Source organism: Nostoc sp. (genome assembly GCF_036917935.1).
GTDB lineage: Bacteria > Cyanobacteriota > Cyanobacteriia > Cyanobacteriales > Nostocaceae > Nostoc.
The window spans coordinates 57,672-99,235 of sequence record NZ_JBALEL010000003.1 but is presented as its reverse complement, the minus strand read 5'-3'; the positions used below and the strand labels follow the sequence as shown (position 1 = coordinate 99,235).

General features: G+C 42.2%; 40 protein-coding genes (1 of these 40 only partly in view). 17 read left to right on the top strand and 23 right to left on the bottom strand.

Features of this window, described 5'->3' with window-relative positions; genetic code table 11:
• Positions 1 to 224: 224 nt before the first annotated feature.
• On the bottom strand, positions 225 to 671 hold the full coding sequence (locus V7K62_RS03265; RefSeq protein WP_334861649.1) for a hypothetical protein: 447 nt from the start codon (positions 669 to 671) through the stop codon (positions 225 to 227).
• A 398-nt stretch (positions 672 to 1,069) separates the two neighbouring features.
• Here V7K62_RS03265 and cruF point away from each other — a divergent pair, with 398 nt between their 5' ends.
• The gene (cruF, locus tag V7K62_RS03260) at positions 1,070 to 1,978 is read left to right on the top strand and encodes a gamma-carotene 1'-hydroxylase CruF (RefSeq protein ID WP_334861647.1); all 909 of its coding nucleotides are present in this window, start codon (positions 1,070 to 1,072) and stop codon (positions 1,976 to 1,978) included.
• Between the two features lie 125 nt (positions 1,979 to 2,103).
• A complete protein-coding gene (gene cruG, locus V7K62_RS03255; protein WP_334861645.1) occupies positions 2,104 to 3,300 on the top strand; it encodes a 2'-O-glycosyltransferase CruG in 1,197 nt (398 codons plus the stop codon).
• Between the two features lie 52 nt (positions 3,301 to 3,352).
• Here cruG and rnhA read toward each other — a convergent pair whose 3' ends face one another.
• The 7 genes from rnhA to V7K62_RS03220 form a co-directional block, all read right to left on the bottom strand.
• Positions 3,353 to 4,252: a ribonuclease HI gene (rnhA, locus tag V7K62_RS03250; RefSeq protein ID WP_334861643.1), complete on the bottom strand. Its 900-nt coding sequence runs from the start codon at positions 4,250 to 4,252 to the stop codon at positions 3,353 to 3,355.
• Between the two features lie 134 nt (positions 4,253 to 4,386).
• Positions 4,387 to 5,130: a M50 family metallopeptidase gene (locus tag V7K62_RS03245; RefSeq protein ID WP_334861641.1), complete on the bottom strand. Its 744-nt coding sequence runs from the start codon at positions 5,128 to 5,130 to the stop codon at positions 4,387 to 4,389.
• A gap of 66 nt (positions 5,131 to 5,196) precedes the next feature.
• The gene (locus tag V7K62_RS03240; RefSeq protein ID WP_334861639.1) at positions 5,197 to 5,355 is read right to left on the bottom strand and encodes a hypothetical protein; all 159 of its coding nucleotides are present in this window, start codon (positions 5,353 to 5,355) and stop codon (positions 5,197 to 5,199) included.
• 77 nt (positions 5,356 to 5,432) lie between these two features.
• Positions 5,433 to 6,311: an FHA domain-containing protein gene (locus V7K62_RS03235; RefSeq protein ID WP_334861637.1), complete on the bottom strand. Its 879-nt coding sequence runs from the start codon at positions 6,309 to 6,311 to the stop codon at positions 5,433 to 5,435.
• A gap of 404 nt (positions 6,312 to 6,715) precedes the next feature.
• Complete coding sequence (gene pgl, locus V7K62_RS03230) at positions 6,716 to 7,438, bottom strand: 6-phosphogluconolactonase (RefSeq protein ID WP_334861635.1); 723 nt, start codon at positions 7,436 to 7,438, stop codon at positions 6,716 to 6,718.
• Positions 7,439 to 7,711: 273 nt separating this feature from the next.
• Positions 7,712 to 8,455 carry a ribonuclease PH gene (gene rph, locus V7K62_RS03225; protein ID WP_334861633.1) on the bottom strand — a complete coding sequence of 248 codons (744 nt, stop codon included), beginning with the start codon at positions 8,453 to 8,455 and terminating at the stop codon, positions 7,712 to 7,714.
• Positions 8,456 to 8,575: 120 nt separating this feature from the next.
• Entirely contained in the window at positions 8,576 to 9,199 is a 624-nt protein-coding gene (locus V7K62_RS03220) for an adenylate kinase family protein (RefSeq protein ID WP_334861631.1), read from the bottom strand.
• A gap of 342 nt (positions 9,200 to 9,541) precedes the next feature.
• On the opposite strand from V7K62_RS03220, the gene V7K62_RS03215 reads away from it, so the two are divergent.
• Together V7K62_RS03215 and dcd are read left to right on the top strand one after the other, a co-directional pair.
• Positions 9,542 to 10,078 carry a P-loop NTPase family protein gene (locus tag V7K62_RS03215; protein WP_334861629.1) on the top strand — a complete coding sequence of 179 codons (537 nt, stop codon included), beginning with the start codon at positions 9,542 to 9,544 and terminating at the stop codon, positions 10,076 to 10,078.
• Between the two features lie 86 nt (positions 10,079 to 10,164).
• Complete coding sequence (dcd, locus tag V7K62_RS03210; protein ID WP_334861627.1) at positions 10,165 to 10,734, top strand: dCTP deaminase; 570 nt, start codon at positions 10,165 to 10,167, stop codon at positions 10,732 to 10,734.
• 639 nt (positions 10,735 to 11,373) lie between these two features.
• Here the strand turns inward: dcd and V7K62_RS03205 are convergent.
• From V7K62_RS03205 to thyX, 3 genes are all read right to left on the bottom strand, one after another.
• Positions 11,374 to 11,583, bottom strand: a complete 210-nt coding sequence (locus V7K62_RS03205) for a DUF433 domain-containing protein (RefSeq protein WP_334861625.1) — start codon at positions 11,581 to 11,583, stop codon at positions 11,374 to 11,376.
• 83 nt (positions 11,584 to 11,666) lie between these two features.
• The gene (locus V7K62_RS03200; RefSeq protein ID WP_334861623.1) at positions 11,667 to 12,536 is read right to left on the bottom strand and encodes an Rpn family recombination-promoting nuclease/putative transposase; all 870 of its coding nucleotides are present in this window, start codon (positions 12,534 to 12,536) and stop codon (positions 11,667 to 11,669) included.
• 121 nt (positions 12,537 to 12,657) lie between these two features.
• Positions 12,658 to 13,380 (bottom strand): FAD-dependent thymidylate synthase, encoded by a 723-nt coding sequence (gene thyX / locus V7K62_RS03195; protein ID WP_334861621.1) that lies wholly within the window; start codon positions 13,378 to 13,380, stop codon positions 12,658 to 12,660.
• A gap of 195 nt (positions 13,381 to 13,575) precedes the next feature.
• Between thyX and V7K62_RS03190 the strand changes: the two genes are divergently transcribed.
• On the top strand, positions 13,576 to 13,791 hold the full coding sequence (locus tag V7K62_RS03190; protein WP_334861619.1) for a chlorophyll a/b-binding protein: 216 nt from the start codon (positions 13,576 to 13,578) through the stop codon (positions 13,789 to 13,791).
• A 145-nt stretch (positions 13,792 to 13,936) separates the two neighbouring features.
• Positions 13,937 to 14,518 (top strand): thioredoxin family protein, encoded by a 582-nt coding sequence (locus tag V7K62_RS03185; protein ID WP_334861617.1) that lies wholly within the window; start codon positions 13,937 to 13,939, stop codon positions 14,516 to 14,518.
• A gap of 104 nt (positions 14,519 to 14,622) precedes the next feature.
• Here V7K62_RS03185 and V7K62_RS03180 read toward each other — a convergent pair whose 3' ends face one another.
• The gene (locus tag V7K62_RS03180) at positions 14,623 to 15,135 is read right to left on the bottom strand and encodes a hypothetical protein (protein WP_334861615.1); all 513 of its coding nucleotides are present in this window, start codon (positions 15,133 to 15,135) and stop codon (positions 14,623 to 14,625) included.
• Between the two features lie 618 nt (positions 15,136 to 15,753).
• Here V7K62_RS03180 and V7K62_RS03175 point away from each other — a divergent pair.
• Positions 15,754 to 15,894, top strand: coding sequence for a hypothetical protein (locus tag V7K62_RS03175; RefSeq protein ID WP_334861613.1), 141 nt, complete (start codon positions 15,754 to 15,756; stop codon positions 15,892 to 15,894).
• A gap of 194 nt (positions 15,895 to 16,088) precedes the next feature.
• Here V7K62_RS03175 and acsF read toward each other — a convergent pair whose 3' ends face one another.
• Positions 16,089 to 17,165 carry a magnesium-protoporphyrin IX monomethyl ester (oxidative) cyclase gene (acsF, locus tag V7K62_RS03170; protein WP_334861611.1) on the bottom strand — a complete coding sequence of 359 codons (1,077 nt, stop codon included), beginning with the start codon at positions 17,163 to 17,165 and terminating at the stop codon, positions 16,089 to 16,091.
• Between the two features lie 46 nt (positions 17,166 to 17,211).
• Between acsF and V7K62_RS03165 the strand changes: the two genes are divergently transcribed.
• Positions 17,212 to 17,334 (top strand): hypothetical protein, encoded by a 123-nt coding sequence (locus V7K62_RS03165; protein ID WP_334861609.1) that lies wholly within the window; start codon positions 17,212 to 17,214, stop codon positions 17,332 to 17,334.
• A gap of 306 nt (positions 17,335 to 17,640) precedes the next feature.
• Positions 17,641 to 18,135 carry a TM2 domain-containing protein gene (locus tag V7K62_RS03160; protein WP_334861607.1) on the top strand — a complete coding sequence of 165 codons (495 nt, stop codon included), beginning with the start codon at positions 17,641 to 17,643 and terminating at the stop codon, positions 18,133 to 18,135.
• A gap of 59 nt (positions 18,136 to 18,194) precedes the next feature.
• On the opposite strand, the gene V7K62_RS03155 is transcribed toward V7K62_RS03160, so the two are convergent.
• Both V7K62_RS03155 and V7K62_RS03150 read right to left on the bottom strand, forming a co-directional pair.
• Positions 18,195 to 18,893: a DUF2996 domain-containing protein gene (locus tag V7K62_RS03155; RefSeq protein WP_334861605.1), complete on the bottom strand. Its 699-nt coding sequence runs from the start codon at positions 18,891 to 18,893 to the stop codon at positions 18,195 to 18,197.
• Between the two features lie 234 nt (positions 18,894 to 19,127).
• On the bottom strand, positions 19,128 to 20,183 hold the full coding sequence (locus V7K62_RS03150) for a DMT family transporter (protein ID WP_334861604.1): 1,056 nt from the start codon (positions 20,181 to 20,183) through the stop codon (positions 19,128 to 19,130).
• Between the two features lie 256 nt (positions 20,184 to 20,439).
• On the opposite strand from V7K62_RS03150, the gene V7K62_RS03145 reads away from it, so the two are divergent.
• Entirely contained in the window at positions 20,440 to 20,802 is a 363-nt protein-coding gene (locus V7K62_RS03145; protein WP_334861602.1) for a hypothetical protein, read from the top strand.
• Positions 20,803 to 21,401: 599 nt separating this feature from the next.
• Here the strand turns inward: V7K62_RS03145 and V7K62_RS03140 are convergent.
• The 3 genes from V7K62_RS03140 to V7K62_RS03130 all read right to left on the bottom strand — a co-directional run bounded on the left by V7K62_RS03140 (position 21,402) and on the right by V7K62_RS03130 (position 23,558).
• Positions 21,402 to 22,256 (bottom strand): NYN domain-containing protein, encoded by an 855-nt coding sequence (locus tag V7K62_RS03140; RefSeq protein WP_334861600.1) that lies wholly within the window; start codon positions 22,254 to 22,256, stop codon positions 21,402 to 21,404.
• A 96-nt stretch (positions 22,257 to 22,352) separates the two neighbouring features.
• Positions 22,353 to 22,622, bottom strand: coding sequence for a hypothetical protein (locus V7K62_RS03135; RefSeq protein ID WP_334861598.1), 270 nt, complete (start codon positions 22,620 to 22,622; stop codon positions 22,353 to 22,355).
• Between the two features lie 63 nt (positions 22,623 to 22,685).
• Positions 22,686 to 23,558, bottom strand: a complete 873-nt coding sequence (locus V7K62_RS03130) for a D-alanyl-D-alanine carboxypeptidase family protein (protein ID WP_334861596.1) — start codon at positions 23,556 to 23,558, stop codon at positions 22,686 to 22,688.
• A gap of 380 nt (positions 23,559 to 23,938) precedes the next feature.
• Here V7K62_RS03130 and mnmG point away from each other — a divergent pair, with 380 nt between their 5' ends.
• The 3 genes from mnmG to V7K62_RS03115 all read left to right on the top strand — a co-directional run bounded on the left by mnmG (position 23,939) and on the right by V7K62_RS03115 (position 29,889).
• The gene (mnmG, locus tag V7K62_RS03125) at positions 23,939 to 25,861 is read left to right on the top strand and encodes a tRNA uridine-5-carboxymethylaminomethyl(34) synthesis enzyme MnmG (RefSeq protein WP_334861655.1); all 1,923 of its coding nucleotides are present in this window, start codon (positions 23,939 to 23,941) and stop codon (positions 25,859 to 25,861) included.
• Positions 25,862 to 26,297: 436 nt separating this feature from the next.
• Positions 26,298 to 27,659, top strand: a complete 1,362-nt coding sequence (locus tag V7K62_RS03120; protein ID WP_334861594.1) for a hypothetical protein — start codon at positions 26,298 to 26,300, stop codon at positions 27,657 to 27,659.
• 1,252 nt (positions 27,660 to 28,911) lie between these two features.
• Positions 28,912 to 29,889, top strand: coding sequence for a bestrophin family protein (locus V7K62_RS03115; RefSeq protein WP_334861592.1), 978 nt, complete (start codon positions 28,912 to 28,914; stop codon positions 29,887 to 29,889).
• A gap of 96 nt (positions 29,890 to 29,985) precedes the next feature.
• Here the strand turns inward: V7K62_RS03115 and V7K62_RS03110 are convergent, their stop codons facing one another.
• The 3 genes from V7K62_RS03110 to V7K62_RS03100 all read right to left on the bottom strand — a co-directional run bounded on the left by V7K62_RS03110 (position 29,986) and on the right by V7K62_RS03100 (position 33,665).
• Positions 29,986 to 30,606, bottom strand: coding sequence for a hypothetical protein (locus V7K62_RS03110; RefSeq protein ID WP_334861590.1), 621 nt, complete (start codon positions 30,604 to 30,606; stop codon positions 29,986 to 29,988).
• Between the two features lie 129 nt (positions 30,607 to 30,735).
• Positions 30,736 to 32,100 (bottom strand): tRNA (N6-isopentenyl adenosine(37)-C2)-methylthiotransferase MiaB, encoded by a 1,365-nt coding sequence (miaB, locus tag V7K62_RS03105; RefSeq protein ID WP_334861588.1) that lies wholly within the window; start codon positions 32,098 to 32,100, stop codon positions 30,736 to 30,738.
• A 605-nt stretch (positions 32,101 to 32,705) separates the two neighbouring features.
• Complete coding sequence (locus V7K62_RS03100) at positions 32,706 to 33,665, bottom strand: NAD-dependent epimerase/dehydratase family protein (RefSeq protein ID WP_334861586.1); 960 nt, start codon at positions 33,663 to 33,665, stop codon at positions 32,706 to 32,708.
• Positions 33,666 to 34,059: 394 nt separating this feature from the next.
• Here V7K62_RS03100 and purD point away from each other — a divergent pair, with 394 nt between their 5' ends.
• Positions 34,060 to 35,337, top strand: coding sequence for a phosphoribosylamine--glycine ligase (purD, locus tag V7K62_RS03095; protein ID WP_334861584.1), 1,278 nt, complete (start codon positions 34,060 to 34,062; stop codon positions 35,335 to 35,337).
• A gap of 203 nt (positions 35,338 to 35,540) precedes the next feature.
• The gene (nblS, locus tag V7K62_RS03090; RefSeq protein WP_334861582.1) at positions 35,541 to 37,487 is read left to right on the top strand and encodes a two-component system sensor histidine kinase NblS; all 1,947 of its coding nucleotides are present in this window, start codon (positions 35,541 to 35,543) and stop codon (positions 37,485 to 37,487) included.
• 320 nt (positions 37,488 to 37,807) lie between these two features.
• Here the strand turns inward: nblS and V7K62_RS03085 are convergent, their stop codons facing one another.
• Positions 37,808 to 38,179: a zinc ribbon domain-containing protein gene (locus tag V7K62_RS03085; protein ID WP_334861581.1), complete on the bottom strand. Its 372-nt coding sequence runs from the start codon at positions 38,177 to 38,179 to the stop codon at positions 37,808 to 37,810.
• A gap of 119 nt (positions 38,180 to 38,298) precedes the next feature.
• On the opposite strand from V7K62_RS03085, the gene V7K62_RS03080 reads away from it, so the two are divergent.
• Both V7K62_RS03080 and V7K62_RS03075 read left to right on the top strand, forming a co-directional pair.
• Complete coding sequence (locus V7K62_RS03080) at positions 38,299 to 39,804, top strand: AAA family ATPase (RefSeq protein WP_334861579.1); 1,506 nt, start codon at positions 38,299 to 38,301, stop codon at positions 39,802 to 39,804.
• 4 nt (positions 39,805 to 39,808) lie between these two features.
• Positions 39,809 to 40,786 (top strand): ComEA family DNA-binding protein, encoded by a 978-nt coding sequence (locus V7K62_RS03075; protein WP_334861578.1) that lies wholly within the window; start codon positions 39,809 to 39,811, stop codon positions 40,784 to 40,786.
• 127 nt (positions 40,787 to 40,913) lie between these two features.
• Here V7K62_RS03075 and V7K62_RS03070 read toward each other — a convergent pair whose 3' ends face one another.
• Positions 40,914 to 41,564, bottom strand: the 3' portion of a protein-coding gene (locus tag V7K62_RS03070) for a glycosyltransferase family 2 protein (RefSeq protein ID WP_334861577.1). 297 nt of this gene lie beyond the right edge of the window; the window shows 651 of its 948 coding nt (coding positions 298-948); its start codon lies beyond the right edge, outside the window; it ends in the stop codon at positions 40,914 to 40,916.

The following is a 41,564-nucleotide window of genomic DNA, read 5'->3' as shown; positions in this document are numbered from 1 at the left end:
CTTTTAGATTGGTTCTGTCCACAAGGGACGGGGCATGAACCAAAAATTATTTTAATCCAAAATCCAAAATCTAAAATCTAAAATTGCTAGTCAAAAAGGAAGTTGTGGGTAAGTAATATTGGTTCTGAAGCGTTGGTGTTGGCGTAGCCTCTGTCTTCGACACGCTGTTCGCGTTCGTAGAGAAGCCCGCCACAGGCATCGCTAGCTTTTTTGGGTATACTTCATCACATTAGCGGAATGTGGGAATAGATGAACTTGTAGATTAGCGCACCCAAAGCTAAACCTCCTAATGAAAAGATAGACGCAGTTGAAAAAGCTAGCCCTTCCCTAAGACCGGCTCTTTGAAAGTCTATCCTGACTAATATAGTCGCTGAAATGATGAGTAAGGTATCAAGAAATACCCGAAACCAGGCAATCATGATAAAGAACAAGAAAGCTGCTAAGACGGCAACGCCGAAAGACCTGGTATTTGATTGAAGCAAAAGACTGTAGTAATAGGTCATCTTCGGCCAAGGAGCGGTCAACGTTATGATTAAAAGCAAGATAGCAACTACAGTTGCTACCCAGACAAATATAGGAGCATGTGTTTCAGATATTACCCAGCCCAAAGTACTGTAACTCAGCAGTACTAGCGCCAGGGACACCCAAGGAACTCTTTTCAAAATTGACATGGGTTTATATTTCTAGTACAGGGTCAAGGTCTTATCCCATAAATAAGTGTAGTAACTCAAAACTTTATTTTGCTTGAGGACTTGCTCAGTTTATGATGGTTGTCCTCCCTCAACGATATCCCAGTATAAAAGGAGTTTTTCACTATTTGGGTATCAATAAGACCAGAAACTAGAAGTTCTTGCAGATGAAATTATGTAGATTTTGATTATATGGCTTAAACTAGTAAGTCTATCATCATATTTCTTATAGCTTCAATCAATAGGCTGTTATGCGTTTCCCAAGAAAGCCAAACAAGTTTGTAGAGAATTGCGGTACAAAGTAGTTAAATATGTTGTTAAAGATTTGTAAACTGTTAGCAGCCGAGTAGCCGCGTGTCACATCTTGTTAAGGAATTATCATGAGACAACTTGTTATTGCTGAACGCGTATGCCTCATTGGTCATATCGTGTCAAAAGCCTTTGGACTGGTAGGGATGCTACTGGTAGTACCTAATGCCGAAATAATTTTTAACTTATCGCAGGTAGGAGAAACTGCCATACAGTTAAGTATGGCTGGCGGCGGTGTAGTTGATATCATTTTAGGGACAATAGCTGTCTCTATTTATGCCTACCGGACGTTGGGATTAGGAACTTGGCTAGCATTTATGCTACCGGCTATGCTTATCTCTTTGGGGAGTGAACTACTGGGAACTAGTACCGGGTTTCCATTTGGTGATTATAGCTACTTGAGTGGCTTGGGTTATAAGATTGGGGGGCTAGTTCCTTTCACAATTCCTTTATCTTGGTTTTATGTTGGACTGTCGTCTTACTTAATTGCCAGAACTGGTTTGAAAGTGGCTCAAAAACCCAGTTGGGGACGCCATATTGCTGCGATAGCCGTTGGTGCTTTACTCTTCACTTGCTGGGACTTTGCCCTTGAACCGGCAATGAGTCAAACTTCTCTGCCCTTCTGGTATTGGGAACAACCAGGAGCTTTCTTTGGAACACCTTACCAGAACTATGTAGGTTGGTTTGGTACTAGCGCCCTGTTTATGAGTGTGGCAGGATTATTGTGGAGAAATACCTCGATTAAATTAGAGCGATCGCAACTCAATCTACCCTTAGTCGTTTATTTAACTAACTTTGCCTTCGCCGCCGGACTCAGTTTGGCTGCTGGGTTCTCTGTCCCTGTGTTGCTCGGCTTCTTGCTAGGTGTGACTCCGGCTGTGGCGCTGTGGTTAAGGAGTTCAACCACACCTGCTCAACTTACTGTTGAACCAGTAACCAAAGAAGTATCAGTAGCAAAGGTTGAAGTTGCCTTGAAATAAGTCTAGAAGTTAGGGACTGGGGACTGGGAACTGGGGACTGGGGACTGGGGAAACAAGGAGAATAACCCATACCCCATAACCAATACCCAATGCCCAATGCCCCATACCCAATAGCCCAATTCCCAATGACAAATGACAACGCTTTGATAGTAGAAAGCGCTATCTCCCTTTTATTGCTACTTATCCAAGTACCAGCAACGGCGATTCTGTTTTCGCGCCTGTTAAAGGGGCCAAGACGCCATCCTCCAATAGAACCCCAACAGCCGACACCGGAGCTTTTGGGTAGGGTTAGCGTCGTCGTCCCCACACTGAACGAGGCGCTTCGCATTAGCCCTCTGTTGGCTGGTTTAAGTCAGCAAAGCTATGAAGTTCGAGAAATTATGGTTGTAGACAGCAAGTCTAGTGATGGTACCCCCGACTTGGTAAAAGCCTTACAGCAGAAAGACCCGCGCTTTCGCCTGATGACAGATGATCCCTTACCCTCTGATTGGGTGGGGCGTCCTTGGGCGTTGCATAACGGTTTTCTATATAGCTCAGAGGCTAGTCACTGGTTCCTGGGACTGGATGCTGATATCCAACCACATCCTGGTTTAGTTGCTGGTTTAGTGAAGACGGCCGAAGCACAAGGCTATGATCTGGTTTCCCTTTCACCCCAGTTCATCCTCAAATATCCTGGGGAGTGCTGGCTACAACCTGCTTTGTTGATGACTTTGCTTTACCGATTTGACCCAGCGGGGATCAATACAGAGCAACCAGAACGGGTAATGGCAAATGGGCAGTGTTTTTTGTGTCGTCGCTCAGTTTTAGCTGCTGTAGGTGGTTATAGCAGTGCGAGTAGTTCTTTTTGTGATGATGTCACTTTGGCACGAAATATTGCTATCCAAGGTTATAAGGTGGGCTTTTTAGACGGCGCAAAGGTGTTGAAGGTACGGATGTATGAAGGGGCGATGGAGACGTGGAAGGAATGGGGGCGGAGTCTCGATCTTAAAGATGCAACTTCTCGTTCTCAGTTGTGGGGAGATTTATGGCTACTCACATCTGTTCAGGGTCTACCCCTTTTAATTGTCCTCACTTACTTGTTGATTTCTCCCCCACTCTCCCACTCTCCCACTCCCCCACTCCTGCTGCTGGGACTGAATTTATTCCTGTTGGTAATTCGCTTTGCGATGCTAATAGCGATCGCACCTTCTTACGATCGCACAAGCGCTAAAGGCAGCTGGTTGTTCTGGCTTTCCCCTTTAGCTGATCCCTTAGCTGTGCTACGAATCTTCTTATCTGCGTTCCGCACCCCACGCGAGTGGCGAGGACGCAAGTATATATAGTAGAGGATTGGGGATTGGGGATTGGTTATTAATTCTTCTCCCCCTGCCTCCCCTAATCCTCTTCACCTCCTATTTGATCCCCGCGTTCCAATTCCCAAAGAATTTGATTTCCTTCACGGCGTACCCGTGACACTATCCAGTTTCGCCAGCGCCATTGATCTCCCCGGCTGGTGACAGCGCTGGCGTGGACATCCATCAAGTCTGCTAACTCAGAACTGGTGATTAAGTAGCCTTTTTCAGAAATTTCGTCAGCGATACGCAGAGTTTCGACCAAGCTGCGGAGTTGCAAAACCCTCATTTCTGAGGGTTTTTCATCGGTTGCGGCCGCAGTTGGGCCAGTTGATGGTTCCATAACGGTTATTTCTGGTGCAGAAGTACTGATTTCTTGCGGACTTTGGTTAATTATTCGAGAGTTTTTTTCATAATCAGCTACTTTTGCTACATTTGTGATAGGTAAAGATTTATAAAAATCTGTGGGAGATAATTGTTGTAGGGAAGGCGTTTTGCCACTAGCATAAGTGCGAGCGATCGCATCACAACGTTCGTTACCTATGTTACCAGAATGTCCCCGGACGTGTTGCCATTTTACTTGTTGGGTATTGAGTTCATCTAAGATTTCTAAAAGGTCTTGGTTTTGGACGGGTTTACCATCTGATTTTTTCCAGCCTTTCTTTTTCCAGCCTTTCACCCACTTGGTAACGCAGTTAATCAGGTATTCGCTATCGGTATGAAGGGTAACAGGTTCAGCTTGTTGAGATGTTTGCAGGAATTCCAGGGCGGCGATCGCAGCTTGCATCTCCATTTTATTATTAGTGGTATGAGGGGATGCATCGCCTATTTCGTGGATTGATCCGTCGCTGAAGTAGACGACTACACCCCAACCGCCAGGGCCAGGATTACCAGTGCAAGCACCATCAGTGTATATGCTTTGAATTGTAGGTTGGGTGGACATGGTTAGGGTATCGAACCGCGAAGGTAAGAGTTATTAGCGGCGAATTTTTTAACAATATCCAGGCTATTATACCGATCAATTTTTACTTTAGTTCTGAAATCGCTTTAATGCTGCCTCTTACTCACTCTTACTCATTACTTAGAGCGATAAGCAACGCGGAGACTTTGGATTAAAATCGCCAGAGATGCGATCGCCATTAACCCGCCCCAAAACCAGTAAGGTAAAAGCAAATATCGCTGTATTTGCGCTGTATCAGAAATTCCAAGGGGGCCTGCAGAACTACTAAATAGATAATCAAGTTGATGGTATGTACTTACACAAGCTTGTACACCCAGAAATTGAATGACAAACCCTTGCGCCCAGCGAGGTGCTTTCAGGGCGATACCTAAGATTATTAAACCTAGCAAGGGAATTGCCACCAATCCAAACCAGGAACGCACCCAAATTAATGTAGAAAATAGCAAAAAACCCCCTAAAATTTTTAAACAGAGGGTTGCTGCGGTAAAACTGCGGGAAGCCAGAATCAAAGCTGCGCCGGCAAGAGGTGGCCCCATTGGGCCGGCTGCGGCGATTATTGCCGGGCCAATTGGCCCCAATGACGACCGGATGCCATAAGTTGCGACACCGGAACCATTGCTAAAAATCTGCAACTTCTGAAACTGTCCCCCTAATAGCAGTGCCATTAAACCGTGACCCATTTCATGAAACCAAGTTGCCAGAATTGTAAATGGGTATAAGATATAATCCCCACCTGGTACTTGCCACAATAAAGCAGTTGCGATCGCTGCTACAACTAACCAGGTTAGCCCCATGCGTTCAACAACTGGCGGGGCTTCTTTGGTGAGCAAGGTTTCAAAATTTTTACTTGGTTCCCTCATAGGTCACTCAATTTTAGATTTTGGATTTTGGATTTTGGATTTTAGATTTTCTGAAAAATTCAAAATCTAAAATCGGCAGTTTATTTTCATCCATCCTAGTGTAATTATTAAGGTAATGGAGTTGCTGGGCAATGCAACAATTCGCACCTTGAAGCGACGGCTGTAAACTATAGCGCTATCAAAAACAACATAGTTAGTTATCCGTCGCTTTGAGGTGCGGTTCATTTGTTTATCCTCCAAAATGGATGCCGGAGGATGGACAGAAAATACTTAGACTGATGTCACAATTGATCGAGAATCAGTTAAGCAAGTTGAAACAGGAATGTCATTAAGTCTCCTTTACCCAAGCTGATGCGATCGCCTGGCCGCAAGCGATGACGGTTCCCCGGTAAAAGTGGCAAATTATTAATGTAAGTGCCATTAGAACTTCCCACATCCTCTACATAATGAGCATCTCCCTCGACGCGAATATCTGCATGAATTCGCGAGACAATTTCGGAATTGGGAAATCCTGAAACATCTATATCTGGAGGAATCCGGTCATTGGGCTTGCCGATATGAATCACAGAGAAATTTTGCGGTAATTCAATTAAGCGATCGCTTTGAACGTGGATTAACCGCGCTGTAACCTGCTGCAATTGCGTTCTGGCAGCAGTTGCAGTTGGTGCTGGTGCTGCTGGCTCTTTTACTTCGGCTTCAGGGGCTGGTGCTGCTTCCACAGGTGGTGGAGTCGGAATAGTTTGTCCAGACACTACGGGTTGAGCTACGACGGTTGGCGCAGGTTCTGGAGGGCTGCTTTCTGCAACAGATACCTGTGGTGCAGGTTCTGGGGGAACTGCCATCTCTGTTGGTGGTAAAGATGATTCGGGAGGATGAGAGTTAGTAGAACCGCTTATTCCCAAGGCATCTGGTTGTAAAAGTTCTAACAGTGGATCGGGTGGAACTAACGCTGGTACTTCCACGGGAATATCGGGAGTGACTGTTGTAGCTACTGCGGTATGAACGTGTGGAACTCCTGCGGAGTGAAGGTTATAGCCACACTGACCGCAGAATGCAGCATCTGCCTGCACAGTTGCCCCACAACTGGGACAATTAGTAGTCGCGGGTAACGGTGTATAGCAAGCTTCACACTGGACAGCGCCATCAGGATTGGGATGATTGCAATTAGGGCAGACGATCATCGATATTTAGCCTTTGTTCAAGATCATCATAAATATAGGTAGGACTGGCAAGCAGAGGGCGGCCCTAGCTTTAGATTCTAGCAATTACTGCTAATGGAACGGTTAGAATAATTCGTAATTGATAATACTCACCTCCGGCGAGAAGCAAGCTACGTAATTCGTAATTGCTTTACACATAAATACGCTTGCTTAGAGTAAGAAATGTGTTTTTTGATTTTCCATAACCAAGGTTAGTTGCTTTAAAACCTTGATGAGTTAATTACGAATTACGTTAGCGTAGCGTTAGCGAGTATTCCTACTCTTACAGAGAAGCAAGCTAGCAAGAGCGTCTGTCTGCGACACGCTGTTCGCGAACGTAGAGAGCGTCATTACGAATTACGAACTACGAATTACTAATTACCTAGTTAATGTTGAAGTTCCAAACCGGCTGCCGCATCCAGCAGCCACCAAAGTTCTCCTTGGGGCTTAATTAAGCGGGATGGGTAAGTGAAGTCATCGGCTACAGGTGCAAAGACTTGCGCTAAAGCTGGTCGTTTATTAGCACCAGCAACCAGAAAAATCACGCTACGAGCAGAGTTGATGAAGGGGTATGTGAAACTTATTCGGGGGTTTCCGTCTTTATTACCCACAGTCAACAGGCGATCGCGTACTTTCAGAGCCTCGGTGTGGGGAAACAAAGATGCGGTGTGTGCATCATCACCCATTCCTAGTAATATTACATCCAATGCGGGAAACTCGACCCCAGAAGAATGGAAAAATTCTTTGAGTTGTTGTTCATACTTCGCAGCAGCCAGTTCTGGATTGGCTTCTAAAGTTGGTACGGGGTGAATGTTAGCCGCTGGGATGTCAACGCGATCTAGCCATGCACGACGTGTCATCAGTTCATTGCTATCGGGGTGATCTGGTGGTACGTAACGCTCATCCCCCCAGAATATATGAATTTTATCCCAAGGCAATTTTTGAGTAGCGATAGCTTCGTATAACGGTTTAGGTGTACTGCCGCCAGATAAGGCGATGGTAAAGTGCCCACGCTGCTCAATGGCAGTTTCTAACTTAGACAGGATTAATTCTAGCGCTCGTGCAACCAGCGCCGGCTGATCCGGTAGAACTTCAACGGTTTTGTTCATGGCTTCATCATCATATTGCTGGCTTCCAGCAATACAATACCGAACTTATTACAATCCTCCTTTTTAACTTTTGAAACATTTAACATCGTGGATTAGGTAGGCTGGAAAAATGTAGATGCTCATTATCACCTTTAACGCTAAGTTGTCAGTAGTCAGTCGTACTAACTACTAGCTACTCTGATGATTATTTTTATTTACATCCAGTTACTTGATACTTTGTTGATTAACGCCACAAAGGATACATTTATTAATTCTTATGAAAAATTAATAAAACTAATTAATCACAAACAACGCTTCCCAGTCAGCGATCGCTTCCCGTTGGGCAATTAACAATTCCTGAATTCCTTTTTGGGCGACATCTAGCAGCTGATCCAACTGAGTGCGGCTAAAGCTGCCTTCTTCCGCTGTTCCTTGGACTTCAATGATTCCCAAACCTTGATTCATCACCACATTAAAATCTACTGTTGCAGCCACATCTTCGATATAATTTAGATCCAAAAATGGCTCACCCTCCAGTAATCCTACGGAAACTGCTGCTACCTGTCCACACAAAGGCGATCGCTCCAACACGCCCTCTTGCAACAATTTAGAAATTGCATGAGCCAACGCCACAAACGAGCCTGTAATGGCTGTTGTTCGAGTTCCAGCGTCTGCTTGCAACACATCGGCATCTACAGTCAGCGTGCGTTCTCCCAGTGCCTCAAAATCCACTGCTGCGCGTAAGCTACGTCCGATTAGACGTTGAATTTCTTGCGTCCGTCCAGATAATTTCAATAATTCCCTTTCTTGGCGTTTTTGAGTAGCAGATGGTAGCATCCGGTACTCAGCAGTTAACCAGCCTTTACCAGTTCCTTCGAGAAACTTGGGAACTCCCTTATTAACGCTAACAGTACAAAGTACCTGAGTATCACCGCATCTTGCCAGAACAGAACCGGGGGCAAAGCGGGTGAAACTGGGGTAAAAACTGATCGGACGTAGTTCGTAGGGAATCCGACCGTCAGGACGCTGCCAAGCCATTGGAGTTGCCTCAAGTGTTACAATACTGCCTTAAGATTACCTTAGTGTTGTAAATCGACTGGGAACTGGGAACTGGGCATTATTATTCTTCTCCTCTGTTTCCTTATCTGCCGATCTTTTCTAAGGAACTGAAAGCAGAGTTAAAATATTTTGCTGTACCATCTCTGGTGGTTGGTCGCCGTTGATGGTCAACAAACAGCGACGACGGTCGTAATACTCTAGGATGGGAATGGTGCGATCGTAGAATAATTCTACACGGCGCTGCACGATTTCCGGTTGGTCATCTGGTAGCGATCGCCCCAAGGATCGGTTAACCATGACAGCTTCCGGGACTTGGAGATAAATTGCCCAATCTAGCTTTTGCCCTAAATCATCCAATAAAAAATCTAATTCTTCTGCTTGCAAGGCAGTACGGGGATAGCCTTCTAACACCCAATCACAGTTAATATCTGGTTGTCTGAGGCGTATTCGGATCAATTCAATGATCATTTCGTCTGGAACTAACTCCCCTTTTTGCATGTAGGGCCGTGCGTGGTAGCCTAGTTCACTCAAGCTAGCGTAAACCGAAAGAGAAGTCCGGGGATCGGCTTCCAACCATCGAAATTCCGGCACGGGCTGATCGCCAGATATTGCTTCTCGTAAAATCTCACCTGTGGAAATCAGAGGAATATCAAAGTATCTGCAAAGCCTTTGTGCTTGAGTGCTTTTACCCGATCCTGAACCTCCCAGAATCACTAATCTCACAACAATTTACTCCTCATCCTGTCAAATCCACTACTGCTAAATCTCTTTTGCCCAAACAACCGGCAAATCTAAACATTTAGCGATTTTCAGATTTATGCCTAGCTTTTTTAAATAATTGGATCTGTAACTCTTATGTTTTCATTTTTACAACTCATTTCAGAGAAAAGACGAAAATTTAAATCAAAATAACTCTTGACTTCAATACAAACCTAGTGTTTGACTAAGAATGCAATTTGCCAAATCCACCACACCTGTGAAAAACAGATTGATTATACAGGCAAATTTGTCAGAATCACCGCCAGTAATAACCCTTAATTTATTGTATTTTTTGAACTTAGCTTTATGGTTGCCCAGATAGAAACTCAAAGTATCAATTCAACCCTAACTCTGCCGTATCCAGTTGAAGGACTAGTGCAAGTTTTCACTAGTTCCCATCGCAACTTTTTTACGAGCGTGATGGCTCAATCACTGAGAATAGCTGGACAAGGAACGCCAGTATTAATAGTGCAGTTCCTCAAAGGAGGTATTCGCCAAGGACAGGATCGACCCATACAACTGGGACAAAATTTAGATTGGATTCGGTGTGATTTGCCTCGTTGTATTGATACACCACATTTAGACGATATGGAAAACCAAGCCTTACAAAAGCTGTGGCAGTATACACAACAAGTAGTGTGTGCGAGTAAGTATTCTCTCGTGGTGTTAGATGAGTTAAGTTTAGCGATTAACTTTGGTTTAATTCCTGAAACGGAAGTTTTAGCGTTTTTGGCAAAACGCCCTCCTCACGTCGATATTATTCTCACGGGGCCAGAGATGCCCAAATCTCTCTTGGATGTAGCAGATCAAATTACAGAAATCCGCCGGAGTTATCGACCTTAAACAAAATGCTCAATTCAGGATATCCTAGTAATTCGGTTTGAATTAGCTGTGAAGTTGTGATTAAAAACGATATCTGGATTACTGAAATGGCTCAACAGGGTCTGATTTTACCCTTTGAGCCAAGTTTAATCCGAAAAGTGCAAAAAGATGAATCAGTAGCGGTTCAACCTGTAATTAGCTACGGTTTATCTTCTTATGGCTACGATATACGCCTCTCCTCGGCTGAGTTCCGCATTTTTCGCCACATTCCTGGAACTGTAGTCGATCCTAAAAACTTTAATCCCCATAATCTGGAGCCAACAGCACTACACATAGATGCAAATGGCAGTTACTTTATTTTACCTGCTCATTCCTATGGACTTGGGGTTGCTCTAGAAAAACTAGAGGTTCCTGAGAATATTACAGTGATTTGTATTGGAAAATCTACGTATGCACGTTGTGGGATCATAGCAAATTTAACGCCTGCTGAGGCTGCATGGCGAGGTCATTTAACTTTAGAATTTTCCAATTCTTCTAGTGCGGACTGTCGCATTTACGCTAATGAAGGCGTGGTGCAATTACTGTTTCTAGAAGGTGAACCATGCGCTATCAGTTACGAAGCTCGTCAGGGTAAATATCAAGATCAGCTAGAGATTGTAACGTTGGCTAAAGTCTAAGTAATTCAAAATAAAAAGTAAATACTGCCTATTCTAAGTAACAAGGAATTAATCTTGCCTTACTTAGATTATGCTAGGACTTACGCATTGACGCAAAATACAAAGTATGAAGGGCTTGAAAAACCACATCTGTCGTAGGGGCACAGAAAAAGCTCATTGGTGTCAACTTAAGCCAAAACCCTTTTAAAACCTCGTTTCCAGCCTCTGGGCTGGAAATGCTGCGGCTCTGCCGCCAGCAAGGGAGGCGGAGCCTCTAGGACAGCATTCCCAGTCAGAGACTCTTAACGAGGGAACGAGACAATCTCTAAAAGCTGGTTATAGGCAGGCTTTCACCTTAAGTTGACACCAATGAGCATTGCTGTGCCCAGTACAGCGCGGGTTTACCGATCGTCAAAGAACAATTAATAAAGACCTGAAACGACCTATTTTCGTGAATACATACCATGATTAATTTGTACAGTGCGTAAGTCCTATATGCTTTGCATACCATTGTGCGATCGCTCTAAATCATACCCAAAAATCGGAGTGCGATCGCAGTAAAAGAGCAACGTTTTTGTCTGATGAGGATTCCTACAAGTTCAATGTACTATTACTTGCCACTACCAATATTGAAGGGTTGTACTTCTCCCTCATCGTTTATTAACGTTCAATCACCTCCAAAATTTGCAACACCTGAGTTTGCAAATGTGGAAAATCTTCTAAGAATTCGGTTAAACCTGCTTCACCTTCTAGATAGTCGAAAAAAGTCTGCAACGGAACTCGCGTTCCAACAAACACAGGAGTACGACTCATAATATCTGGATCGGAGGAAATAATTTGTCGATCGCGTAGAACTTTTTGAATATCCATCGTCCGGCAAAAGTCTACATAAGATACTCTAAACTTTCATCAGATTCTAGCTCTCAGGCAGGAGTTGGTGCGATCGCTTTATCCTACAAAACATTCCGTAAATCTTGAATTGTATTTGCTACAACAATCCTGCGTAAAATCTCTTTCAATTGCTCTAAGTCAGAAATTTGCGAAATTTGCGACATCAATTCCAAACCATCGCTGCCAAATTTCGCCTCTAAGCTTGTTTCGATGCTAGAGATTATTCCACGTACTTCTCCTCGTGCTTCTCCTTCTGCTTCTCCTCGTGCTTGTCCCTCACGTAAAATTTCTTGATACCAAGGTGACTCTCTTAAGACTGTCATATCCCACCTCATGATTTCCTGAACTAAAGCACTTTCTAATACAAAGGTTGCAAAAAATGCCAGAACTGTCTCAAGTTGATTTAATTGCTGATCAGCACGCAGCATTCGTAATGCTTCCCTAATTGTAGACTCGTTTTCTCCGCCTTTGAGAATTGGTACAAAGGGAAGCAGTGAGGGTAACGGCGTCTCAAAAGCAATATTTACGTCAACTTCCCAAAGGTTGATTACGCGGTAATCTTGAATCGCTCTTAACCCGATAAAATTGGATGCAAAGCTTGTAGGTATTTCGCTGTTGCTGATTTTGAGAATGTTAATCAGTACGGGGTAAGTTTGTAGTTTATATTTCTCTTCCGCAAGAGCAGCATAAGCACGCATCCGACGCGGCATTTCTGATGTGTAGCGTAATTGCAACTCATTGAGGATGAGAAATTTTCCGTATTGGGGACTTTCAGCCTGAATTACAACATCACTTTGTCGGCTAATCCATTGGAATTCTGTATTTAAGATTTCGCCTGTAACAATGTCGGGAATTCCTGTCACCCATTTCGCCCAATTATTTGGTGCAAGGCTGATTAATTTTTTAGTACTAATATCGGCAGCTTTGTTCATCAAAAAAAAATAGATGCGATCGCCCTAAATCAAACCCAATAAATCCGAGGATAGTCGCGTCGCTTTATGCTACCGCGAATTATGTCAACTTTCGCATATAGAGAGCAGAGTAAGTCATTATCTAAGGTGCTAACCTGGCTTTACCTAGACGCTGCTTTTCATACCATTGTGCGATCGCAGGTGCCCAATCTTCAAAATGAGGCCACATCATTTCACACAACTTTTGAATTTCAAGTTGAGCATCTTTCTTATTTCTCAGGTCACAAAAATGCAAGAAAGACCTTAAATTGAAACTAACTACAAAATGCTGGCGATAATCAAAAGGTACTTTACCTCTGGCGTGTTCTTCAGACATTCCACCCTCAAAATCAGCTTTATATCGTTTAGCTGCATCTTCACACCACTCTAAATCTGCCGCTCGTTGCTCTGGTGAATAGTGGTACTTTTTGCCTTGTCTATCAGTGTAATAACCAACAGGACGTAGGTAAAAAACATCTTCTATATCTTTCTTACCTTCTACTACGTCAATAAATTGCTTGCCCGTGTACCTAAAAGATTGTACATCAAATGATACGCTCACGCGATGAGTCCGGGCCTGCTGCATCACACTGTGGGGAAAGTAGCCACAGTTAAAAACAATCTGGGGATGCTCTAGAGGCCCATAGTGTCCCCTCTCACCCGCTAAAAGCCGCTTAACAATAACTTCGCCGCTTTGTGACTCCGAGGGCCAGGAGTCGCGCTCATCAAACACGAACCCATCGGTATAGTCCTGGTGCATCGCGGCATAAATCACCTGCTGCGGGTTTGGTGTTTTGGCAATAACCTCTACTCGAAATCGATGCATTAGTTTTTGGGAAATGGATTGATGACTGAAAGTGCTTACAAAGAAGGAGCGGAGCCTGTTTGTTAGACATGGCTTTGAACTCGATCCATCATCATATCTCTGGCTTGGACTTCTGCTTGAGTAGATGAAGATACTTTACAAATATTAACGAGTTTGTTACAGTTGTTTACATAAAGAGAAGACAGGGAAAAATCCATGCGTACAAACACTGCTATAATTGACGACCAAGGCAAACTGAACAACTTTGCGATCGAGCCAAAGGTTTATATAGATGAGCAAGGCGATCGCACTGGTTTCACTCCCTATGCAGAAATGCTCAATGGTCGTTTAGCAATGATTGGTTTTGTCTCTTTGATAGCATTAGAAGTATTCACAGGACACGGTATTGTTGGTGTTTTGGCAAATCTGTAAAAACTAATTTTTTTAACATAACTCTCAACAAATGTAAGAGACGGTAAATTTACCGTCTCTTATTTTATGGAAAACTTAGTGCTAGAGTGAAAATATACTGATAACAAAAGCCGTTAGTTATCAGCGTAAAAATATTGGGTGAACTATGGCTTTAACTACTTCAACTATGTTGCCACTAGGCACTAAAGCGCCAGATTTTAATCTACCGGAAGTAGTATCTGGAAAGGCAACTTCACTTTCTACCTTTGCAGATAAAAAAGCACTCTTAGTAATGTTTATTTGTCGGCATTGCCCTTTTGTGAAGCACATCCAAAAAGAATTAGTGCAGTTAGGAAAAGATTATTTTACAAGTGATTTAGCGATCGTTGGCATTAGTGCTAATGATGCAAAGAATTACCCAGATGATGCGCCAGAGTCGTTACAAGCATTTGCTACAGAACAAGGCTTAAATTTTACCTTATGCTACGACGAGAGCCAGGAAACGGCGAAGGCTTACACAGCAGCTTGCACACCAGATTTTTTTGTATTTGATGGCGATCGCCAGCTTGTTTATCGGGGACAATTAGATGATAGTCGCCCCAGTAATGATAAACCCGTAACAGGTGGAGATTTACGCGCAGCCATTGAAGCAGTGCTAGCGGGTCAACCTGTTACGAGTGAGCAAAAGCCGAGTGTTGGTTGCAATATTAAATGGAAACCTGGAAACCAACCCAGTTATTTTGGTTAAAAGGGATCGGGCATTGGGCATTGGGAAAGAGGAGGCAGAAGTTTTTGAATTTTGAATTTTGAATTGATTTCTCCCTCATCCCCACTCCCTACTCCCCACGCCTATCAGTGTTTAATTTCCAAATTCAGTATGTAGCATCCTAATTGAACTTTTTCTGCCCACAATTCATATTCCAGACGCAAATGCTCTGGCAAGGGATATCCATTGAGAGTTAGGCTACGAGTAAAATTTCGTAAACGAATCGGATCGTTAGGTTGCAATGACTCTGTTGGCAACCAATAGCGACTAATGCCATAAACGCCCTGTTCCCAAAAGTGACGGTAACTCACTTGAGCGTTACCTTGCATAGTCATGATGACTCGGTAAGGGGAAATCTCCAGCCACAAAATTCTGGGACTGTTAGGGGCGTAAGCTTTGCTCTTAGTTTGGGGAAGTGTGTCCTCTGGACTTACGACACTCTCTACTTCGCAGCTAATTAGGGGCGGTGCGGTCAGCAGCAAATGGAATCTATCAGTATCTTTTTGATACAATGTGCCGGCAGTTTCGACAACAGACCAGATCGGTAGGTCAGTGGAAATAAGTGATAAGCACACGGGCTTGCGGTGATGGGTCAGCATGGGAGCGATAAGGGCTAAAAGCTATTGAACAAAATGAAATGAACACACTAGGCAGTCTAATAGGTCGCAGTAAGAAACTAAATAGTAAAGCAGGCTTAATATTAATGAATCCGCTGATTTGTTAATAAGCTACACAAATCTGGATAGAAACAGGTAGAATGTCAGCTTACGCAGCAAAAACGGTACTTTATTCTAGAGAGAGCTAATTCGTAAGTAAAGCTTGTAAATATTCTAAGGCTATAGCCTCAAAACAGTGGGAGTCGTTTTAGATGCTAAGAAACCTTCTTGAGGGAGACTTACATACAATAGGTTGAAGTAAGTTTCATACAGCCAAAAGCGATTGGATACTAGGAAGGAAGTCACCAGCAGCGACAAACTAAGTCGCTGATGAACTTCCGGTGTATTCAAATGCCAGTGTATCCTAATGTCGGCTTCTGTTATATCCGTAGAAACTCACGAAGACCTTTCTCACCTGACTAATGCTGAGTAAAAAGTAAAATTCATTGACTCAGCATCAAATTGGTCTGTCCCTTGCGCGTCTGGCAGAGAAGAAAGAGGAAAGATTTCCATTTCAAAACAGCAAAACATGAGTAACCGTGTGAAGCGAAAGTTTCATGTATGGTTTTAGGTGGGAGAGGTAATACCTCTGTCAGTGATTTCGATAAGCTGACATCACTGATTCTCAGATGTTATGAGGTAGAAGCAGCCAAGCATCAAACATTCACTCCAGATGTAATCAGAATGGAAAAATCAGCTTAACTCAAGGTATCTACTACCAAACTACACCTAACCAATTATCTCCGATTTTTGCCTACCAGGAAATTAGCGATCGCAGTACTAATTGGTTGACATATCGGTAATAATTTGCTTGGGAAATTACCTCGCTGGTAAGGACAAAAAAAGTGGTTCTGCAATCAGCAGAACCACTAAAGCTTTCGTAAACCTGTTATAACTTAACGAACTACCCCTTGAGCAGAAATAGTATCAATCGGTTTCATCAGGTACAGGCGTAATAACTGCCAGCCGTTGGAGATGTAAAGCGGCAGTTTTGGGAAGAATTGCAGGAATTTGGGAGTGTTGGAGTTAGCGATCGCACCCAGCTTCTCATTATTGCTTATACAAGTATCCAACCGCTGATAAAACTCTGGATTCTCTACATCCAGCATCAGCGGGAACACCCTACCTGCGTTTTCGTTAGTCTTCTTAATTACATGGATATCGTATTCTCGCGCATCCAATCCAAGGGTGGCATAAAAGTCCTTGCGTTGGATGTCATTGAGATACATGGTCGCAAACACCGACAATAAGAAGAACCGACTCCACAGCCGTGCTTTCCAATCATTCAACATTTGCGGCTGAGATTTCATGATCGCATCAAAGAAATCGCCATGACGGTTTTCATCCTGACACCAGTTCTCAAAGAACCGGAAGATTGGATAAACCCGGTCTTCGGGATGTGCTTCTAAATGGCGATAAATGGTGATGTAGCGCCAATAACCGATCTTCTCAGAAAGATAAGTAGCGTAGAAGATGAATTTCGGTTTAAAGAAGGTATAACTGCGACTCTTAGTCAAAAACCCTAAATCTAGGGACATATTAAAGTCCGACAAAGCTTTGTTCAAAAAGCCAGCGTGACGCGCTTCATCCCGTGACATCAGGTTAAAACACTCTGCCAAGACAGGGCTTTTGCCTTTCAAGCGACGGCCAAGTTCTTTATACAGCAAAAAGCCAGAAAACTCTGCCGTACAAGAACGTTCTAGAAATTCCACGAACAACTTGCGAGTTTCCCCGTCAATATGATCCCAGGATTGCTCAAACTCGGCATCGCGCACAAAGTGGTGGCGGTTGTAGTCAGTGCGGAACTCTTCGAGAATGGCTTGTAACTCGTCTTCATTGACGGAGATATCCATCCGTGCCATTTCATCAAAATCGGTAGTATAAAACCGAGGTGTTAACAGGGTTTCTTTTGCCGGGACTTTAATCCCTGGCCGGATTTCTTCAAAGCCTGGTTTTTTGAGGGAATCTACCATGTCTTGATTTCTCTTTCGTCTTTATTATCTTAAGTAGACCCTTCGGGTGACGCTACGCACAGTCCTTACCGTTATGCTAACGGTAGTTCCTTATGGGGGAAACCCCGCTGGCGCTAGCCTCGTCCCTTTGGGAGAAGACCGGACTGCCTCACCAGAAAGCCAAGGGTAATGCTCTGGCAAACTGTAACAGTCCACAATAATCCAATTGTATAAAGTTCAGTCTACCAAGGTGCGGGTTAGAAATTTGTAAGCAAAAGATTAAGAGTTGCAACAATCATTCAATGTTTGCGGAATCCAAAATAGCAGATTGGTAGTCAACTAAATGGATCAGCACTATTTCTATCAAGTGGAGTAGCACGCACCTCTTGTATTCTCAAAGCATTGCTATCTCAGTAATTTCCTATGGTTGTTACTACAATCAATATGGAAAACCCATTTTAGACAACAAGAGCAAATCCAAAGGGTTGAAAACAAGATGAATCTTGAAAACAATCAGCAGAAAGACCGACTTCTTGTCTCTTACATTTTGTGTGCAGTCGGATTTTTCGGTTTGGGAGGGCTACACCGCTTATACAATGGCAAAATAGGGACGGGTTTGTTGTGGCTGTGTACTTTTGGTTTGTTTTACATAGGGCAGACCGTGGATTTGCTTCTCATCCCCGGTATGGTTGACGAATATGAACACAACCTGAGATTAAAAGCAGGTGTATCTCCCTTTGGTGTGCCCTTAAATCCAGCAGTGATTGCCTCTCAAGTCCACCGACCAACAGGCAACCAACTGATGATGAAACTGATTGAAGCAGCGGAAAGCAAGAGTGGTATTTTAACTGTCACTCAAGGTGTGAAGTTTACGGGAGCTAGCTTTGCTGAAGTGGAAGCTACTCTCAATGAGATGTACAAATCAGGTTATGTGAAAATTGATAACGACCCCAATACTGGAGCCGTTACCTACCATTTCCACGAACTTTAATTGTTATTAGTCATTTGTCCTTTGTTAAAAACCAATGACCAATGACTAATGACCAATGACTAATTTCTACCTAACCACTTTTGACCGCTCAAGCGCTGAACTAAGCCATATACCAACAAATCGAGTGTAGTTTTGCGCTCATCGATTAAGAATGACTCAAGAGTGCTAGGTTTTTTGCCTTCATTACAGGAAAATCCCTTTTTCCCTTGAATATCTTCATCGGGGAAATAGAGGTTAAACTGACGCCTACCGATTTCTGACCAACTGCCGATAATTTGCCAGCATTCTTCGGCGGATTCAAAGCCAGTGATTGGCATCTTCTGCTTGGCAAAAGACACCTGTAAATCTTGCACGCCTTGTTGAGCGATCGCTTTTTGTAAAGCTGGCAAGTAGTCTTGCTCAATGAACTCTACAAATGGCTTATCTTCAACAGATGGGGCTTTTTCTTTTTTGGCGGCTTTCGCTGCGGCGGCTGGTTTTTCTGCTGTTGCGTCGGCTGCATCTGTGGGTTTTTCTGCTGTTGCGGCTTTTGCGGCGGCGGGTTTTTCTCGCTTGGGTGGTACAGCAACTGGTTTAGCAGCATTGGGATTATCTTCGGGGTTTGCGGCTTTCGGATCTGGGGCGTTGGCAGTAGGAATGTCTGTGGCTTCGGGTGAGTCTGTACTAGGAGCGTGTTCTTCAGCCACACTGGGAGCTTGCTTGTCAACAGTGCTGGGAGCTACTTCTCCCGCTTGATTGTGATTGGTTTGGTCTGCCATTGCTCAGGTCAATCCTTTAATCTAGCTTTGGGAGCGATCGCTCACCTTGATGTATCGGGTATTTTTATTTTGACATACTAGTGCGGCAGAGCAAAAATAACTGTGCAGCGAGAAATAACGCAAAGGCTTAAGACATAAGCTTTCTTCCCTGATGTCCCCTGCCCCTTAAATTTTGGATTTGCGGTTTTAGATTGTTCAATCCAAAATCTAAAATCTAAAATTCTTCCGCCTGCTTCAAATTCCCTTGAATCCCATACCAGTTTCTACCTGTTGCTGTGCTGGAGTAGAACTCACTTTGCCAGACGCAATGCTAGAAGTCTGACGCCAGGTACCAACTTGGCTCAAGAATATACCTACTAAAATCAAGCTACCACCAATATATTGGGGTAGCGTAGGGGCTTCACCCAAAATTAAATAGGCTGCTAGAATCCCCACAATTGGGCCAAATGAGCTAACTAGGGAAGCCGTAGATACAGTAGAAGTTTTCAAGCCTTTAATCCAAAAAGACTGACCTACCACCACAATCAACCCGCCATAGAGAAACATCCACTGCCACAAGAATGGTGAGAGAGCATCAGCGAAATGATCCCTGCCATAGAGGACTAAAGCAATGAGGAAAAAGATTACAGTTCCTAGTGCAGTCCGAAAAATACTATAGATTCCCAAAGGAATCTGCGAAAGGTGTTTCTTGCTAATAATCGTAGAAGCGGCTATGGCCACAGACCCGGCTGCGGCCAAAAGTTCCCCAATGCCTAAACCAAAACCTCCCATGTTCATCATGGTTGCTGTTGGAGGTTGAAGGATAATAGTTAGGATAACGCCAACAAAAGCTGCGATCGCACCGATAAATTCCCAAATATTTACCCGTTCCCTCAATAACCAGACTGATAAAGCCAGAGTTAGAGGCGGTTCCAAGCGTCCCACCAAAATGACATTGTTCACCCCTGTGAGTGCCAGTGCTTGGAAAATTAAGCCAGGGGCTAACGCTCCTGATAAAATAGCTACTGCCGTTAGACTGACCCAATCCTTCCTTGATATCTGCTTCAAAGTAGCTTTGTTCCACTGCCGCCCATAGATTAGGATCAGAAGTATCAAGGCGCAAAGGTTTCCCACGAATAAAACATTACACAAAGAAATCGGATTGCGATGGTCGATAAGATGTTGGGCACCAATTTCTGTTAGCTTCCGAGTAACGGCGCTAGATGCTCCAAAAATTAGCATTGCTAGCCAGAGATATGTTTGTCCCGAAATTCTATGGATTTGGCGATGTGGTCTTTTGGGTCTAGTCACAATAACATCACTGCAATGAAAGCATTGCTCATCATATTAAGTTACCCTCACGCACTTCAAAATGAGGTTTTGTTGAGAAAATACTTAAATTATCCTGTGACTTTGAGTAACCATGATTACCTGAGAAAATGCTGAGAATTAACTAAATTTTCTCAAGGGATAAATTCATGAAAATAGTAGCTTAGTTTCAATAGGCTCTCACTGCCACCTGAGATGCTTGGGATGTTCAGGATAAAACAAAGAAGAGAAGTAACAAATGAAACTCGCACCCTTACTTACAAGTGTAGCTTTGGTTGGTTTTTTCACAGTTTGGGACGCACCATTAAAAGCGATCAATCCGTTATTAGTGCAGGCATCAGCAGCCGAAGAAATGTCTGTAGCACAAAAACTAGACTTGCTTACTAAAAGTAAGGGTCAAATTGGTAGTGGCGATCAACTGCGTCGTTTCTTTTTTGGTGACTTGGAACCAATCGGTATTCAGCTAGGTGGTGCAGGTCACGTAGTTAACCTTTATAACAAAGCCAATGATGTCACATTCGCTTACTGTTCGCACTACGATGTGATTGTTGCCATTAAGAAAGGTAAGGTAACTAAATTTGAACCCAGTGAAGTGAAGTAATACTAAATTTACCTTCTAATTAATATTTTGCTAAGAGGTTGTTTGAAAAGTCCTCTTGTCGGTATCAAAACATTTGAGATCCCCCTAAATCCCCCTTAAAAAAGGGGGACTTTGATTCCGGTTCCCCCCTTTTTAAGGGGGGTTAGGGGGGATCAAAGTGCCTAAAATCGCAGCCAAATACTTTTCAAACATCCTCTAAAACCAGAGGAGAAATTTGATTGCATCTAGGTTACGATGTCTGACGACAAGCTATTATACGTCTACGCCCTGAATACAGTTCGGTTAAGCATTCTTCACTTTCCTTGTGGTCTGGGGATTGGTTTTGGGGTAAAGGGTAAAGGATGTATTCAAAACCTTTCCCCTTTAACCGAACCGTATTGTCTGCGCCCTAGCAAAAGTCTGATTTATTTCTCCATAAAAAGGCATTAAATTTCTTGCATAATAGCGTTTCCTAATCATACAAGGTACGTCATAGCCCCCTCCTCGCAAGCGGGGAGGGGGTTGGGGGTGGGGTTCTTGTATCTCACTCAACTGAGAACCGCTAAATCAGGTTAAGAGACAAAGGTAAAAAGATGAAATTTTATTTTTACCTTTGCCCTTTAACCTTTTTTAATTCTTTTTGCCAAAGGGAATTTCAAGTGAACCTCACTAATTACTTCATTAATTGGAATATCCTCTATTTTTGCTTGGGGAGGAGGTATCGGTATAAAGCGATCGCAAACCGATTTTAGAATACGATTAATTTGTACTTCGTAAGCACATCCAATTACAGTTTTTCCATATTCATGGAGCTTTTTAGCTAAAGCGGCAAAGGCACCATCACCTGAGACAATAACGAAAACTTGCAGTGTAGGACGACTCTGGCCTAATTCCATGACATCAATGGCTAGTTGCATGTCTGCTGCATTCCGTTTGTGACTATAATCAAAAATTTGTATTGCTTCAATGCCAAGTTCTTGAATCTCATTCTTGAGTAGCCTCAATCGAGAATCACTCCAGTCAGCATAAGCGCATTGGATAGCAATTTTATTAACTAAGGTAGTGTTTTCCAGATTTGTTTGAATTTGTTTCAGAGAAAAATTTAAGTTGGGGTTGCTTCTACCCATTGTTAAGTTTTCAATATCATAGAAAATAGCTGTGTTAAATTGCTCAGGATTCGGCGAAATGTTAGCTGTAGTAGTAAACTGCTCTACACGAATCTGACGCTGCTTTAACTCTTTAAACTCAGCTATTAAAGACGTTATTTCTTGTGTTGACTCGGAACTTACTACTCCCTGTTTTAACTGCGTAATTGTTGTTTTTAATTCATTTAATTGCAGCTTTGCTTGTTGTAATTGTTCTTGCAATTGCTCAGTTAATACATTGATTTGAGTCTGACTTTGGAAAGTCTGTTCTCGGAGTTCACCAATGGTTCTAGAGAGAATTTGCTGGTGTTGCTGATAAGCTGTTACCAAAGCTTGCTGGACGATATCCCATTCTTTAGGAAAAGCCTCATGGGTAACAATCGGTAGAACTGTTTCATAACCAGCGATGTCTACGACGGGCTACGCCTACGCAATTTGCAAATTACTAGCAAGGTTCCCTTGTTCAAACTCTTGAATAATGCTACTCAGTTTGATAATTACTCTAGCTAAATTAATAGCAATAGCAGGTTCTTTAGCAAAGCGATCGCTTACCCATTTTCGCAACATTAAAGCTAAATTATCGTTGAGTTTACTTAAGTTATGTTGCAGAATTGGATATATTTCCTGATTTTGATAAGTCGCTCTTAGTAAATCAATTAGGAAGTTTTGCTCCTGGTTAGTAGCTTCATTTGGCATAGCTAAATCCCTGACAATATATCTTTTAGGTTAGTATTCCCAAGTTTTCATGATATTGAACAATCAAAGTGGCGTAATCCAATAAGTAATGCCTTGAATAGCTTGTTTATTAAAGCCAAACAGAGGTAAATTATCTTCAGCTAAACCCACATAAGTCCAATGTGGAACATCGTTTTCTACAGTTTGAAACCAACCATTTTGATTAAGAGCTTTTCTTTGTTGTTGATTATATACACGTAAATCAATTGCTAATCCCCAGAGATGTTGTGAAGTTCCGGGAGGTGCAACTAAACCGAGAATTTTTGTTTCTTTACCTTGTTGAACTTTTGCTAAAACTCGATCGTTAGCATATTTGTGCCAAAATCTTAAATTCGTGTTGAAAGTGCGAGTACAATCACCAGAACCATAACCAGATTTTAGCGGAATTTGTTGCTGGATTCGCGCTTTATTTAAAGCATCAGCCGCCGATTTTTGTAAATAACAGTCGTTAGTGCCATCAACATGACCCATTGTTAAAGTAGCTTGAAATTCTTGGGTTTCTTGTTCATTGGCAAAGATATCTTTTTGCGGCAGTTTAATCCCAATATCTGGATTTACGAATACTGCACCATAGCTTCGCAGCAAAGTATATTCATAAGTACCAGGCTGGGGAATTGTGGGTAATTTTCTCGCGATCGCAGATAAAAAACGCTGTTGATTATTTAATTTTGGATCGGGAAGAAATGGTTCTGATGTTGTATTTTTAGAGGTATCTGTACAAGGTAATGAATCATTGCTCAAGCATCCGTTTAATGGTTGGGTAGTTATCGCAACTTTATGGTGAGTAATCTCATTGCTAGCTACTAATACAAAAATCATCAAGATAACTATACTGATGAAACTTGTCTTTCTGATAAGTCTAGGAATATTTCTTTGATTTCTGAGGGTGAGTTTCATTTTTAAATAATTGCTTAGTTGATTCAAGAATAAAATTAATCAGCTTCTGGTAAATTGATCAGTTAAAACCACAGATAATTCATCGGTGTTGAACTATAAACTTATAGAAGTTAGATAAAATATCTAATATATACCAGGGGAAAATTAATTTAGGTTAATAGCTAACTATCTGAACAATAGCTGTGATCAACCAACCGGAAAGTTGTCATAAATTTTAAAAAAGATTATATTCTTTACTTAATACTCAAGTTAAAAAATGGAAAATTGCCTTTAATTGAGTACTAGTAAATTTGATAACTTTTTTATCAGAAAGATACATCCATGAAATCACTGGAACAGTTAAAATTGAAAAGAACTCTCAGCTTGCTGATCCTGTAAGTATGACCATGCACAATTCCGTTGAATTCCAAGACGCTTTTGATGTCATAGTCGTCGGTGCAGGTCACTCCGGTTGCGAAGCAGCTCTCGCCTCTGCACGCCTCGGTTGTCGTACCTTGCTATTGACGCTCAACTTAGATAGAATCGCTTGGCAACCTTGTAACCCAGCAGTGGGTGGCCCGGCCAAATCTCAGTTGACTCATGAGGTAGATGCACTCGGCGGCGAAATTGGTAAAGTAGCAGACCGCACCTATTTGCAAAAACGTATCCTCAACTCTTCACGGGGGCCTGCTGTTTGGGCATTACGCGCCCAGACGGATAAGCGCGAATATGCAGCAGTGATGAAAAGTATTGTCGAGAATCAAGAAAACTTGACAATCCGCGAAAGTATGACAACAGATTTGGTTCTGGGCGCTAACGGTGAAGTCATCGGCGTTGAAACTTATTTTGGTGTGGGGTTCCAATGTAAAGCAGTCATCTTGACAACTGGCACCTTCCTGGGAGGCAAAATTTGGGTTGGTAACAAATCAATGCCAGCCGGACGCGCTGGAGAATTTGCAGCTGAAGGATTGACACAAACCCTAAATCGCCTGGGATTTGAAACCGGCAGACTTAAAACTGGAACTCCCGCACGGGTAGATAAGCGATCGGTAGATTACAGTAAAATGCTCATCCAGCCAGGGGATGAAGATGTGCGCTGGTTCAGTTTCGACCCAGATGTGTGGGTAGAACGGGAACAAATGCCTTGCTATATCACCCGCACAACCGCCGAAACTCATCGCTTAATTCAGGAAAATTTACACCTGTCGCCAGTTTATGGCGGTTGGGTGGAAGCCAAAGGGCCGCGTTATTGTCCCAGTATTGAAGATAAGATTGTCCGCTTTGCCGATAAGGAAAGCCATCAAATCTTTATTGAACCGGAAGGAAGGGATATACCCGAACTTTATATCCAAGGGTTTTCTACAGGTTTACCAGAAAATTTGCAACTGCACATGTTGCGGACTCTCCCCGGTTTGGAAAAATGTGTGATGCTGCGTCCGGCTTATGCTGTGGAATATGACTATTTACCAGCAACTCAGTGTTACCCCACACTGATGACTAAGAAGATTGCGGGGCTGTTTTGTGCTGGGCAGATTAACGGCACCACAGGTTATGAAGAAGCCGCAGCCCAAGGGCTGGTGGCGGGAATTAACGCAGCTCGATTTGTTCGCTCTCAAGAAATGATTGTGTTTGCCCGCGAGCAAAGTTACATTGGGACGCTAGTTGATGACCTGTGTACAAAAGACCTGCGAGAACCTTACCGGATGCTTACCAGTAGGTCAGAGTATCGATTGCTATTGCGTTCTGACAATGCCGACCAACGCCTGACACCCTTGGGGCGGGAAATTGGTTTAATTGACGATCGCCGCTGGGATATGTTTACCAAAAAACAGGGTAACATTACCACAGAAAAACAAAGATTGCAAGTCACACGAGTTAAAGAACATGATGAAATTGGAATAGCGATCGCATCTGATACCCAGCAATTAATTAAAGGTTCAATTACCCTCAACGACTTACTGCGGCGTCCGGGATTCCATTATGTTGACCTCGACAGGTTTGGACTGGGAAACCCCAACCTCAACCGCGCCGAAAAAGAAGGTGCAGAAATTGACATCAAGTATTCTGGCTATCTTGCTAGGCAACAAAATCAGATTGACCAAATTGCCCGCCAAGCGCACCGCCAGTTACCTGGGGATTTAGACTACACAACAATTGATACTCTTTCCAAAGAGGCACGGGAAAAGCTGACTCACGTAAAACCACTCACCCTTGGTCAAGCTGCACGTATAGGTGGTGTAAACCCAGCGGATATTAATGCCTTATTATTATATCTAGAATTGCGTAGAACTAAGAGCCAGTCACAGTTTCCAGCGTTAGCTTAACACAAACTTGATAAAGACTGAGTATAGTAGTAGGGAGGGAGATTGGTATGATAGATGACATAAACATTAGTACTGGCATCATCAACAATCCCCAGATGAAAGTTGAGTTTAATACCAACACTCAATCAACTCATCTCAATAAGATGGGGGATTGGATGTTTCATGATTCAGGAGGCAGGAGGCAGGAGTAACCCACGCGCAACTGCATAGGATTGAAGCAAGACCGGAGGCGGAGCGGCTTTGTGCTTTGTATCTCGCCAGACGCGTCTCAATACAATTCTTTTTTTAAACAGGGTAATGACCCAAAACTAAAGTTTTTATTCATACTTCTTTCCTCCAGCAAGAACTGCCCTCTACCTACTGCCTCCTCTCATAATCCTAATTTCCAGGCAGTAGGGGCGGCGTTTCCCCGTCCTAGCAACAACCCAGAACGTCTATGTTACAAGAAGCCAGCACCCGTCTCATAGTACCAGAACCATCAGAAGACTTAATCACCAACGAGCCTTGGTCGATAGAAAACTATGCTGATGGCCTAATGGATGAACTCTTTGCCGATATCGACTACATTCTGGATGTTAGTGGTAATCTGCCTTCTCAAACTGTTAGGCACAGTAGTCAGAACAAATCAAGCCACTCTGTTGCTGGGGTTTGTGCCCAAGCTCAACACCAATCGCCTCCAGAATACGTACCTCTCCAAACAGTTACAATACCACAGATTATCTTACCGAACACCCTGAATCAAGCAGTACAGTCAGTTGCTCAAGATAACCACAAGCAATTGAGTACCCTTCTATTTGACACCACCACCATTAAACCAGTTACTAGAAAGCGTCAGAAAACTAGACTGGCTTTGGGCAAACTGCTGATTGTGGGAACAACTTTAGGCGTGGCGATCGCTGGTATGATCTACCTGGTGCAGTCTGGAGTCGTATATCTTTTAAATACCAAATTGCCCGAGTCAGCGCTTCTAGTGCCGCAACCACAATCACAGTTGCCCGTAAAACCAGAAATTGAGGCAGAGTTAGTTGACTATATGCTCCAAGCACTGGCAGTTATAGATAAGCAAGGGGTAAAAAGCAATCAAAAATCTTTCAGTCCAGGATTCTCCAGTCAGGCAAATACTAACCAAATAGCCCTTGGTCGTGAGCAAGCAACTGGTAATCTACCAGCACTTCCACTTCTAGCTAACAATATACCACCAGCCCCCAACCGTTCTGGAAGCGTTGTTGAGCGCATCTACGTCCCCGTTTATCAAGCGCCGTCGCCAATGCGCTATGCCCTTCCAGCAATTCCTGGGACTCCCATACTCATACCACAAGTTGCCAATGTATTGCAGCGATCTCAACCTAATGTTGTGAAAACTGCCCTGAATACAGTGCGACAAGCTGGCAAGCCTGTAACTGTCAATATGTTAGCTGCGGCTGTACGAGCCGAACTCAAACCTGTAGCTGGACGAACTGCACCCATTACCGTGCGGCAAACACCTAAGCCTCTACCTGCATTACCAGTAGTTGCATTGCGTGCTGCACTCGCACCAGAGTCAGAACCAACTATTACCCAGGAACAAGTATATCCGCCAACTGCGATCGCAGTTACTCCGAGTAATACCTTAGAGGGATTGCTAGAGTTGGGCAACAAATCTGCCGCTTTGTTTAAAATCGATGGCGTGACTCGCCGCATCAATATGGGTGAAAGCATCGGCTCAAGCGGTTGGACATTAGTAGAAGTCAGCAATGGCGAAGCAGTCATCCGGCGTAACGGCGAAGTGCGATCGATTTACGCAGGCCAGAAGTTGTAAAAGTTTTTCTGTCAGCAACTCTTGCACGCACTCAAATATTGCAATGATAAACTCTAAGTTGCACTCTCGATCATATTTTCCTAATTATACCGTTTAACGAAATAGCTGATACAGATAGATAGGTAGGGCGTACAGATGTACGCCCTACAGCCGATTTATGTGTTGCCAATATTTGGGGAAATAGTATTACTTAGAGGATGTTTGAAAAGTCCTCTTGTCGGCATCAAAAATTTTAGATCCCCCTAAATCCCCCGATAAATTGGCGGACTTTGATTCCAGTTCCCCCCTTTTTAAGGGGGGTTAGGGGGGATCTCAAAGTGCCTAAAGTCATAGCGAAACACTTTTCAAACAACCTCTTAGAGAAAATTAAAAGTTTATATCAATTAGTTATAATAGATGCAGTTAATATTTATTAAACTGACTGACAAGTTTGGTATTTAAATAATTGTTAACTAAATCATCTATTAACGACATAGTTTTGTCCTCTAAAAAAGTCTTAAAATACTAATTAAAATTGAGAGTCTCAGCACCTCGACTTCTTATATAAGTCGCAGTTCTAGGTGTTATAGAATAATTTAAATAGAATGAGTTAATTTTTTCTATATAGCGTTTCCTAATCATCTAAGAGGTTGTTTGAAAAGTCCTCTTGTCGGTATCAAAATATTTTAGATCCCCCTAAATCCCCCGATAAATTGGGGGACTTTGACTCCGCTTCCTCCCTTTTTAAGGGGGGTTAGGGGGGATCAAAGTGCCTAAAATCACAGCCAAATACTTTTCAAACATCCTCTAAGGTACAAGAACCCCTCCACGAAACAGTGGGGAGGGGTTCTTGTACCTTATTCAACCGATAACCGCTATAACTTTGGTCTGTCCAGCAAAAAAAACTGCATTAATTATTAACCCAAGTGCGATCGCGCTGTCAATGATAAAAAGTGAGTATTTACTCGAAAAAATCTATATTTTGCTTAATTCTCTGACAAATAAGTTAGATATCACGAATTTTAATTTTAACTAATATAAGAATAAATCCAAGTTGATGGTGAAGAGTTGGAAGACTATTATCAATTTACATACCTAAAGAGGGTTCACAGAAATAAATTTCAATGCTAGAACTATAACTTATGTTTATGATAGTTGCACGATGTTTGCTATTTGGAAACCTACGTCTTACACATATCTTGCTTAAGCAAGATATACTTGGCTAAAAAAGAAAGTTAGTTTGCTAATTGATCTAATCGTCAACCTTATCAATATGAAACAACTTAAATATTTTCAAAATAATTCTAAAAACTCTTTAAGAGAAAAGTATCATCTTTACAAAGGCGAAAAATTGAACTGGCTTCAAGTAACTCTTCGCCTTGAAAGGTCAATTCTTTCGATCATTCTTCCTTGGGTACTTTTTTGTACTCTCTATGGTACTTTAATATCATTTTTCTATCATTTAGGATTACCAATAGCATTTTCAGATTCTAACAGTATTCTGACTAATGCTGTTTTAAGTTTTAATATTGGTTTTACATTACTATTAGTTTTTCGGACGAATACAGCCCATGATAGATTTTGGGAAGGTCGTCAACTATGGGGAGCTTTAGTTAATACATCTCGTAACTTAACTCGTGGTATTTGGATAATAGTTAAAGAAAAGACACCCCAAGATAGAGTAGAGAAAGAGGCAATAGTTCGGTTAGTAACTGCTTTTGCAGTTGCAATGAAGTTACATCTCAGATCAGTGCCTTTAGACACTGAGTTAGCATCCTTAATGTCTGAAAAACAATATTTACAACTCCAAAATACTAGTCATCCCCCACTACAAATTGCTTATTGGATAGGAGATTACTTGCAGTATCAGCATGACCAGAATGGTCTAAATGTCTATCAACTAACTACTCTACATAACTGTGTAGACGATTTAGTAGATATTTTAGGTGGTTGCGAACGCATTTTAAAAACGCCACTGCCTTTGATATATACTATTAAACTCAGACAACTGTTATTAATTTTTTGTCTGATATTACCTTTGGAAATTGTTAGCCTTTTGAATTGGTGGACTGGTATAGCAATGGCTTTTGTAAGTTTTACACTATTAAGTATTGAACAAATTGGCTCAGAAATTGAAGAACCTTTTGGGCTTGATCCCAATGACTTACCTTTGAATGCTATTTGCAATACAATCTCAAACAATGTGGAAGAATTGATCAGGCTTGCTTCTAACAATGTTCGTTCTTATTAAATCTATCAACAAGTTTTACCAAATAAATTTCTGATGATAAGGGGAAATTTTTCCTTTATTAAACATAGATAATACTTGGCTGAAAAATGCAATCGCTTAATAAATGTTTCGCCAGGCTTTTACCGTCTCTTTGCCAATTTCGCTATCAACAGTTTGACCTCCTTCCAAGACTAGTCTGATGTCTAAGTTCTCATCTGGAGCATTTTTCAAAGCAGTGGCTAATTCTCGACTGACAGCAAACGTGCCGGTCGAACCGTCTAATTTAAAAACTTTTTCCCTCACCTTGAGCAACAGTTTATCGACTTTTTTGGTAGTGACAAACCTAAGAAAGTCAGGTCTGGGATACAGATGACCTGCGGTGTAGAAAGATGAACTTGCTTGACCGGAATTTACTGTTACCAGTACTCGAATACTTGAAGGAGTCCACAAACTAATAACTTGCTTTGAACCCTCACGGTACAAATAGCCACCTAAAGAGTTGCGGTCGAAAACCCCAAGAAACTCCCCTTCAAAGGGGTCAACAATTCTCACAGCTTTCGACCAAGGCACATTCATATCGGGGGACAGTCCTGCTGATTTCACCACTGGCAAATCGCTTGATGCTTGAGCAAAACTAGCTACCTCTTGAACAGTGAAAGCAGCACCAAGTTGAGGGGAAAACACAGCCAAACTAGCCCCAAAAAGAAGAACTGAAATCGTCTGCGGTAACTTCATCATGAGTCAGGGGTACAATCTTTAAAAATAATAATCGGATAACCCTTATTAGTCATCCCCTGCAAGATTTGTTGATGGCGCTGGTAAGTCCAGGGACATGAACAAATCTCAAAGGGGTATTTCAACTGCTTCTTACTGCAAAACGGTTTGCCTCATTTCAACTGGTTTACCCGTCAAGCTAAAAGGGCGAACTTCGGTAATTTTTACCTTCACCAACTGCCCTTTGAGTTCTTTGATGTTGCCGCTAAAAAAGGTCAAACGATTACCGCCAGTACGTCCCATCACCTGGGTTTGATCTTTAGGATTTTGGTCTTCTACTAAAACTTCTTCAATACGTCCAAAGTAACGTTGCGATCGCTCTGCTACTTTCAAGTTTCCCAGATGATTGAGCCGTTGCAAGCGATCGCTTTTAATTTCTTCACTCAGTTGATTGTCCCACAAAGCGGCAGGTGTCCCTGGACGTGGCGAATATGCTGCTGTATTCAACATATCAAAGCCAATATCTTCCACCAGTTTCAGGGTATTTTCAAACTGTGCTTCTGTCTCCCCAGGGAAACCGACAATCACATCGGCACTAATGGAGGCATCTGGCATATACCGCCGAATGGTATCGATAATCCGGCGATATTTCTCATGGGTATAACCCCGCGCCATCGCCTTTAAAAGTTCATTATCCCCAGATTGAAAGGGAATGTGGAAGTGTTCGCAGACCTTGGGCAACTCAGCACAAGCTTGAATTAATCTCTCCGTAAAATAACGGGGGTGACTAGTAGCAAATCTTAATCTTTCAATCCCCGGCACATCATGGACGTAATAAAGCAAATCTGTAAAGTTGTGCAGATGCCGACCTTCTGGTGTCACCCCAGCTAAATCTCTGCCGTAAGCATCAATATTTTGACCGAGTAGAGTAATTTCTTTGTAACCTTGCCGTCCTAATTCTTCCATTTCAGCCCGGATAGCTGACGGCGTGCGAGATTGTTCGACACCGCGCACATTCGGAACTACGCAATAGGTGCAGCGTTCGTTACAGCCATAAATCACATTCACCCAAGCTGTTACTGTACTATCCCGTCGCGGCTGGGTGATATCTTCAATAATGTGAACTGCTTCAGTTGCTACAACTTGGTTGCCCTCAAACACCGACTCCAGCAAATCTTTCAGACGGTTGGCATGTTGTGGCCCCATTACCAAGTCTAATTCTGGCACTCGCCGCAACAGCGCTTCGCCTTCTTGCTGGGCAACACAACCAGCAACAATCAGGGTTAAATCAGGCTGCTCATGTTTGCGCTTCGCTTGTCTGCCGAGGTAGGAATACACCTTTTGTTCAGCATTATCCCGAATTGTGCAGGTATTGTAGAGAATCAAATCTGCATGATTCGGGTCTTGGCACCACTCAAAGCCCATATCTTCCAAAACGCCAGCCATGCGCTCTGAGTCAGCTTTATTCATCTGACAACCGAAAGTAGTGATGTGATAGTGGCGTTTAGAAGTGGTCATGGGCAATTATGCTTAATCAGCGTAATGTTATGTAAGGTTTATTTCTATTCTATAACGCTCTTAACCGGCTTCAGAAATGCTGAGTAACTCTTGAGAGAAACGGGCGGGTTTAAATAATTTCAATATAAAAACCTCAAGAATTTACAAACTGCAAGCATTAGCGGCGATCAAATTCGCCCTCTTTCTCCAGAATCTTGATGTCATAGTTGCCAAAGAAATCTCTTGCTGATAATTAGGGTATGTGAACCAAGAATAGTAGACTGTCAAGATTGATTTAAGGTAAGGGTTTGTAGAAATGCTACTACAAACCACTCCCATAAGTTAATTTACGGTACTCAATAGTAGTATTTAGTTGTCAAAAATGCTTTTTTTGGGTTCGTATAACTTAGAGGATGTTTGAAAAGTCCCAGAAGGTATAATTTTGCCGTTCTGACTTGGGTTAACTCTGACGAAAAATCGAGGTTTTAGCCATGTACTTAGATACTTAGCTGTGCTAATTATGAAAGCAAAACACCCTTTTAAAACATCCTCTAAGGGCAAAACTCCTATCAATAGGATTTGCATAACAAAAGTAAAGGTTAAAAAAATGAGGGGGATGAAGAAAATTAGAAAGATAGGGAATACAAAGATTTAATCCACTCCCATTCCTGCGTCAAACCCTCTCTCAGGGAAACTTGCGGCTGATATCCTAAAAGTTTCTCCGCTTTCGATACATCAGCAGCCGTGTGGCGGGCGTCTCCCATCGCCTTTTCTATGTGGTTTCTTTTGATAGGTTTCCCGACAATTTCTTCAATCGTATCTAAGACTTCTGCTAAAACTACCCTGCTACCGCCACCAATATTAAAGATTTCTCCCACTGCTTCGGGTGCAGTAGCGGCGGCTAAATTGGCGGCGACGATATCACTAACAAAGGTAAACTCCCGCGTTTGCTGGCCATCCCCATAAATCGGAATTGCTTCATCCTGCAAAATGGATTTAAAGAACTTATTAAATGCCATATCCGGGCGCTGTTTGGGGCCATAAACTGTGAAATAGCGCAAGGTTACACAAGGTACACCAAAATTTTTGTGATACAACTCACACAAAAACTCCGCTGCTAGCTTCGTAATGCCGTAAGGAGAAACTGGTTGAGGACAAATTCTCTCATGGGTAGGTAATGTTTCTGCATCACCATATACACTCGATGAAGAGGCAAACACTAACCTTTTCAGGTCTTTAGCATCCTTCGCTGCTTCTAGCAAAACTTGTGTAGCGTTAATATTTCGTTCTGTATAACCTCGAAAAGCTTTACCCCAACTTGCTCTAACCCCTGCTTGGGCCGCTTGATGGTAAACTACATCAACATCTTTTAGGAGTTGCTGCCAATCTAAAAATTGCATATCTCCTTCAATTAATCTAAAGCCAGGTGACTGATGTAAGTGTGCAACATTTTTAAACTTTAACATCGGATCGTAGTAATCGTTGAATTCATCAATCCCGATCACTTCTTCACCTTGTTGCAGCAATGTTTCTGTAAGATGAGAGCCAATAAAGCCAGCGGCTCCAGTAACAATAATTTTAGCCATGTTGCCTATTTTTTGATATTTTCATTAATTTCCATATTCACAGGTTAATACTTATAATCAATAATCGTCATTACATGAAGATGATTTTTTTACTCAATTATTTCCAACTTGAAACAAATCATCATAAATACTTAACCATTGTAATTATATTGCCAGCATCTCCGTATATTTATGGAATTATTGCGCTTAATAACATTTATAATTGTAGTAATTCCCGAAATTGGATTTTAAGAATAAATACAGTAAAAATTCAATAGCTATATTTATACTTGCCCCTGCTCCTCAGCCTTTTTAGTCATGAGGGGGCTTGCATAAGTGTGAGAATTAATGAAAAAATTGATCCGCGAGAGCCGCCAAGGTATTGTCGTTTGATCAGGGACGCACGAGGAAATCAGTGAAAGTTTTAGTTGTAGGTAATGGGGGACGCGAACACGCTCTGGCATGGAAACTGTTGCAATCTAAGCAAATTGAGCAAGTTGTCTGTGTACCAGGGAATGGGGGTACAGCAAGTATGGAACGTTGCCAGAACTTGCCCCTAGCAGTAGATGATTTTGAGGGGATGAGCCAATATGCTCTAGAATATGGCATAACTCTGGTAATAGTTGGGCCAGAAGTCCCATTGGCGAAGGGAATCACAGATTACCTCCAAGACAAAGGATTGATGGTATTTGGCCCAGTCAGAGCCGGAGCGCAAATTGAGGCGAGTAAAGCTTGGGCAAAAGCCTTGATGCAAGAAGCAGGGATTCCGACGGCACGGGCTGCGGTATTTACGGAGGCAACAGCAGCAAAATCTTACGTCAAATCTCAGGGAGCGCCAATTGTCATCAAAGCTGATGGCTTGGCGGCTGGTAAGGGTGTAACGGTAGCTGAAACAGTAGAACAGGCAGAAAGTGCCGTTGATGCGATTTTTCAGGGACAATTTGGCAGTGCTGGTGAGTTTGTTGTCATTGAAGAATGTTTAATTGGGCAAGAGGTGTCAGTTTTAGCGTTAACGGATGGGTTAACAATTCGACCCTTGCTGCCCGCTCAAGACCATAAGCGGATTGGTGAGAGCGATACAGGGGAAAATACTGGTGGAATGGGAGCATACAGCCCAGCACCCATCGCTACGCCAGAGTTGATGGCACGCATTCAAACAGAAGTCTTAGAAAGAGCGATCGCCACCTTACGAGCTAAAGGCATTGATTACCGAGGCGTGCTGTATGCTGGGTTAATGATTGCACCCGATGGCAACTTCAAAGTTTTGGAATTTAACTGTCGCTTCGGCGATCCCGAAACCCAGGTAATTTTGCCACTATTAGAAACACCCCTAGAGGAATTGATTCTAGCCTGTGTACAGCAGCGATTAAGTGAATTGCCGCCCATTGCTTGGAAAGGCGGAGCATCTGCCACTGTTGTTGCAGCTTCCGGTGGTTATCCAGGAGAATATAAGAAAGGCCAGGTGATTACTGGCATTGGGGAGGCAGAAGCAACGGGAGCAACTGTATTTCATGCAGGTACGAAATTGAACCAACAACAAGAAGTAGTGACAGATGGGGGTCGAGTATTAAATGTGACTGGAATCGGAGAAAATTTTCAGCAAGCGATCGCCCAAGCATACGCAGGGATCAAATATATTCAGTTTGAGGGGATATATTATCGGAGAGATATCGGTTATAGAGTTAAGAGTTAGGAGTCATTCAATTTGAGATTTTGAATTTTGGATTGAAGGAGAAATCTAAAATCGGCAGAGTCAGGAATTGGAAGTTACTCCCAATACCCCATACCCAATGCCCCATACTCCATTCCCCCTTCCCCTAACATATTTGTCAAATTAACTGTTAATTTTTTAGTTGTTGGGCTTTATAACAAAGACTACTAACAACTTTATTTAAGATGCTAAGTCTGTTACAAACAATTCGACATGTAATCGCTAGTTGGTGGTCGGAGTTCACCCTCCAGACCAAACTGCTGGCTGTGGCCACAATGGTAGTTTCGTTGGTGATGAGTGGTCTGACCTTCTGGGCTGTGAATACAATTCAGCAGGATGCGCGGATGAATGACACCCGCTTCGGTCGTGATTTGGGGCTGCTGCTTGCTGCCAATGTTGCTCCCCTAGTCGCTGATAATAATCTGACAGAGGTTGCCCAATTTTCCCAACGCTTCTATAGCAGCACCTCTAGTGTGCGTTATATGCTCTACGCTGATGAAACTGGGGAAATCTTTTTTGGCATTCCCTTTTGGGAAGCTGAGGTAAAAAACTCCCTCACCATTAAACGGCGGATACAACTGCCAGAAGATTACCCTGGTGATGGGGAAAAGCCGATGGTGCGGCAACACACAATCCCAGATGGGATAGTCACCGATGTATTTATTCCCCTGATCGTCAATAAAAAATACTTAGGTGTATTAGCGATCGGGATCAATCCCAATCAGACTGCTGTTATCTCCACCAATTTTACCCGCGATGTCACCATTGCCGTTTTTATCACAATTTGGGTAATGGTGATTTTAGCAGGAGTAATTAACGCCTTGACCATCACCAAGCCCATTAAAGAACTGCTGGTGGGGGTGAAGCAAATTGCTACCGGGAATTTCAAGCAGCGCATTGATTTACCTTTAGGGGGCGAACTGGGGGAGTTAATTTTAAGCTTTAATGAAATGGGAGAGCGATTAGAGCGTTATGAAGAACAAAATATTGAGGAACTGACCGCAGAAAAAGCCAAGCTAGAAACTCTAGTTTCAACGATCGCAGATGGTGCCGTGTTGATTGATAACAACATGCAGGTGATTTTAGTCAACCCCACAGCAAAGCGAATTTTTGGCTGGGAAGCCGCTAATGTGGTAGGAGACAATGTGTTACATCACTTACCCCCAGCGGTACAAATCGAAATTACCCGTCCCTTGTACGAAATGGCAGCAGGGGAATGCGAAAGCGCCGAATTCCGAATTTTTATTAACCAACCTATCCCACGGACGATCCGCATTCTCTTGACTACAGTACTCAACCTGCAAAGAGAAAGCATCAAAGGTATTGCGATTACTATCCAAGATATAACCCGTGAGGTGGAATTAAACGATGCAAAAAGCCAATTTATCAGCAACGTTTCTCACGAACTGCGAACACCTCTATTCAACATTAAAACCTATATTGAAACCCTGCACGACTACGGCGAAGACTTAGCTTTACAAGAACGGCAAGAGTTTCTGCAAACTGTCAACAATGAAACCGATCGCCTAACCCGCCTAGTTAACGATGTTTTGGATTTGTCAAAACTAGAATCTGGTCGCCAGTACAACTTCGATGGGGTCGATTTAGCCCAAGCGATCGAGCAAACCCTGCGTACTTACCAACTCAATGCTAAAGATAAAGGTGTTGAACTCCTTCAAGAAGTTGCTCCTAATTTGCCGCTAGTAATGGGTAATTATGATCTATTAGTACAAGTGTTTGGCAACCTGATTGGTAATGCCCTTAAATTCACCAAAGCCGGTGGTAAAGTAGCAATCCGCGCCTACCAACTAGATTTCATACCCAATCATACCCAATCTGCTCCAGTGCGGATTGAAATTTCCGATACTGGAATTGGCATCGCTACAGAAGACCAACACTCAATTTTTGAACGCTTCTTTCGCGTAGAAAACCGAGTTCACACCCTAGAAGGCACGGGTTTAGGTTTATCGATTGTCAGAAATATCATCGACAGACATCGTAGTAAAGTCCATCTAGTGAGTGAAGTCGGCATTGGCACCACTTTTTGGTTCGACTTAGCCGCCTTTGAGGAAAAAGCGCCACCGATACAAGTTGAACCTATTGCAGAAGCATCTAAAATCATCACAGCTTGAAGACAAGGGACTGGGTAAGGGGCATTGTTTTCTATTTTTGACCTCACTTCCATTCCTCTCTCCTAAAAGGAGAGAGGCTTTGAATTCTTACTCCCCAACGCTACAAGGGTTGGGGCTGGGGGTTAGGCATTGGTGTCAACTTAAGCTGAAAGCCTTTTCAAATCTCGTTCCCAGCCCAGAGACTGGGAACGAGACAACGAGACAATCTTTAAAAGCTTGTTCTAGACTGGCTTTTATCTTAAGTTGACACGCATGGGGGTTAGGTCTGTATTGAACTCAACACAGAAGCGCTATATTCCCTATTCCCCAGAAAACACAAATCAAGCTCTTAATATAACGAACAACAAACAGACCAATAATAAACCTAATAGCAACAGCAAAGACTGATTGCGTTTTACCCAACTTTTCACAGTTACTGCAAAACTGTTAGTGTAACGCTGCTGTTGCAACTCTAACTTTGTCTCTTCAATATTTTGGTAGAGGGTACAGTCTTTGGCGTAGGGACGTTGGGGAAAATTGCAAGTATTATCAGCCTGATATGTGCAAGTGTCGCATAGATACCCGTCCCCAGTGGCGCGGTGCAATGGAATACCGGGATGACCGTAAGCTTTGAGTGTTGTCCGGCAATAGGGACAATTAATAGCTTGACTATCAACGAGTTGATGGCAGTGGGGACAAGATACAGTAGCCAAAACCTTTAGCGCAAATAGGTTAAGTAAACACTTTGATTCTAGCCATTCTTGGATTTTACTAACAACAGAGGCAAAAATTTTTACAAGGGAGAAATTAGCAGATAGAATTGTAAAGTTGGATGCCTCTCGGTGCTAGTATGATTGCTGACTATGGCTCGACCCTGCAAAAGATTTTTCAAGCGATCGCCCCAAATAGTAACGAATCCGATATAGAGCAAAAGGTAGTAGTTCCCCTCTTGCATATCCTTGGTTACAGCAATACCGATTGGCAGTCTCAAGTGGTAATTCTCCAATCTAAGCTTGACTTCCTAGTGGGTGAACCAGATTCTGCTTTAACAAAACCTGCCTATTTAATTATTGAAGTTAAAGCACCCAGTAAAAACATTGCCCGCAGCGTTTGGCAAATTAACAACTATATGCGCCACACTGGAGCTGTTATCGGACTGTTAACCAATGGCTATGATTTTCGTATACTTTATAACTGTAACGAAAAAATTACAACAGTTGTAGAGTATTCCCAAGCCACACTTATTCATAAATATAGGTCATTTTACAAAATTTTATCCAAAAAAACTTATTTAAACTTTACTTCTACTTTGTATAAAAATCAACAAAATATTAGGTTACAGTTTTTAAATTTAATCTCAAAAGAGGTGCAACAAGAAGATATGTTTGGCTTATTCAACAAAGCTAAAACTTCTCCCATTCCAACACAGCAAACCAGTGAAGAAAAAAAATTAGTTTCAGAAACTAAGGAGGAACGCAAATCGATGATTATTACTGTATTTAATAACAAAGGTGGCGTAGGTAAAACTACAACGACTATCAACCTTGCGGCTGCTCTCAATAAGCTAGGTAAGCGAGTGTTGCTGATTGATATTGACGCTCAAGCTAATCTAACAATGGGATTAGGAATAGATCCTTTAGATGATCTTGAAAAACAAGGTAAAAAGGATATCACCCATCTGCTGACTGAACCAAGAACTAGCTTAGAAGAAACGATTATTCATAAAAAATGGGATGATGTTGAACTAGATATTGTTCCATCTCACATTCGTTTGAGTTATATGGAAGCTACGCTAATTAATACACCGGATATTGATCGTGTATTAGCCAAAAAGCTTAACAAATATCGCAATCAATATGATTATATCTTAATTGACCCACCGCCATCATTTGGCAAAGCTAATACTATTTCACTGATGGCTTCTTCTGGAGTATTAATTCCTACCCAGTTAGCTCCTTATCCCATCCGGGCATTAGAGTACGTGATTTCAAGAGCCATTGCACTTGATGAATCCAAAGATGAATCACTGCCAATTTTGGGAATAGCAGTCAGTATGTACAATAGAGCTGCAAATAAGGTTGCTTTAGCTATGACTCAGCAGATTTTTGATATTCTATCAAAGAATCCTGAAAGTAAAAATATAGAGTTATTCCCCCAAGAAACATGGATTCCAAGCCTGAGCATAGTTTCAACTACACCTAATAAAGGGTATCCAATTTGTTTCGCAGAATTTGATAAAGAATTAAATTCTAAAGATAAAGAAGCTGCACAGGATGCTTTTAACTGCTATATGAAACTAGCTAAACATTTAATTTCTCTGACTAAGGAAAAGGAGTAGAAAAATGAATAGTGCAGAACGTCGCGATCGCATTGTTGAGTATTTACGCATCAAGTCAATCTCCCACGGACAAGTTTACACTTTTCAAATTGCTGTACCAGAGTCTGAAGTTTTAGAAGTTCCTTCTGAAAAACGCGAATACTTAAGGAATAGCCTTACTCAACAAGGTACTAACTTAATTCCTCTGATTGTGCGTCGTACTGAGGCATACAGTGAAGAAGAAGAGTACGAAGTTGTCTATGGTGCTGATTGGTGTCTTGTTGCTAAAGAACTTGACATTGAGAAACTCTGGGTTTGGGTCTTTGATATGACCGATGAACAAGCTGCTGCTGCTAAAGAAGAAATGCAGCAGTTACTAGGGTTTCCCGATTCTATTCCTGTAGTATTACCATCAGTTTCTGAAGACACAGAATCAACTCAAACAATAGTTGAACAGCTTGATAAATCTTTTCGACAATTAGCAACAACGCTAAACCAAAAGATTGAGCAAATTGCTGTGTCCGTAAAAAAAATAGAAACACATAATAGCCATGAAACAGATATTTATAACAAAATAGAAATTCTTACTCAAAAATTAGAAATTCTTACTCAAAAATTTGAACAACCTGCCACATACGTTAAAAAAACTGAGGAACCTGAAAGTAAGCAGACAATAACTGAGAATGAAACTGAGAGTTTTACTAAGCAACTTGAACAACTTGCTCAATCTGTCAAAAAGATTGAAAGTTTTATAAACAAGTTGTCTGAAGTTGACCCAGGAAGGTTAGTTACAGGAGATAACAAGATTAACCTTAACATTATTAAAACGGCTCAAGAATTAGAAAAATACAAAATACCACAAATAGGGTCTAAGACAGCGGAAGCAATTATTAGACTACGCGAGCGTAAAGGCAAACTTCAATCACTCACAGACCTAATGGAAGTAAAAGGAATTACTCCAACAAAACTTAAAGTATTTGATGCTTACCTATTTTGTGAATAAGTCATTGCCTACTATTTGCGATCTTTGTCTACGCCTCTCTCTGCCTGAGCAATTATCCATTAATAATCACGTACTTGATAAAAAAGGCGGATGCCTGCGACGTAATGTACCAAAGCACTCTCATAGCCTAACCCCGCACCTGTCGCAGTGCATTAAATGCCTTACCTCGCAACCCAACTGGTAACAGCGATAATCCTAAACCAGTCCAAGCTTTAGCAGTTGAAAAAGATTTTCCTGCCAAAACTAGCTCTCTACCTTTTTGCGTTTCCCCCTTTTCAATTAAACGCAAACCTAATAATAATTGCGTTTCAGTTAGACGATTTTTCCTGATTGTCTCTAATTTTTCAGACTCAAACTTATAACTTTTTAAATACCGCATTTTATCAAATAAATAAGGAATGGCTCGATTAATACCTTGCTGCTCTGCATGGTAGCGATATTCCATCAATAATTCTGGTAAGTAATAGCCCTTTTTCCCAGCCAAAGCCAGACGCACAAATAAATCATTATCCTCACAATTTTGCAGATTTGGCTGCATATATCCTAACTCTTGCAATGTTTGACGGCGAAATAATGTCGCCCCAACTTGAAAGCTTTGCTGAATAAATACGACTTCCAACAAATTATCTACAACACCTGCTGCTAAATTCTTTCTACCCCAGCGATGAGTATTTTCTTGAGTTTTTGCCTCATCCCGCACATTGTTAATATCAATGATCCAATGATCTGTACCAACAAAATCAATGCTGGAGTCTTGAGCAAGAATAGCTGCGGTACT

Bases quoted from the DNA above. Each gene is read 5' to 3' on its own strand.
- V7K62_RS03265 (WP_334861649.1), bottom strand. From the start codon at position 671: ATGTCAATTTTGAAAAGAGTTCCTTGGGTGTCCCTGGCGCTAGTACTG.
- cruF (WP_334861647.1), top strand. From the start codon at position 1,070: ATGAGACAACTTGTTATTGCTGAACGCGTATGCCTCATTGGTCATATC.
- cruG (WP_334861645.1), top strand. From the start codon at position 2,104: ATGACAAATGACAACGCTTTGATAGTAGAAAGCGCTATCTCCCTTTTA.
- rnhA (WP_334861643.1), bottom strand. From the start codon at position 4,252: ATGTCCACCCAACCTACAATTCAAAGCATATACACTGATGGTGCTTGC.
- V7K62_RS03245 (WP_334861641.1), bottom strand. From the start codon at position 5,130: ATGAGGGAACCAAGTAAAAATTTTGAAACCTTGCTCACCAAAGAAGCC.
- V7K62_RS03240 (WP_334861639.1), bottom strand. From the start codon at position 5,355: ATGAACCGCACCTCAAAGCGACGGATAACTAACTATGTTGTTTTTGAT.
- V7K62_RS03235 (WP_334861637.1), bottom strand. From the start codon at position 6,311: ATGATCGTCTGCCCTAATTGCAATCATCCCAATCCTGATGGCGCTGTC.
- pgl (WP_334861635.1), bottom strand. From the start codon at position 7,438: ATGAACAAAACCGTTGAAGTTCTACCGGATCAGCCGGCGCTGGTTGCA.
- rph (WP_334861633.1), bottom strand. From the start codon at position 8,455: ATGGCTTGGCAGCGTCCTGACGGTCGGATTCCCTACGAACTACGTCCG.
- V7K62_RS03215 (WP_334861629.1), top strand. From the start codon at position 9,542: ATGGTTGCCCAGATAGAAACTCAAAGTATCAATTCAACCCTAACTCTG.
- dcd (WP_334861627.1), top strand. From the start codon at position 10,165: ATGGCTCAACAGGGTCTGATTTTACCCTTTGAGCCAAGTTTAATCCGA.
- V7K62_RS03205 (WP_334861625.1), bottom strand. From the start codon at position 11,583: ATGGATATTCAAAAAGTTCTACGCGATCGACAAATTATTTCCTCCGAT.
- V7K62_RS03200 (WP_334861623.1), bottom strand. From the start codon at position 12,536: ATGAACAAAGCTGCCGATATTAGTACTAAAAAATTAATCAGCCTTGCA.
- thyX (WP_334861621.1), bottom strand. From the start codon at position 13,380: ATGCATCGATTTCGAGTAGAGGTTATTGCCAAAACACCAAACCCGCAG.
- V7K62_RS03190 (WP_334861619.1), top strand. From the start codon at position 13,576: ATGCGTACAAACACTGCTATAATTGACGACCAAGGCAAACTGAACAAC.
- V7K62_RS03185 (WP_334861617.1), top strand. From the start codon at position 13,937: ATGGCTTTAACTACTTCAACTATGTTGCCACTAGGCACTAAAGCGCCA.
- V7K62_RS03180 (WP_334861615.1), bottom strand. From the start codon at position 15,135: ATGCTGACCCATCACCGCAAGCCCGTGTGCTTATCACTTATTTCCACT.
- V7K62_RS03175 (WP_334861613.1), top strand. From the start codon at position 15,754: ATGGTTTTAGGTGGGAGAGGTAATACCTCTGTCAGTGATTTCGATAAG.
- acsF (WP_334861611.1), bottom strand. From the start codon at position 17,165: ATGGTAGATTCCCTCAAAAAACCAGGCTTTGAAGAAATCCGGCCAGGG.
- V7K62_RS03160 (WP_334861607.1), top strand. From the start codon at position 17,641: ATGAATCTTGAAAACAATCAGCAGAAAGACCGACTTCTTGTCTCTTAC.
- V7K62_RS03155 (WP_334861605.1), bottom strand. From the start codon at position 18,893: ATGGCAGACCAAACCAATCACAATCAAGCGGGAGAAGTAGCTCCCAGC.
- V7K62_RS03145 (WP_334861602.1), top strand. From the start codon at position 20,440: ATGAAACTCGCACCCTTACTTACAAGTGTAGCTTTGGTTGGTTTTTTC.
- V7K62_RS03135 (WP_334861598.1), bottom strand. From the start codon at position 22,622: ATGCCAAATGAAGCTACTAACCAGGAGCAAAACTTCCTAATTGATTTA.
- V7K62_RS03130 (WP_334861596.1), bottom strand. From the start codon at position 23,558: ATGAAACTCACCCTCAGAAATCAAAGAAATATTCCTAGACTTATCAGA.
- mnmG (WP_334861655.1), top strand. From the start codon at position 23,939: ATGACCATGCACAATTCCGTTGAATTCCAAGACGCTTTTGATGTCATA.
- V7K62_RS03120 (WP_334861594.1), top strand. From the start codon at position 26,298: ATGTTACAAGAAGCCAGCACCCGTCTCATAGTACCAGAACCATCAGAA.
- V7K62_RS03115 (WP_334861592.1), top strand. From the start codon at position 28,912: ATGAAACAACTTAAATATTTTCAAAATAATTCTAAAAACTCTTTAAGA.
- V7K62_RS03110 (WP_334861590.1), bottom strand. From the start codon at position 30,606: ATGATGAAGTTACCGCAGACGATTTCAGTTCTTCTTTTTGGGGCTAGT.
- miaB (WP_334861588.1), bottom strand. From the start codon at position 32,100: ATGACCACTTCTAAACGCCACTATCACATCACTACTTTCGGTTGTCAG.
- V7K62_RS03100 (WP_334861586.1), bottom strand. From the start codon at position 33,665: ATGGCTAAAATTATTGTTACTGGAGCCGCTGGCTTTATTGGCTCTCAT.
- nblS (WP_334861582.1), top strand. From the start codon at position 35,541: ATGCTAAGTCTGTTACAAACAATTCGACATGTAATCGCTAGTTGGTGG.
- V7K62_RS03080 (WP_334861579.1), top strand. From the start codon at position 38,299: ATGCCTCTCGGTGCTAGTATGATTGCTGACTATGGCTCGACCCTGCAA.
- V7K62_RS03075 (WP_334861578.1), top strand. From the start codon at position 39,809: ATGAATAGTGCAGAACGTCGCGATCGCATTGTTGAGTATTTACGCATC.